Genomic DNA, 48,625 nt, shown 5'->3' on the forward strand with positions numbered 1-48,625 from the left:
TCGTTGCCTTGAGGAAAGACCAGCGAAGCTCGCTGACGGTTTCGTTGCCTTGAGGAAAGACCAGCGAAGCTCGCTGATGGTTCCGTTGCGTTGAGGAAAGACCAGCGAAGCTCGCTGATGGTTTCGTTGGAGACTATTCAATAAAGTGTGTCAACTTGTTTTTATTAAGTACATCTTAACTAAGTTTCTAGTACTGTAAGCTTCCCCTAAAACCGAACTATTTTACTTTTTATTACACAATCAATGAAACCGTTGAATCACAACAGGATGCGTTGTGATATGTCAGGAATAGTATATGGAATGGGTATTGGGCTTATTATTTTTATGACAATAAAAAAAGACTCACCAATGGTAAGTCTTTTCTTATATCTTATACAATAATCAAGCTACTTTTTTTGTAAAAAATATAACTCAGCCAATTCACCAGTTATTTCTTTTCCTTCAATATCTAGCTTTTGAATAGCTCCTTCTACTACTTTTAACTTATAAGCCTCTTCATTACCATCTATTAGTGTAATTACTGTACCAGCTGCATCCCATTCAAAAGTTCCTTCAACTGTTTCTTCTTGTCCTTCTCCTAAATATTTTATAGTCATTACGTAGGTACCATTATTTTTTAACAAAATGGTGGTCTTAATTCCTTCACAGTCTGCACAAGGCAATACTCCTTCATATTCACCTTCCCAATCTAACGAGTTTTTTGCATTATGACCATCATTCATTTCTTTAATTGGATTTGTAGTTACATTACCATCCATTTCTTTGGATACAATTATTACTAATGAAGGACGTGTAGTATAACTAGTTTCATTTCCTTCAATAACTGAAAAGTCAAAATTAATTTTCTCTCCTTTTTTAGTAAGTGATACTGGTTGAAGCTCAGTTGATTTGTTATTCGCATCAACGGTAACTGCAATTACATATTCCTTTTCGAAGTCGATTGAAGTTGGAATTCCATTTTTCCCCATAACTGCTGCTGCCCCAAAATATTTCTCAAACTCTTCTCTATTATCTATTTTATTTGGAAGCCTATCTACATTATTTTTAATAAAATACCTCGAAGCAACTTTGTAAGTTACAGCTATAGACTCATTAGTTTCAATAATTTCTTCTTTAATTCCCTTTGATTTCTTGCTATTTAAGTTACACCCTACAAATACAGAAGTAACTAATAATAACGTTCCTAAAAATTTTAGTGTTCTCATTTTTTCATAATTTAATTAAACAATTACAGCATCATACTTAAATATGGCGTTTATCCGCAAGTTAACAACTATTATACCAATCAAATTTAGTTTCCTTTCTTTTAAAAAACACTTCTTATTTTTTACAAATAATTTAGTAATTTCGACCCTCTAAATCACTTTCATGAAAGTTTGCATCGCCGAGAAACCTAGTGTAGCCCGTGAGATTGCTAATATCTTAGGAGCCAATACCAAACGAGATGGATATTTCGAAGGTAACGGCTATGCTGTTACCTATACATTCGGTCATTTATGCACACTTTTAGAACCCAAAGACTACAAAACACACTGGAAAAGTTGGGACCTAAACAACTTACCCATGCTTCCTGAACGTTTCGAAACAAAAGTTACGGGTGATAGCGGAATTCAAAAACAATTCAAAATTGTAAAGTCCTTATTTGATAAAGCCGATGTGGTTATCAACTGCGGGGATGCTGGACAAGAAGGAGAGCTCATTCAACGATGGGTTATCAATCAAGCAAATTACAAAGGTAAAATTCAACGGTTATGGATTTCTTCTCTAACGGAAGAAGCTATTAAAGAAGGGTTTGAAAACCTAAAAGACAACGACGATTATAACAATTTATATTACGCAGGGTTTTCTCGTGCTATAGGTGATTGGTTGTTGGGCTTAAATGCTACCCGTTTGTACACTGTAAAATATGGTGGTTACAAACAAGTACTATCTATAGGTAGAGTGCAAACCCCTACCCTAGCTATGTTAGTTGATCGTTATAAAGAAATTCAGAATTTTAAACCTGAACCTTATTGGGAGTTACAAACGCAATATCGTGAAACTTTATTTAGTTGTGAAGAAGGTCGTTTTTTAAAGAAAGAAGACGGACAAGCTTTTGCCGACAAGGTAAAAGAAAGTGATTTTGAAATTACCTCGGTTACTAAGAAAAAAGGAAAAGAATACGCTCCTAAACTTTTTGACTTAACAGGCTTACAGGTATACTGCAACAACAAATTTGGGTTTTCAGCAGATGAAACCTTAAAAATTGTTCAGAAATTATACGAAATGAAAGTAGTTACGTACCCTAGAGTGGATACTACTTTTTTACCGAATGATATTTATCCTAAGGTTCCAAATATTTTAAAAGGACTAAAGCAGTATGCTTCTTTAACTCAACCTCTATTAGGAAAGAAAATACGTAAATCTAGTAAGGTTTTTAACGATAAAAAAGTTACCGATCACCATGCTATTATTCCTACAGGAATAGAAATCAACCTGCAATACAATCAGCAACAAGTGTATGATATTATTGTAAAACGATTTATTGCCGTGTTTTATCCTGATAGTGATATCTCTAAAACTGAAGTTAAGGGAGAAGCTGATAAGGTGCCGTTTAGAACTTCAGGAAAAGAAATACTTACCAAAGGTTGGCGAGCGGTTTTTGAATACGGAAGCGATGCTAAAAAAACAGAAGAGAAAGATGTACTTCCAACTTTTGAAAAGGGAGAAAAAGGTCCGCATGAACCTTCTTTTTTAGAAAAAGAAACCAAACCACCTCGCAATTATACCGAAGCGAGCTTGTTACGTGCCATGGAAACTGCTGGTAAGCAAGTAGATGATGATGAAATGCGTGAATTGATGAAAGAAAACGGTATTGGACGACCATCTACACGTGCGAGTATTATTGAAACGTTGTTTAGAAGAAAATACATCGAACGCCAAAAAAAATTAATTATTCCTACCCAAACAGGTATTGATTTGATTGATTTAATTGACAATGAACTTTTAAAGTCTGCTGAATTAACAGGACTCTGGGAAAAACGTTTGAAAGAAATTGAACGTGGTGAATACCATGCTGCTACGTTTATCAATCAAATGAAAAAAATGGTTGATGATTTGGTCTATGAAGTTCGTTCAAGCTCTAAGACAAAAAGAATTTCTTACGAAGCTCAAAAAACAAAGCTAAAACCTAAAAAAACAGCTTCTAAAAAGAAAACCGTTGTTGGTAAAGAATGTCCAAAATGTAATAAAGGTCAATTATTAAAAGGAAGTGCTGCTTATGGCTGTTCTGCCTATAAAAATGGTTGTAATTTCACCTTAGCTTTTGAATTTATGGATAAAAAAATATCCGAAAATCAATTAATTCGTTTGCTTGATAAAGGCTGCACGACCAATTTAAAAGGATTCAAACAAGACGATAAAAAAGTAGAAGGTTTAGTTCGTTTTGATGATAATTTCAATTTAAAGTTTGAACCTAAAAAAACGAGTTCTAATGTCATTTCGAGTGATAACGAGAAACGTAAGTTCAGTGAAGCCAAGTCTCAAGACACCCTAACCTGCCCTAAGTGTAACAAAGGAGCCGTTTTAAAAGGAAAGTCTGCCTATGGATGTTCTGAATACAAAAATGGTTGTGACTTTGTGTTTACTTTTGAAAACATAAAAAAAATGGCTAACGGACAACCATTAACCAAAGAGTTAGTATATAAATTTTTAACTTCTAAATAAGCTCGTTATAATAGTGCCCTATTAATTTCTCTGGATTTTTAATGGTATTTTTAATCCATTTAAAATACAAGACCTTCTTTTCTTTATCTGATAGTTGCCAATCTAAACTCGTTCTTTTTAAACGGGTAGTTACATCTTGTAGGGTAATAGCTGCTGCTACTGAAATATTTAAACTTTCGGTAAAACCAACCATAGGAATTTTTAAAAATCCATCCGCTTCTTGTTTTATATAATCAGAAATACCATCTTTTTCAGCTCCAAAAACAAAAGCTGACTTTTTGGTCACTTCAAAATCGGGTAACACACAAGAATCAGTATGTGGTGTGGTTCCTATAATTTGGTATCCTTTTGCTCGTAAATCTTCTAAACAGGCTTTGGTATTGTCTCCATCTTCTTTATACCGATGAATATCTAACCATTTCTGGCTTCCTTTTGCTACATGCCTTGATACTTTATTCGTGAACTTATTTTCAATTGCATACACATCTTGTACTCCAAAAATATCGCAACTTCTCACCACCGCACTGGCATTATGTGGTTGGTAAATATCTTCTAACACTACCGTGAAATGACGTGTGCGTTCATTTAAAACCTTATAAAAGGTTTCTTTTCTTTTCTCAGTAATGTAACCCTCTAAGTAGGCTAATAATCCTTCATCAATCATACCACAAACATAGTAATTTTTCCTATTTTTAGTCGCAGGGCGACAGCCTAGTATTTATTTTCTTAAACTTGCAACAAAATTTATATTTATGAAAAAACGATTGGTTGTATTAACAGGGGCAGGAATTAGTGCTGAAAGCGGTATTAAAACTTTTAGAGATGCTGATGGTTTATGGGAAGGTCATGATATTTATGAAGTAGCTTCACCTGAAGGGTTTCGCGCTAATCCTGAGTTAGTGTTAGATTTTTATAACCAGCGTAGAAGGCAACTTTTAGAAGTTTCTCCTAATAAAGCACATCACAACTTAGTTGTATTAGAAAATGATTTTGAGGTTACAATCATTACTCAAAATGTAGATGATTTGCACGAACGCGCTGGAAGCAAGAATGTAATTCACTTACACGGTGAGCTATTAAAAGCTCGTAGTACTAAAAACAAACACCTAGTTTACAATTGGAATAAAGATATTGTTATAGGCGATGTGTGTGAAGAAAAAGCACAATTGCGTCCGCATATTGTTTGGTTTGGTGAAGATGTTCCATTATTGGAAAAAGCTGCTAAAATTACCTTACAAGCCGATATTTTAGTTATCATAGGAACTTCTATGCAGGTGTATCCTGCTGCTAGTTTGGTTAATTATGTACAACATAATACCCCTATTTATTTTATAGACCCTAAGCCAGCGGTAAATAAAAACGACTTCAATAACTTAACTATTATTGAAGACGTTGCTAGTTCTGGTACTGATAAATTAATTACAATACTTAATAAGGCTTTATGAATTCGATGTCAATTTATCAAAATACTCGTACAATTCTCCTTTAGAAATGTTACTTCCTTTTTCTATTAAATCAAAAAGTTCAACGTTTCTTTCTTCTTGATATGTTTTTGAGCCTCTTAAAAACTCAATAGTTTCATCGTTCGGATTTTTTAATAACCACTCAAATCCTTCTTGCTCTAAAACATTCACTTCTTTATCAATTTTTATCACAATACGATGAATTTCTTTTTCATCACATTTAAATAGGTTGATCACTTTTGGTGAAAAATGTTCTAAATACGCTGTTTTGGTAAGAACATCGTCCCAAACCACATCACTAAACACATTCATTTCGTCTTCAGCTACTTGTGGTTTCTCATTTTTTAGCTCATCCCATTCTTTTTTATCAATGTTTTGTGATGCTAAAAAACGTGCAAACTCTTCATGTAATCCTTCAAACTGTTCTTTTGTAAGTTGTCTATATTTCAAAAATTCAAATTTTAATAATTAACTAACCCTAACTTTTATTCATTCTCTTTACTTAGGGCGATTATATTGTTTTGCTTAATCCCTCTATGAGGGTTTCCTGGGGCAATTTTAATAATAAATTGGGGTTAGGGCAATTTTCCTTGTAAAAATCTAAGGTCTTTTTTGAAGACACTCCTGGATAATCTCCATAATAATATTCAATATCTATTATTAACTGAAAGTGTAAATGCGGAGCATAATCTCCATTTACAGAACTATCTCCTAAGGTTCCTATCTTGTCTCCTTGTTTAACTTTTTTACCAACTGATATATCTTCTAAAGATTCTAAGGATAAATGACCATACAATGAATAAAACTCATTTCCTTCAATTGAATGTTTTATAATAATTGTTGGTCCATAATCCCCATAATTTGTGTTATTTTTAAAACTATGAACTTCTCCATCTAGTACGGCCAAAATATCAGTTCCCGCATCGCACCATAAATCGATTCCTAAATGGATATTCCGTTGATTTTCTTCTGATAGTTTATTGAAATGTTCGCTTCTGTTATAAATATCTCTTACTTCTAAATATCCTCCAAAAGCAACTGTTTTTTTTTCTCTTGAAAAATAATTCTCTAAATATGCTTCCCATTCTTTTGATGAAGAAATATCAAAGGTTAGTTCCTTATTAGATGCAGCCAATGAAATGGGAACGTACTCCTTAAAAGGTATGCTAACATCAACTACTTGCAATGGTTTTTGAGATATGTTGTTTAAAAATTCTATCATAAATATTTTTGTATAAAAAGAGTAACCAAAGATAATTGATTACTCTTACATCTGTAAATTATACAAGTTATTCTATCTTGTAACAGTACCACTAATTTCTTTAACTGGTCCTGCTCCCATAGTAAAAGTTACATGATCATCAGCATCTGATGGAACTCCATGCGCTAGGGGCTTTAATGTAAAAGGATTTGGACTATTATCTGGATCTGGCTCAACGGATATAACTGCTGTTGTTCCTCTTAAATCTGTAGGAAAAGTAAACCCAGTAGGGGCATTTTGTATAAAATCTTCTCCTGGATATCCTGGTCCATTATTTATATCTCCTTTAAATGGTGTTGTTACAGCATTATCATCTGCCATTGCTACATCAGTAAAGGTTCCTGTGCTAATTGGTGTGCCATTTATAACTACCCATCCTTCATACTTCCAACCTACTGGTAATGTTGGTAAAGATAATCCTGTAGCTGGACTTCCACTTGTTAAATCTAAAAACCAAATACCGCTTCTTTCATTGTTCATCATCCCATCAGTTGGAGTTGCTAGAATATACTTACCTGTAGCAGCAGAGAAATCTCCAACAATTTCTGTAGATGTTACTCCTGCTGAGTTACCAGAAAAATCTCCTGCTACTATTTTAGTATTCGCAGGCGCTGGGTCTGGGTCATTTGCTGGTTCTATAGAAAGTACAAATTTTGTAGCTGTTGCTAAAGCATTTGCTTCTACTACAAAAGAACTTTGCGATAGTTCTCCTGAGTCATTTACACTAAAAGTTCCTGTTGATACTGGTGCTCCATTTACTATAACCCAACCTTCATATACATACTCTGTTCCTAAATTTTCTAAACCAGTTACATTTAGACTTAAATTTGATGTTCTTAGTGTGTTATCATCATCATCGCTACAGGCAGCAAAAGTTATCGTGCTTATTACTGCTAATGTTAAAAGTATTTTCTTCATTGTTTTTGTAATTTTGAATTTATACAAAAACAAAGTTACTTGCATGTTTTCTTTTAAAATGTTAGCTAGCTTACACTTATGCTGCTTTTTTTAGCAATCGTATCTCTTTTCTGTTAAAATCTATAATTTTTTCTTGTTTTAACTCATTCATTAAGGTATTTAAAGTAGGTCTTGAAGTACCTATGAGTATTGCAATATCTTTCTGTGTATAAGGGTGTGCAATTACTTGATCTCCAGTTTTATCACATTCATAACCGTATTCTTCACAAAGCTCTTTAAAAAACTCTAACAAACGGGTTCGTGTATCTTTAAACAGCAATAATTGTAATCTTCTTTCTAGCTTTTTAATTCTTAAGCCTATGAATTTATGTATCTTAAAACTAACAGATACATTATCTCTCATTAATGAATACATAGTATCTTTAGATACTGGACAAATCACTGTAGCATTATCAATTGATTGTGCAAATTCATTTCTTTTATCTATTCCTAGAATCGCTTTTTCACCAAAAATTTCTCCTTTAGTTAGTATTGCTTTGATAATTTCATTTCCATCTTCAGTATAATACCCTATCTTAATTTTTCCTTTATCTATTAGATAAATTTTACTAGCTGCGTCATCTTCAAAATATATATAATCGCTTTTTTTATATGCAGAAAATATATGCTCCTGTTTATACCCCTCATATTTGTGTGGACATAATATTTTAAACAAATTAACATCTTCAAAAAACCAAAGTTTACCCATAGTTTACTTTTTAAACTAGGTCGGAAAGGTTAATGCTTCTTTACAAAAAAAGCTCTGGAATCTTCCAGAGCTTTTAAACTATTTATTTTTAAAAACGCTTATTAGGCATTTTGCTTTTTTATTAAATTTAAGGCTGATCCTTCTTTATACCATTCAATTTGTCCTTCGTTGTAAGTATGGTTTGTAAAGATTATATCTTTTGAGCCATCAGTGTGTACTACTTCAATCGTTAATGGTTTACCTGGTGAAAACTCATTTAAGTCCAAGAAGTTAAACGTATCATCTTCTTGAATTAAATCGTAATCTGACTCGTTATCAAAGGTTAACCCTAACATTCCTTGTTTTTTCAAGTTTGTTTCATGAATACGTGCAAATGATTTTACTAATACTGCGGCAACTCCTAAATGACGTGGTTCCATTGCTGCATGTTCACGAGAAGAGCCTTCACCGTAATTATGGTCTCCTACTACAATCGTTTTAATTCCTTTTGCTTTGTATTCACGTTGCACCTTAGGTACTGCATCATACTCTCCTGTCAATTGATTTTTTACGAAATTCGTCTTCATATTGAAAGCATTTACAGCTCCAATTAACATGTTGTTGGAAATATTATCTAAGTGTCCACGGTAACGTAACCAAGGACCTGCCATAGAAATATGATCAGTTGTACATTTTCCATGTGCTTTGATTAATAATTTTGCTCCTTCGATTGTATCTCCTAATGGAGTGAATGGAGTCAACAATTCTAAACGTTCTGAATTAGGGTTTACAACTATTTTTACATGACTACCGTCTTTCTCTGGTGCTAGATATCCATTATCTTTAACTTCAAACCCTTTTGGTGGTAACTCCCACCCTGTTGGCTCATCAAACATTACCTCTTCTCCATTTTCATTGATTAATGAATCTGTCATTGGATTAAAGTCTAAACGTCCTGAAATTGCAATAGCAGCTGTTAATTCTGGTGAAGCTACAAAAGCATGTGTATTAGGATTACCATCAGCTCGTTTAGCAAAGTTACGGTTGAAAGAGTGAACAATACTGTTCTTTGGTGCATTTTTAGGGTCACTATACCTAGCCCACTGCCCAATACATGGGCCACATGCGTTGGTAAATATTTTAGCATCCAGCTTTTCAAAAAGATCTAAAATACCATCCCTTTCTGCTGTGTATCGAACTTGCTCTGAACCAGGATTGATTCCTAACTCAGACTTCATTTTTAATCCTTTATCAATTGCCTGTTGCGCTATTGAAGCTGCACGTGATAAATCTTCATAAGAAGAATTTGTACAAGAACCTATTAATCCCCATTCAACTTGTAACGGCCAGTCGTTAGCTGTTGCCTTTTCTCCCATTTCTTTTCCTGCTGGTGTTGATAAATCTGGAGTAAAAGGTCCATTTAATAAAGGCCCTAATTCTGATAAGTTAATTTCAATAACTTGATCAAAATATTGTTCAGGGTTTGTATATACTTCTATATCTCCTGTTAAGTATTCTTTAATTTCATTTGCTGCATCTGCAACATCGCTTCTATCTGTAGCTCGTAAATAACGTTCCATAGATTCATCATAACCAAATGTTGACGTGGTTGCTCCTATTTCAGCTCCCATGTTACAAATAGTCCCTTTACCAGTACATGACATTGCTGTTGCCCCAGGTCCAAAATATTCTACAATTGCACCTGTTCCTCCTTTTACTGTAAGAATTTCTGCTACTTTTAAAATCACGTCTTTCGGTGCTGTCCAACCAGATAATTTACCTGTTAATTTTACACCTATTAATTTTGGAAACTTCAATTCCCAAGGCATACCTGCCATTACATCTACTGCATCTGCCCCTCCAACACCAATAGCGACCATACCTAATCCTCCAGCATTTACCGTGTGAGAATCAGTACCAATCATCATTCCTCCTGGGAAAGCATAATTTTCTAATACTACTTGATGAATAATCCCAGCTCCAGGTTTCCAAAAACCAATGCCATATTTATTAGATACAGATTCTAAAAAGTTAAAAACTTCACTACTTACATCGTTTGCATGTTTTAAATCGGTTGCTGCTCCATCTTTAGCCTGAATTAAATGATCACAATGCACAGTAGTAGGTACCGCTACCTTATCTTTTCCTGCTTGCATAAATTGTAATAATGCCATTTGTGCTGTTGCATCTTGACATGCAATGCGATCTGGTGCAAAATCTACATAATCCTTTCCTCTTTCGAAAGCTTTCGTTGGGGTTTTATCCCAAAGATGTGTGTATAAAATTTTCTCTGCTAATGTTAAAGGCTTACCCGTAATTTTACGTGCAGCATCTACACGATCAACCACCTTACTGTACACCTCTTTTATCATATTAATATCAAAAGCCATAAATGTTATTTTTTTGTTGCTCCACGCAATTTACCAAAAAAAAATAGTTTAAGAATGGGCTTGCCATATAATTATAAAAAGTTTAAATAAGTTTTTTCTATAGCTAAACCATGGTACTCTTATTTATAAAAGAAAGCCCGAATCTTTTCAGACTCGGGCTTTTCAATTAAATTTTAGTAACCTATGCTGTTACTAATTGTTTTTGAGATGGTTTAAACTTCGTTAAAACAATACCTTCAACAGCTTTTTCATACTCTTCCATAGTAGGAGTTCTTCCTAAAATAGTAGATAATACTACTACTGGTGTAGATGATAATAAAGATTCACCTTTTTTCTCTCCTGAATCTTTTACTACTCTTCCTTGGAATAAACGTGTTGATGTAGCCATTACCGTATCTCCTGGTTCAGCCTTTTCTTGGTTCCCCATACATAAGTTACACCCTGGACGCTCTAAATATAACATGTTTTCATACTTAGTACGTGCTAAACCTTTTGGCTCGTTATCATCAAACTCAAATCCTGAGTATTTTTGTAATACTTCCCAATCTCCTTCTGCTTTTAACTCATCAACAATGTTGTATGTTGGTGGAGCAACTACTAACGGAGCATTAAACTCTATTTTTCCTTGTTGCTCTTCAATATTTTTCAACATTTGAGCTAAAATCTTCATATCTCCTTTATGAACCATACAAGATCCTATGAAACCTAAATCTACTTTTTTAGTTCCTCCATAGAATGATAATGGTCTAATAGTATCGTGCGTATAACGTTTAGAAACATCCTCGTTATTTACATCAGGATCTGCAATCATTGGCTCAGCAATTTCATCTAAATCGATAACTACCTCTGCATAATATTTAGCGTCTGCATCAGGTTTTAATGCTGGTTTAATTCCTGTTTTAACTTCTTGAATTCTAGTATTTGCCTTATCAACTAAACCTTTCAGTACTTGCCCTTCATTATCCATTCCTTTATCAATCATGATTTGAATACGATCTCTGGCAATTTCTAACGATTCTATTAATGTTTCATCTTCTGAAATACAAATAGAAGCCTTCGCTTTCATTTCAGCTGTCCAATCAGTAAATGTAAAGGCTTGATCAGCTGTTAATGTACCAATATGTACTTCAATAACCCTTCCTTGGAACACATTTTCACCATCAAATTGCTTTAACATTTGTTGTTGTGTTGCATGTACTACATCGCGGAAATCCATAAAACTTCTCATGTCTCCTTTAAATGTTACTTTAACAGATTGTGGAATAGGCATTGTTGCTTCCCCTGTTGCTAAAGCTAATGCTACTGTACCAGAATCTGCTCCAAAGGCTACTCCTTTTGACATACGTGTATGCGAGTCTCCTCCAATGATAATATCCCAATCACTTACCGTAATATCGTTTAATACTTTGTGAATTACATCAGTCATTGCAGGATATTGTCCTTTAGGGTCACGTCCTGTAATTAACCCGAAGTCGTTCATAAACTTCATTAATCTTGGAATGTTTGCTTTTGACTTATCATCCCATACGGAAGCTGTATGACATCCTGATTGGTATGCTCCATCAACTATTGGTGAAATAACAGTGGCAGCCATCATTTCTAATTCCTGAGAAGTCATTAACCCTGTAGTATCTTGAGAACCTACAATATTAACTTCTACACGAGCATCAGAACCAGCATGTAATGTTTTTCCTGGAGTTGCCCCTACTGCATTCTTGTTAAATATTTTTTCAACAGCTGTTAACCCTTGTCCTTCAATAGAAATTTCTTTAGAAGTAGCATATACTTGTGGTACTTCTATTCCTAATATTTTAGCTGCAAACGTTTGTAATTTCTTACCAAAAACAACCGCATAAGATCCCCCAGCTTTTATAAACTCCATTTTTTGTGGAGTTAACGCTGCTGAAATATCTTTTAACTCTTTTTCTCCGCTATATAATTTCTTAGTTTTTGTATTGATTGTAAGAACTGTTCCTGTTTCTACAGAGTATTCTTGCTTTAAAACTGGCTCTCCGTCTTCATCTACAACTGTATTACCTTCAGCATCTTTTTGTTTTACCCAATTTTTTAAATCGATACCGATACCACCTGTTACACCAACTGTAGTTAAAAAGATTGGAGAAATTCCGTTAGTTCCTGCAATTACTGGTGCGATGTTGATAAATGGAACGTATGGACTTGATTTAACACCTGTCCATAAAGCTACGTTATTTACCCCTGACATTCTTGAAGACCCTACTCCCATTGTTCCTTTTTCAGCTACTAACATCACACGTTTGTCAGAATGTTGTTCTTTAAGCGCTAAAAGCTCTTTTTGCATATCTTTATTATGCTCGAAAAGTGATTGTCCGTGTAGTTCACGATCAGACCTTGAGTGTGCGTCAGCTCCTGGAGATAATAAATCTGTAGAAATATCTCCAATTCCAGCTATGTAAGTAACTACTTTAATTTCTTCTTCTACTTCAGGAAGTTTTGTAAAAAACTCGGCTTGTGCATAGCTTTCTATAAGCTCTTTTGCTATTTTATTACCAGCTTTATAAGCTTCCTCTAAACGCTCTGTATCTGCTTCATATAAGAACACCTGTGTTTTTAACACTTTTGCAGCTTCTTCAGCAGTAGCCGCATTATTACCTAATGCTAAATCAAGTAAAACTTCTATAGAGGCTCCTCCTTTCATGTGCCCTAATTGTTCTAAAGCAAAAGCTGGAGTTATCTCTTCTATTACAGATTCACCTAGAATAATTTCTTTTAAAAATTTAGCTTTTACCCCTGCGGCACTTGTTGTACCTGGTAAAACGTTATAAATAAAGAAATTAAGAGAATCTTTTCTGTGAGGATTGTTTACATCTTTAATTTGTGAGATGATTTCTGTTAACAATTCACTTCCATCAATTGGCTTAGGGTGAAGCCCTTGCCCTTTTCTTACTTCAATCTCCTTTAGGTAATCTGAGTATGTGTTCATAAAAAGTTTTGTTTTTAAATATTTAAAGGAAATAGTAAAAATTACTATATATTAAAGCTGATTTTTTTACAACTTTATCCTGTTATTTTTTGCTTAGCAAAAGTAACATTTTAACCTTAATTTAAAAAATAAACAACAAAACAGCCAAAAAAGCGTATTAATTAAATTTGAAAAACCTCTTTTTAAAAATATTTCAAAAAAACAAGTAAAAAACCATCTAATAATTATCAAATTGATAATTCATTATTTTGAAGAGAATGTAAAATAATGATATAATCATTCTAAATAGGAAAAAAAGCAGACCCATAAGCTGGATTCTGTTCCTTATAAATAAGGCTCTTATCATTTATCTAGTTCTGAAATTACTCTCAGAATCAATCTGCCTACCCCTTAGAATCGCGCGAGTGGCGCTCGAGCTCTAATGTACATGGCATTGCACCGCATAGAGTTTACCTGGTTTCACTACAGCATTACCTGTACATACTTTCTGTTGCACTTGTCCTCAGTTTACACTGGACGGATGTTATCCGCTATGCTACTCTATGGTGTCCAGACTTTCCTACTTATATTTTTATAAGTCGATAAGATAGGTCTGCTATTATATTGTTGTCAAATAAAAGTTCACACCTCTATTCATAAAAAAACCCACTCAAAAGAATTGAGTGGGAAAATTGCTATGAAAAAGAAAAAGTGTCTAGAACGTCTCCTAGACACTGCAAATATATAACTGTTTTTCGTTTAAAAAAAATTTTATTTAAAAAAAATATCTTTTTTAAGAAATTTTTAAGAAAACATATCTTTTACTTTCTCAAAGAAAGATTTGTCTGATTTCTGAGGGTTTGGGCTAAAGTTCTCATCTTCTTGCATTTCCTCAAAAAACTTACGTTGATCTTTGGTTAATTCTTGTGGTGTCCACACATTTATGTGAATTAAGAAATCTCCATGTCCGTAACGTTCAATACTAGGTAATCCTTTTCCTTTTAAACGTAAAATTTTACCTGATTGCGTTCCTGGTTCAATCTTAATCTTTACTTTTCCTGTAACTGTTTCTACTTCTTTTGATATTCCTAAAACTGCTTCTGAAAAGTTAATATATAAATCGTAGTGAATATTGCTTCCTTCTCTTTTTAAGTTTTCATGTGGTACTTCTTCAATCAGCACTAATAAATCTCCTGGAATTGAATTTTTACCTGGTGCTTCATTTCCTTTACCTCCTACTTTTAATTGTACTCCTTCAGTTACACCTTCTGGAATATTAATAGAAACCGTTTCTTCTTTTACTACCATTCCTTGTGCATCGGCTCCACTTGGCTTTTTGTCTAGCATCTCTCCTGCTCCATGACAAGTACTACATGTAGTAGCTGTTTGCATTCTACCTAAAATAGTATTGGTTACACGCATTTGCTGTCCGCTACCATTACATGTTGAACATGTTTTATAGGTTACTCCTTCAGCTTGAACCTTTCTACGAACTTTTACTTTCTTTTCAACTCCTTTGGCAATATCTTCTAAGGTTAGTTTTACGCGAATACGTAAGTTACTACCTTTTACTCGTGCTTGACGGTGACCTCCACCACCAAAACCACCAAAACCGCCTCCAAAAGCTCCTCCGAATATATCTCCAAACTGGCTAAATATGTCATCCATATTCATACCACCTCCTCCGAAGCCTCCATGACCTCCTTCAAAAGCAGCATGACCGTATTGATCATAACGAGCTTTCTTATTTTCGTCACTTAATATCTCATAAGCTTCAGCCGCTAATTTAAACTTCTCTTCAGCTTCTTTATCATTTGGGTTTTTATCTGGATGGTGTTTAATTGCCATCTTACGATATGCCTTTTTGATTTCAGCTTGTGATGCCGATTTTGATATTCCTAATATTTCGTAATAATCTTGTTTTGCCATAACTTTCAATGTTCAATTATCAGTAAACGGTTATATAACAACTAATAATTGTATTAATGATAATTGTTTTACGCTTGCCCCATTACTACTTTAGGGTGACGAATAATTTTATCTCCTAACTTATACCCTTTCTCTACACAATCAATAATTTTTCCTTTTAAATCATCTGTAGGTGCAGGTATTTGTGTTATTGCATCATGAACTTCTGCATCGAAATCATCTCCTGCTTTTACTTCTATCGTAGTTAATCCTTTCTGAGTTAAGATGTTTTTAAACTTATTATTAATAAGTTCTATACCTTTTATCAACTCAGAATCTTCTGATTTTTTAATTTCTGTCAAACCTCTATCAAAATCATCCATAATTGGCAGTAAAGCTGTCATTAATTCCTGGCTTGCTGTTTTAAAAAGGTCAATACGCTCTTTTGAAGTACGTTTTTTATAGTTTTCAAACTCTGCGAATAATCGTAAATATTTATCCTTCTCAGCTTGAATTAACTCTTCTGTTGTTGGTTCTTCCTTAGCTTCAACCTCTTTATTTTTTTGAGATTCTTCCTTATTTTCTCCTAAATCGCCATTTTTAATAGCGTCTTTAATTTCGTCTTCTTTTGTATATTGATCTTTACTCATTGTAAATCGTTTCATGTATTTAACATCTTTTGATTAACAAGAATACTGCCAATAAAAAATTTGTGTCATAATGACACTGTAACAACGATAAGTAAAACACTTTATAATATTAAGTTGCAAAAAAAGGTTATTATATTTTGTTTAAAAATCTTAAAACTATATATTTAAGAAATTTTATTAATTAATTTATAATACAAAAAGTCCCTCATTATGAAACAGAATTTTTTAAACATTTCAGGAGTTACAATTCTTTCAAAAAACCAACAAAAAAACTTAACTGGTGGTGCTGCAATCGATCTTAATAAGTGTGGATGCGACTGCTCTGGTAGTGTAACAGGACCTATTTATTGTCACCAATATTTTGCTTGTACGCAAGAATATACTTGTAATGAAGAAATGTAAAAGTTAAACATAAGAAAAGCTGTTATCGAAACGATAACAGCTTTTCTATTTCATTTAACTAGTTTGGTAAAGCTTTAACTTTCTTTGCTTTTTGAGGCACAATAAATTCTGCTTCATTAATAAATTTAATATTAGATAATTTTACTTCTCCTATTACCTTTTCATAACCTTTTTTTAATGACCACATATGAAACGTCCAATTAGTTGCAATAGGTATAGATTTAATTATTTTGATTTTATTATACTTAATAGCGTGAGGTTCTTTTTCTGCCTTTTCTTTTCCTTTACCAAAGGTAACAATATATGCTGCTCCACCTAACATATTTGTTTCTGGGTTTTTATATATAATATACCAATCATCTGGTGCATCACCTGTTCCTGACTCAAAAGTTAACTTCCCTGTATCAAAATTTTTAGTTCCCCATTTGTTTTCTTCAAAATTAGACCAAATGGTTCCTTTGTCGTTTAGTTTATAAGGTAAGCCTAAAAAATATGACCATGTAAAAATATCAAAACGAGCTGCCCCCATATCTTCTTCTTTTATCCCTAATGAATAGACTTCTTTTCCATCAAAAATAATAAGCGACCCATCTTGTTTTTCTATTTTTATTTTCCCTCCTCCTGTTTCTTGAGTTATTTCTCCTTTTAGACGTTGCTTTCCTCCAAATGTTATATCAATAGTATATTTCAGGTACTTTTGACTCATAAAAGCTTCTTTTTTATGTACTTCTTCTATTGAAGATGTAAATTGAGGTTTTTCTTGGGCTGTAAAAATTGTTACTTGAAATAATAAGATAGCAAGTACTATTTTTTTTATCATAATGATTGATTTAAGTTAGGTCTCTTAGTCGGTAAAGACATTCTTTAATTACATTTTTTTTATCCTCAAAAAAAATCCCGAGTCAAATTAACTCAGGATTTTTGTTCTTTATATAATTACTATTATATTAATCTTCAATTCTTTCAATCTTAGCTCCTATAGATTTTAAACGTGCTTCGATATCTTCGTAACCTCTATCTATCTGTTCAATATTATTAATAATACTTGTTCCTTTAGCAGATAATGCTGCTATTAATAAAGAAATACCCGCTCGAATATCTGGTGAAGTCATTTTAGTTGCCTTCAACTGTGATTTAAAATCATGACCAATTACTGTTGCTCTGTGTGGGTCACATAAAATTACCTTTGCTCCCATATCGATTAATTTGTCGACAAAGAACAAACGACTTTCAAACATTTTTTGATGTACCAACACTGTTCCTTTTGCTTGTGTAGCTACTACTAAAACAATACTTAATAAATCTGGTGTAAATCCTGGCCAAGGAGCATCAGCTACTGTTAATACTGATCCATCAATATAACTTTGAATCTCATAACTTTCTTGTTCTGGGATATAAATATCATCTCCTTTTCTTTCTAGTTGAATTCCTAACTTTCTAAATACGTTCGGAATCTGTCCTAAGTCATTCCAACTTACATTTTTAATTGTTAATTCAGAACGTGTCATAGCAGCCATACCAATCCAACTACCTATTTCAATCATATCTGGTAAAATGGTATGCTCACAACCTCCTAATGATTCTACTCCTTCAATTGTAAGTAAATTAGAACCTACTCCAGATATTTTTGCTCCCATAGAATTCAACATTTTTGATAATTGCTGAATGTATGGTTCGCAGGCTGCATTATATATAGTTGTAGTTCCTTTGGCCAATACTGCTGCCATAATAATGTTAGCGGTACCTGTTACTGAGGCTTCATCTAACAACATCTCTGCACCAACCAAACCAGTATCGGTTTCTACTCCATAGAAGTATTCTTCACGATTGTAACGGAATTTTGCTCCTAAGTTTATAAATCCTTCAAAGTGAGTATCTAAACGACGACGTCCTATTTTATCTCCTCCAGGGCGTGGAATGTATCCTTTTCCAAAACGAGCTAATAACGGACCAACAATCATAATAGAGCCTCTTAATGAGCTACCATCTCTTTTAAACTCTGGTGATTCAAGATATTTTAAATTGATATCATCTGCCTGAAAACTATACGAGTTTTTAGATAGTTTTTCTATTTTAACTCCTAATTTTCCTAAAATAAAAATCAGTTTATTAACATCAATAATATCAGGGACATTATTTATAATTACTTTTTCTGAGGTTAATAACACTGCACATATAACTTGTAATGCTTCATTTTTTGCTCCTTGTGGTGTTATTATTCCTTTTAACTTGTGACCTCCTTCTATTTTAAATGATGCCATTTACTTTTTTCTATATTTATTAGTGCTTCCTTTTCCTTTTGAATGACTTTTGTGCTGACCTTGACTGCTACGTTTTCTTAATAAACTTTTGCTATCTGCTAAATCTTCTTCGATATCTCGAATATCAATTCTCCCATCAGACAACTCATATAAATGATTAAAAATCACATTATCATCAACGGTATCTTTATTCCAATTTAAAAAGCATTTTTTCATATGATTAGCAATTGTAAACACCAGTGCTTCTTTCATTTCTCCTTCTTCCCATGTTAATGCTACATCAATCATCGTTTGAATATTTGTTCCATAAAAACGGTACTTTGATGCTGATTTAGGATATGGCAATCTATCTGGAGCTTCTTGTAACTCTTCTTTTGAAGGTGTTTCATATGGAGAATCTACATCTAACTCAAAATCTGCCATTATATGTAACTGATCCCACAATTTATGCTTAAAATCAGGTACATCTCGTAAATGAGGTTGTAAGTTCCCCATTACATCAATAATAGCTTTTGCCATTGTATTTCGCTCTTCTTTATCTTCTAAAGCGATACAATGGTTTACTAATTTTTGTATATGCCTCCCATATTCAGGGATAATTAATTTGGATCTTTTCGAATTGTATTCTAAATCAAACGTCATTTCTCTATATTTTATCTATGCAAAATAGGTAATTATTATGAATTAATTACCCGATTACTTTCAATTTTGCAAATTGTAACAATAATTTCTTTTTACCTACGGTACTAAACTCTATTTCTGCTTTTTTATTGGGTCCTTTCCCTTCTAAAGCTACTACTTTTCCAGTACCAAAACGGTTATGCTCTACTACGTTTCCTACTGTGATTTCTCCATCAAATAAATTCATTTTCGGACTCATTTCTGAAACCTTTTTCATTTTACTTTTTGGAGGAACCATACTTGTTTTTTCCTTCTTCGCTAAAAATTCCTTTCTCTTTTTTTGAATTGGTTTTTGAAAACGTATTTTTTTGGGGGTATCATCATCAAACAAACTAGCATCAATAAACCTATTTATCGATGGTTCTGGCACTTTTGGAGTCAAATATTCGATAAACTGTTCGTCTATCTCTTCTAAAAATCTACTTGGCTCACCATCGGTTAATTTACCCCAACGATAACGTGTTTGTGCATAGGTTAAATATGCTCCTTTTTCGGCTCTTGTTAAAGCAACGTAAAACAAACGGCGTTCTTCTTCTAACTCACTACGGGTGTTCATACTCATAGCTGAAGGAAATAAACTTTCTTCCAATCCTACAATATATACATAAGGAAATTCTAATCCTTTAGATAAGTGAATTGTCATCAATGAAACTCGAGGTTCTTCATCTTCTTTATCAGAATCAAAATCAGTTGCTAGTGCTACATCTTCTAAAAATGACGTTAATGAAGCGTCTTCTCCCGTTTCTATTTTATCGGTAATAAAGTCTTTTATTCCGTTTAAAAGCTCTTGAACATTTTCAACTTTATTAACCCCTTCTGGTGTTCCATCCTTTTGTAAATCTTTTACTAACTGTGTTTGTTTCACCACCAAATCAGCAATTTCAAACGCGTTTTTCGTTTGTGTTTCAATTTGAAAACGCTGAATCATGTTTACAAAATTCTGTAACTTTGTTTTCGTTCCAGAATTAATACTGATATCTATAGTGTTGATATTCTTTAAAATATCAAACATTGATTTTTTATAATGATTCGCTGCAATGGTTAATTTATCTAACGTTGTAGCTCCAATTCCTCTCGCTGGATAATTGATAATACGTTTTAATGCCTCCTCATCATTTGGATTGATTAAAATTCGTAAATATGATAGTAAATCTTTAATTTCTTTACGTTGATAGAATGAAATTCCTCCGTAAATTTTATATTTAATATCTTTTTTACGCAATGCATCTTCCATCGCTCTCGATTGTGCATTAGTACGATACAGAATTGCAAATTGATCGCTCGTTAACTGATAATTCATTTGGTTTTCCCAAATAGATTGCGCCACAAAACGTCCTTCTTCTCCATCAGAAATAGTACGCATTACTTTTACACTATCTCCCGCATCATTTGCTGTCCAAATTTCTTTATCTAGCTTCGTTTTATTCTTGTCAATTACACTATTAGCAGCTCGAACTATATTACTTGTTGAGCGATAATTTTGCTCTAGTTTGAATGTTTTTACATCCGGATAATCCTTCTGAAAATTTAAGATATTTTGAATGTTTGCTCCACGAAATCCGTAAATACTTTGCGAATCGTCTCCTACCACACAAATATTCTGAAAACGATCTGCCAATGCACGTACAATTAAATATTGTGAATGGTTGGTATCTTGGTACTCATCTACCATGATATAACGGAAGCGATCTTGATATTTTGCCAACACATCTGGAAAACGTGCTAATAATTCATTAGTACGTAATAATAAATCATCAAAATCCATTGCTCCAGACTTAAAACATCTATCTACATACTCTTTGTATATATCTCCCACTCTTGGACGGCTTGCTTCTAAGTCAGCTTGTTGTAAATCTGAATTATTAAAATAAGCCCTAACCGTTATCAAACTGTTTTTAAAAGAAGAAATTCTGCTTAAAATTTGCTTTGGCTTGTATCTATCTTTATCTAAATTCATTTCTTTGATAATCGCCGTTATCAATCGAACTGAATCTTGTGTATCGTAAATGGTAAAGTTAGACGGATACCCTAATCGATCAGCTTCAGAACGTAAAATACGGGCAAAAACCGAGTGGAATGTTCCCATCCAAAGATTTTTTGCTTCGCCATATCCTACTACTTTACCAATCCGCTCTTTCATTTCGCGAGCTGCCTTATTGGTAAATGTTAATGACAAAATATTAAATGCATCTACTCCATGCTCCATCAAATAGGCAATTTTATAGGTCAACACTCTCGTTTTACCCGATCCTGCTCCTGCTATAATTATCATTGGGCCGTCTTTTTGTAAAACAGCTGCTCTCTGTGGTTCGTTAAGTTGCTCTAAGTAAGTACTCAATGGAAATTAAATTGAAAGAATTTTAAAAATGGAAAATTAACCAATCTTTTAGGTTTTTTAAAGATTCTGAGCCTTTTTTTATTCACTAATTTTAACTCCTATTAATTCTTCTTAAAACCCGAATTAATAAAAATTCGTCTTCAAACCCTTATTCCTCACTATTCGTTTTATAACCCGAATTATTTGGTGCTTTCAACCCAAAAACTTACTTTTACTAAAATTTAGACACATGACAAGTGTAATTACTGGTGATATTATTAACTCTCGAGGTGTTTCTGTTGAAACATGGCTCCCTTTGCTTAAAAAATCTTTCAATCTTGTAGGAAAAACCCCAAAAACATGGGAGCTTTTTCGCGGAGACAGTTTTCAAATTGAAATTGAAAACATTGCAAACGCACTACTTTTCGCCATTGAATTAAAAACTAACATTAAGAAAATAAAAGATTTAGACATTCGTTTAGCTATTGGTATTGGTAATAAAAGTTTTGATACGGAAAAAATTACCGAAGCTAACGGTGAAGCTTTTATAAATTCTGGATATGCCTTTGATTATTTATTAAAAAAACAAAATTTAGCCTTGAAAACTCCTTGGAAAGATATCAATGAAGAGTTTGAGGTTTCTTTGGGTTTGAGTTTGTTAATAATGGACAACTGGACAACTAATTCTGCTGCTTTTGTAAATATGTCCTTACAAAACCCCGAGTGTACCCAGAAAGTAATTGCTAAAAAACTAGCTATTTCAGAAAGCAGTGCCAGCGAACGAAGAAAACGCTCTGGTTTTGATGAAATTATGAAGTTAGAAAAGCGTTATAGAAAACTTATGAATCAGAAATTTACTAACTTATGATACTCTTCTTAAAATTACTTGTGGCTCATTTATTAGGTGATTTTGTGTTTCAACCTAAAAACTGGGTAAAAAACAAAGAGAAAAAGAAAATAAAATCTATTAAACTCTATACTCACATAGGTGTTCATGCTATTTTATTACTATTATTATTACAATTCAACTCTACATACTGGAGTGTTTTTTTACTTGTAATTATTTCTCATTATTTAGTAGACCTTGGAAAACTATATCTTCAAAGAAAGAAAAACAAACGCTTATTCTTCTTTCTAGATCAAGCTCTACATATATTCTTTTTGGGTTTAGCCACATATATATACACTCCTTATAAAATTAATATAGATACCTTTTTAAGTAAACAAAACTTATTACTTTTTGCTTGTTTAATTTTTGTTACCTACACATCTTCCATCATTATTAACATATTAATTTCTAAATGGAACCCTGAAAAAGGTAATAAATCAACAGAACAATCGTTAGCCAATGCAGGTAAGTATATTGGTTTTTTAGAACGTATATTAATTTTTGTTTTTATTGCAATTAATCAATGGGCTGGTGTCGGATTTTTACTCGCTGCAAAATCTATATTTAGATTTGGAGATTTAACTGCATCAAAAGATAGAAAGCTTACCGAGTATGTACTGATTGGAACTTTATTAAGTTTTGGATTGGCAATTTTAACAGGACTCGTATATTCGCATTATGGAAGATAAAATTATTGAAGGGCTAGCCTATGCCCTACCAGCATTAGTAACTGGCGGTGTAGCTTATCTAATTTTAGGCCGCTTTATTGAGCAAGATAATAAAGAAAAAACATTCAACGCATTAGTTGAAAAGAAGCGTGAAAGTTTACCTACAAAACTACAAGCTTATGAACGTATGTTATTGTTTTGTGAGCGTATCAACCCATCAAAATTACTATTAAGAGTTAATCCAATTGGAGAAGATACTGATAATTACCTACAGCTTTTAATTGCTAACATAGAACAGGAATTTGAACATAACTTAGTGCAACAACTATACATTTCTGACGATAGCTGGAAAGCTGTTACAGCTGTTAAGTTAGCTATTATTGCAAAACTTCGTTCTACAGCAGAGGAATCTGAAACTGCTAAAGATTTACGAGAAAATGTATTGATTGATTATTCACAACAAGAAAGTCCAGCAAACACAGCTATTTCCTTTTTAAAACAAGAAGTCAAAAAACTGATATAAAAAAAGCCTCAATATTGAGGCTTTTTTTATTCTATTTTTCCTTAACTATAAAGTAATATATCACATAAAGCCAACCTAACAATCCATGTAGTATTGCAAATAATACTGACTTATTTCTATCCCATGAAATTACAACAGCTATTACAGTTCCTAAACCTAAACCATTTTTTACTATTACTCCATTAAACTCCAAATCATGAGCATAACCTTGTAAGGTTAAAAATAACATTATTAGCAGCAAAGTATTCTTTTTCATTTCTTAATTTACTTTTCAACAGGCAATTCTAATCTACTTGCCCACTCTGTCCAAGAACCGTCGTATACACTATAATTAGTTTTTCCTGCCTCTTCAGCTCCTAAAGCAAGTATACATGCTGTAATTCCTGACCCGCAAGAAAGAATCATTCCTTCTTTACTTGGGTTCACTTCTGAAAATATTTTCTGAAGCTCTTCTTTCGATTTCATCTTACCATCTACCTGCAATTCTATATAAGGCAAGCTTTTAGAATTTGGAATATGTCCTCCTCTTAAGTCTTTTCTTGGCTCTGGCTCCGTAGCATAAAATCTTTCTTTTGAACGAGCGTCTAATATAATTTTATTATGACGAGAAGCTTTTAATACTTCCTCTGTCATACTAATTTTATCTTTATTAATAGAGGCTTTGAAATTTCCCATAGACAATGTTCTTTCATTTTTAGACTCAACCATATAACCTGCTTCTTTCCATGAAGGCAAACCTCCATTTAAAACTGCTATATTTTCAAATCCAAATACTCTAAACAACCACCAAACTCTTGGAGACGAATACACTCCTATATCATCGTAAACAACAATACAGCTATCATTATTTATCCCTAATTTTTGAACCTGAGTTTCAAAATATTTTTCTGACGGAATTGTGTTAGGGTATTCTGCTTCAATATCTAAAAAGACATTCTTTAAATCAAATAAAACAGCATTTTGAATCTGCTGTTTTTCTTTTTTATCATCTGTCTTGGCTCCTACTTTATGAATAGTTGCATCAAGAACTATTAAGTTATCTGCATTCAAGTTATCGTGCAACCAATCAACAGAAACTATAGGTGGTTTTACTGTAAGCATATTACTTTATTTTACTTCATCATAATGCTCATCCCAATTATGTGGATGTGGTTTTCCTAACTTCCCTACAGACTTCGCTACTAAAGTAGAAACTGTTGCATCACCTGTTACGTTAATAACAGTTCTACACATATCTAAAGGTCTATCAACTGCAAAAATTAACGCCAGACCTATGGCTAATTTATCTGCTGGAAAACCAACTGATTCTAATACTATTACTAACATCACCATTCCTGCTCCTGGTACAGCTGCTGAACCTATTGAAGCCAATAATGCTGTTAAAATAATTGTTAACTGATCTCCGAAAGTTAAATCGAAACCTAAAGCTTGTGATATAAATACTGCTGCTACGGCTTGATATAAACTAGTACCGTCCATATTAATAGTAGCTCCTACTGGTAATACAAAACTTGATACTTCTTTATCTACTCCAATATGTTCTTCTACTCGCTCCATCGTAACTGGCAATGTTGCTGCACTAGAACTTGTTGAAAACGCTAATAATTGTGCTGGACTTATTTGTTTTAAAAACCATAATGGATTCTTTTTGGTAAACACACTTATTAAAACCATATAAAGTGCTACCATTAACAATAAACCTCCAACAACTGTTGCTCCATATTTTAATAATGCTAACAATAAATCAGGATCATTGGAAGTAACTACAACATTTGCTAATAATGCAAATACTGCAAAAGGTGCAGTTAACATGATTAAATCAACCATTTTTAGCACAACTTCATTTAACGAATCAAAAAAGTTTTTTAACGGTGTAGCTTTTTTCTCCCCTATTAACAACATTGATATTCCTAAGACAATAGTAAAGAAGATTACCTGTAACATTGCTTTGTTATTACTCATTGCCTGCATGGCATTATCAGGAACCATATCTTCTAAAAATTGAAGTGGTCCACTTTCTCTTTGCTTACTCGCCTCTGCTATTTTAGCTTGTACCCCTTCACTATTTGCATAATCTGCTGTTAATTTAGCTATAGTATCTTCAGAAATCCCTTCTCCAGGTTGTACAACATTCACTAATACCAACCCTACTGTTATTGCTATTACTGTAGTGCCTATATAAATTAACATGGTACGTAAACCAATGTTTTTAAATTTTGAAATGTCTTTTAAATCAGAAATCCCTTTTACCAGAGAAGCAATAATTAATGGTACTGCTATTAATTTTAATAATTTTACGAAAATTGTTCCAAAAGGCTTTATCCAATCCGATACAAATGATGCTCCATTATCTATAAAGGTCATCCCTAACCCAAATAAAACACCTAAAATCATTCCTATTAAAATTTGCCAGTGTAGTGCAAGTTTCTTCATATAATCTATAAATCTATTATTTTTTTAACTGGCCGTAAGGTATAAAGAAATATTTAAAAAAAGTGACCTTCAGTTTGTATCTTGTGTCCCATTAATTAGAAACTAAGTACTAATCTTAATAAAATAAAAAATGACGGGAATTTTAGATTTATTAAATAGCGACACAGGAAAAGCAATTATATCTGGTGTTGCGGGCTCAACGGGGCAAGACACTAATAAAACTAGTAGTGTTTTAACAATGGCATTACCTGTTTTAATGAAAGCAATGCAACGAAATACTACGACACCTCAAGGTGCAGAAAGCTTAAAAAGTGCATTAGATAAGCATGATGGTGGAATCTTAGATAATTTAGGAGACTTGTTTAATGGTGGGGTTAACTCTAATGTTTTACAAGATGGAGGCAAGATTTTAGGCCATGTTTTAGGAAATAAACAACAAGGAGTAGAACAAATTATTGGTCAAAAAGCTGGTATGGATACTGGCGCTGTTGCTAATATTTTAAAAACTGCTGCACCTATTTTAATGGGAGTATTAGGTAAACAATCTCGTCAAAAAAATATAAATAACTCAAATGATTTAAGTGGACTTTTAGGAGGTTTATTAGGTGGTAACTCTACTCAAAAAGAACAAAGCTTCTTAGAACAAATATTGGATGCTGATGGCGACGGTAGTATTGTTGATGATGTAGCTGGAATGATTTTAGGAAACACTAGTAGCAACCAGCAAAAATCAGGCGGTCTTTTGGGCGGACTTTTAGGCGGTGTATTTGGAAAAAAATAACTTTACTTATTTATAATGTAATGAAGGGGCAAACATTTGTTTGCCCCTATTCTTTTAATTACTTTTGCCCGACATTAACATTTATGGAGAAACTTAAACAACGTTGGGGTATAGAAAGTAATTGGGCTTTAACTGCTATTTTTATCGTTTTTGCAATAAACGGTTCTTTTGCTGCTTGGGTTGCCAGACCTGTTACCAATCTCTTAGGGTTGTCACCTGAAACTATGACTCCTTGGTTATATTATCCATTAAGAGTTTTACTTATCTTTCCTATTTACCAAACTACTTTGCCTTTAGTTGGTTGGCTTTTTGGTCAATTTAAGTTCTTTTGGGAATTTGAAAAAAAATTTTTAGCTCGTTTGGGTTTAGGCTTCTTGTTTAAAAACTCAAATTAATCAGCTTGTACTAATTATTTTATGTATTGGTATAGGTAGTGATACTCCTTCTTTAAGAAAACGCTTATGTACAGCCTCTTTTAAAGCACATTTTGTTTTAAATTCTCGAAAAGGTTCGTTTAACCACACGTAAGCACGCATGTGAATGTGATCTGTATACACATCAATAACTCGAACATCTACTTGATGTACATCACCCATTACCTGATCTGGTGTACGATAATCGATAACAGTCGGTAACTTAACTGCTTCTTCTTGTATAATCCTTCGTGCTAAATCAATATCTGCCTTTAATCCTATTTTAAAATTATTAAAACTCAATACATGGGAATCTTCTATGGTATGATTTAAAATAGAGTCTGTACTAATTACGGAGTTTGGTATAATGAGCCGCTTATTTTCAAAATTATTTATTACAGTATGTCTCAGCGTTATATCTTCAACAATTCCTACACGTGCTTCATCTAACTTAATATAGTCTCCTACTCGAAATGGACGGAAAATAACAATAAATGCTCCTGCTATTAAGTTAGATAATGCTGCTTGTGCAGCAAAACCTATAATAGCTGCTAAAATACCGGCTCCAGAAAAAATTAACGTTGCTTTACTTCTAAAAGCAGGCACCATCATAATTACATAAACAACACTTAAAAGGCCTATTACAAATGATACTGAATTGCGTAAAAACTGGATACTTGTTCTTCCAAAACGATCTTCTTTTTTACTTTTAATTAGTTGCCAAATAATAGCTCTTGCCAATCTTGAAATAGCCCAAGACACTATAAATACAACTATAATATATCCTAAAGCACCAAAAAAGGTATCTAAATTAAAACGATATGGTAAAAATTCATCCATTAAAACAATGCTGTTTGACTTTCGTCATCTTTATCTTTTTTCTTCTTTTGAAGTGCTTTTTCTAATGCTCTCTTTGCTTTATCTTCTTTAGACTCCACAAATTCTTTATCTTTCGGTTTTGCATCTTCTACATCTAAAGGTAGCGCTTCTTCTTTAATTTCTTCTTCATCGTTTACCTCAATGTCTTCAACCTTTTCTTCTTCTGGTTCTTCATAAGGTAACGATTCTAACAAGTTTACTGTTTTTATTTTATCTGTTGTTAGCTGGTTTCCTTGAGCTTTAATTCCTTTAATTGCTATAAACTCTTCAAAGTTCACCTCTATTTTGTCTAAACTTCTTTTTGAGAAAATCACCTCAGCCATAGGACGATAATCTGTAGCTATGATTTCTAATTTTGACTTTTCTTCTTCTGATATAAAAAGTTCTTCTTTATCTGGTGTTTCAATTAAAAATCGTTTTACAAAGTAACGTTCTTTTGTACCGTCAAAATAAATTGCTGAAATTGGCTTGTTTGGTTTCCACTTTTCTAGTACAATCATATCATTATCAAAATGCATCGCTAAATCTGGCGATACTGCTTTTATTTTTCCTGATTGTGTAGCTATTAATATCTTATCTTCTGCTCTAAACTCACCTAACAGCTCTCCTCTACCGTCAACATTTAATCGATGTACTGTATCATCAAACCAAATTTTTCTAGGTTTTAAAGTTGAGACTCCTGCTTCTTTAAACTCTACCTTTTTTACTGAATACTTGGTTACTAAATTACCTCGAACTCCACGTCCTTTTATAGCTAAATCGGCAAAATCAATATCCCATTTTAGCTTTTTAACGCTTCCAACTGCTCTGAGTAAAATAGTTACTACCTCAGCTTCACCATTAGAGTTGGCTGTAAAATACAATATTTTTGATTTTGAATCTCCGTTGGCTAAGTTATATTCCTTATCTCTAGTTACCGATGTTACATTAAAACGCTTCATATACGAAGGCCCTTTTGCTCCATCTCTGTATATCATGTTGTAAACTGTACGTTTATCTTTTTTCTTAAATATAGCAACATGAATAATTCCTTTACCTACAAAGGTTTTAGAATCTACCTTCGTCACCACCATTGAACCATTGTCTCTAAATATAATGACATCATCAATATCGGCACAATCAGTAACATATTCATCTTTCTTTAATGATGTTCCTATAAACCCTTCTTCTCTATTTACATAAAGTTTAGAGTTACGCATTACTACTTTGGTAGCTACAATATCATCAAAAATTCGGATTTCAGTTTTACGCTCTTTTCCTTTTCCGTATTTTGATTTTAACTCTTTAAAGTAATCTATTGCAAAATCAATTAAATTATCTAAATGATGTTTAACCTCAGTTATTTTTTCTTCTAAACCTTCAATAAATTGTTTCGCTTTATCAATATCGAACTTAGATATTTTCTTAATTCTTATTTCTGTTAAACGAACAATATCTTCTTCTGTTACTTCTCTTTTTAGATGTTTGGTATGAGGTTTTAATCCTTCATCAATTGCTTTGATTACTCCTTCCCAAGTTTCTACTTCTTCAATATCACGGTAAATTCTATTCTCAATAAAAATACGTTCTAAAGAAGCAAAGTGCCATTGTTCTTCTAATTCGTGTAATTGAATTTCTAATTCACGTTTTAGCAACTCTACTGTAAAATCTGTCGATTTTTTCAAGACTTCTGTTACCCCTATAAATACAGGTTTATTGTCTTCAATAATACAACATAACGGAGATATTGAGTTTTCGCAACTGGTAAACGCATACAATGCATCAATCGTTTTATCGGGTGATACATTTGCTGGTAAATGCACTAAGATTTCAACATTGGCTGCCGTATTATCTTCAATACGTTTTATCTTAATTTTACCTTTATCATTGGCTTTTAAAATACTATCAATTAAAGAAGATGTCGTTGTACCAAAAGGGATCTCAGTAATTACTAATGTTTTTTTATCAAGTGCTGAAATTTTTGCTCTTACTCTTACTTTTCCTCCTCGTTTACCATCGTTATAGTTGGTAACATCTGCTATTCCGCCTGTTAAAAAATCGGGTATGATTGTAAAACTTCTTCCTTTTAAATATTTTACAGATGCATCTATCAACTCGTTAAAGTTATGCGGTAATATTTTTGTAGAAAGTCCTACTGCAATTCCTTCCGCTCCTTGCGCTAATAACATAGGGAACTTTACAGGTAAGTTTACAGGTTCTTTTTTACGTCCATCATACGAAGCTTGCCATTCAGTGGTTTTGGCATTGAAAACAACATCTAGTGCAAATTTTGATAATCGTGCTTCAATATAACGAGAGGCTGCGGCACGGTCTCCTGTTAAAATGTTACCCCAGTTACCTTGCATATCGATTAGCAGTTCTTTCTGCCCCATTTGTACCATGGCATCAGCAATTGAAGCGTCTCCGTGAGGGTGATACTGCATTGTATGACCAACAATGTTTGCTACTTTGTTATAGCGACCATCGTCTAAATCTTTCATTGAATGCATAATACGACGTTGCACGGGTTTAAACCCATCTTCCATAGATGGCACTGCACGTTCTAAAATTACATACGAAGCATAATCTAAAAACCACTCTTTATACATTCCTGTAACCTTAGTTATGGTTTCTGTATTTTCAAGGGGTTGATTTAATTCTTCGTCGTGTTCGTAATTGTTACTTTCTTCACTCATGTATGAATGTTTAAACTTTTATTCGTTTAAGAGTTGGTTTGTTTCTTCTTAATTAGTAGAAAAATAGCTATACAAACTAAGGCTGCTACTATGATATTGATGTAAGACGACCTATTTGCTCCCCAACTTAAATTGTCAAAATCAACGTTAAATACGTTGACTAAAAAAATTGAAAATGCTATTAATAAATATATTCTAGCTCTTCTATTTCTATCCATTATCTTTTTGCACTTAGTTACAAGCTAATTTATTTATCTGATGTTTTTTATTCTTTAGTTATTTTGATAGATAAACCTAATACTAAAGCCATAATCAGCATTAATAATGTTCCTATATATGAAGTTTGACTTGATGGTCTACCAAAATAAACCATTAAAACACAAGCAAAAATCATTATTAATGATACTATTATAGTTACTTTCTTTAATTCTTTCATTTTAATTTTCTTCTACAATATCTAACTCAACTTTTAGATTGTTGATGATAAACTTTTGTCTATCTGGAGTGTTTTTACCCATATAGAACTCTAACATTTGTTCTATCGACATTTCTTTGTCTAACATTATTGGATCTAAACGAATATCGTCTCCAATAAAATGGACAAATTCATTAGGAGAAATCTCCCCTAATCCTTTAAATCGAGTTATTTCTGGTTTTCCTCTTAGTTTATCTATTGCTGCTTTTTTTTCTTCTTCTGAATAACAATAAATCGTTTCTTTTTTATTTCGAACTCTAAATAACGGAGTATCTAATATATATAAATGTCCTTCTTTTATAACCTCAGGAAAGAATTGTAAGAAAAAAGTAATTAATAACAAACGAATATGCATACCATCAACATCGGCATCAGTAGCAATTACAATGTTGTTATATCGTAAGTCTTCTAATCCGTCTTCTATATTTAAAGCAGCTTGGAGTAGGTTAAACTCTTCATTTTCGTAAACGATTTTTTTTGACAACCCATATGAGTTTAATGGTTTCCCTTTTAAACTAAATACTGCTTGTGTGTTTACGTCTCTTGATTTAGTTATCGATCCACTTGCCGAGTCTCCCTCGGTAATGAATAATGTAGTGTCTAAATATTTTTCTTTTTTTGTGTCTCCAAAATGGATGCGACAATCACGTAGTTTTTTGTTATGTAAACTTGCCTTTTTTGCTCTGTCTCTTGCTAGTTTACGTATACCCGATAATTCTTTACGTTCTTTTTCTGCTTGCAGTATTTTCTTTTGAAGCTTATCGGCTACTTCAGTGTTTTTATGTAAGTAATTATCTAGCTGTGTTTTAACAAAGTCATTGATGTACGTACGAACGGTTGGTAGGTCTCCTCCCATTTCGGTAGACCCTAACTTCGTCTTTGTTTGACTTTCAAAAACAGGTTCCATCACCTTGATAGATATCGCAGAGATAATTGATTTACGTACATCGGAAGCATCAAAGTTCTTTCCAAAAAACTCGCGTACTGTTTTTACTATGGCTTCTCTAAATGCATTTAAGTGTGTACCTCCTTGTGTGGTATTTTGTCCGTTTACAAACGAATGATATTCTTCTGAATATTGTGTTTTACTATGGGTTATCGCTACCTCAATATCATCGCCTCGTAAGTGAATAATTGGATACAACATATCTTCTTGATTGTTGTTGTCTTCCAATAAATCTTTTAATCCGTTTTCTGAATAAAATTTCTCTCCATTAAAAACTATAGTTAATCCTGGGTTTAGGTACACATAGTTTTTTAATAACTTAGAAATGTATTCAGGACGATACATATAATTCTTAAAGATGGTTTCATCAGCTATAAAAGTCACCTTAGTACCTTTACGACGTGATGTTTCATCTAATAACTCTTGATTTGTTAAGTTTCCTTTTTCAAATTCTGCTGAGGCTGATTTACCATCACGGTTAGATTCTACTCTAAAATAGGTTGATAACGCATTTACTGCTTTGGTACCAACTCCGTTTAATCCTACGGACTTTTTAAAGGCTTTGGAATCGTATTTTCCTCCTGTATTCATCTTCGAAACTACATCCACTACTTTTCCTAGTGGAATCCCCCGTCCGTAATCTCGTACAATTACTTTATTTCCTTGTACAGAAACTTCTATAGTCTTACCTCCTCCCATAACAAATTCGTCAATAGAGTTATCTAAAACCTCTTTAACCAAAATGTAAATTCCGTCGTCTGGTGATGATCCATCTCCAAGTTTACCAATATACATCCCTGGTCGCATACGGATATGTTCTTTCCAATCGAGCGAGCGTATATTGTCTTCGGTATATTGTGTTTCCTGCGTCATAAAAAATCGTGTGAATTGAAGTCTGTGCTAAAATAGTACTTCGCTCGAAAAAATAAAAAACTCTGTTAATATAGTTATCAACAGAGTTCGTTTTATTTCTTTTTTAATGCTTTTTTCTCCCATTTACAGAGCAATCTTCCATATTTCCTTACTTTTTTCTCTGTACTTTCTTTTATAGTTGTTTTACATTGAGATAATCCTCTACAGTTTTTTTTGAAGTGATATTTTGTGCTTGCTACACTACTACATATATACACTTTTTTGTCTTCTATTTTTTGAAATGCCACCAATACACTTACTGATAGTAGCATTATTATGACTTTTTTCATTTGTTTGTTTATTTTGGTTGTTTTCTATATTGCCATGGTGTGATTACATTGGGTAATGACCACATACCTATTTTAAGTTGTTTTGCCTTTACTTCTAACAAAGCATATTCTTTATTTTTTGAATACTTTTTAAAGTGCATTGCCAATCCTTCTTCTATTAAGTTTTTATTAATATTTTTATGATTATCAAAATATATTTCAGCAATTAAACGGTTCCAATGCCATTTTCCTTTGTTGATTATTTTAACTGTTTTTCCAAATATTTTATTGGATACAAATTGTTTTGCTTTGGTGCTAAAAGGTTGCCCTTTTTCAGGACAATCAATATGTTCTAACCTTATGTATATTGGTTTGTTTTGATACAACACCTTCACCGTATCCCCGTCTACTACCCCAATTACTCTTGCATTGAATTCTTTTGGTACTTTTACTCCTGTTAAAGTTACTAATAAAAATAATAGTATTGTTTTTAAGTGCATAGTTTAGTTTGTATGAATAAAACTGCTGATAATATTATATTTTTAATTAGTTTTTTCTTTCACAAACTCTTCATAGTAATTTATCGTTTCTAAAAGCTTAGAATCAAACTTATAGATATCATCAATTGTTGCTATTTTTTCTCTTATCTCTTTTTTATTAGCATCAAATACCCCTAAATATTTGGTTTTTCCATTAAAATGAAACCTACATAATGGCTTACGGTTGTTATCATCTAATAAAACGCCGAAATAAGACTGTGTGTCTCTAAAAGCAATTCTTTCTATAGGTATTTTTTTTCTTAGTATTGCCACCACAACCCTATAGGCTTCCATTTCTTCTTCTGTAGTTACTATTTTATTTTCATTTTTTTCTTCGTGCTCTATACTTTCTTCTACCAACTTTTCTTCTTCTTTATTTAAAGCATTATGCAGTCTTTCATTTACTTTTTCACTTATTAATTGATTAATGGATTTTGACACTAATTCTTTAAACTGCTCTAACACTCTTTCTGTTTGTCTTCCTGAATAAACTCTTGAAGAAAAGAACCGAACAAAATCATTTTCTGGTTCAATTAATTGACTATTAAATATCTTCTTTATTTCTTTTGAATACTTTAAAGAGCTTGCATTATTAACTATTTGATTGACATCAAACTTTGTTTTATGAAATTTAACAACTTCATTAATTACAGGCTCTTTTAGTTTGGTTATGTCAAACTCTAAAAATGGTTTTTCATCCATTTTGTTTGTTTCTTCTAAATCAGTAAAGAACTTATATTCTATACCATTAGTTAGAAGTGCAAATCGTGATTTTGATGTATGAAAATATCTAAATAACTGTGAATTGTGCGTGTTTAAATCTTCTTTCCAATGTTTACACTCTATTATTAAAATAGGAGCTTTATTTTCAATTATAGCATAATCTACTTTTTCTCCTTTTTTCAACCCTATATCAGCTGTAAACTCGGGTATTACCTCTGTTGGATTAAAAATATCATACCCTAATAAATCTATAAAAGGTAATACAAATGCTGTTTTTGTAGCTTCTTCTGTTTCTATTTGCTCTTTTAATGTTGTAATCTTCTGTGAGAGTTCCTTTAGTTTGCTGGCTAGTTCCATTCTTTAAGTTTTGGTTATATACACCAAAGCTAAACCACCTAAAAAACAAAACCTTACGGATTTCCGTAAGGTTTCTAAATACTCTTTTCTGCTTTGTTTATAGTTTCTCTTCTACAGAGGCTATTGGTGCATTTTTTTTAACTGATTCAATGCCTTTATCTCTTGCTGAAGTGGTCGTATACATTTCGCTTTTTCCTATTACTTCTCCATTTTGTGCTTTTAAAGTAAAATAAAAACTATCATCAATTGCTTTCTTTTTTTCAAAGTTATCACTATCAGGAGCATTTTCTTTAACTGAAGTTATTCCATTTTCACATCCTTGCTTTTTGTCATAACATTGGCTTGTTAAAATCACTTCTCCATTTCCTGCTTTCAGGTTAAACATAAATTCATCATTAGTTGTTTTTGTAATTTCAAATTTTGGGTTTCCCATTTTGTATGTTTTTTATTTCTCCACCAAAAGAACACCACTAGCATGAACAAACCCTATTACTTTTGTTCTTTGTACTTTTACTTTAATCCACTTTGCATGCGTAGCTAATATGGTTAGTTTTTCTCCAAAGTCTAATTGTTGAATTATATAATAAGAAGTATCTGGTCCACTTCTTAGGTTTAAAGAGTTTTTATTTACCAGTAATGTTTTTAGGTAATAGGGTTCTTCTAAAGATAACGTGCTATTGGTCTTACGTCCGTCAAAAATAGTTTGTTTGGTTTGTTTTGGCTTTTTATAGCTTTTATACGGATTGGTATAACTTTTCGTGCGGTTTCTTTTTGCACACACTCCACAAGAGCCTCCTCTGCTACAATGCTTACAATACTTGCAATTTTTACATGCTCTACAATTGGCAGAACCTGTACATCTAGCTTCTGAAGGAATATTACAACCTAATATAGTGGAACTGTATATTCTTTCTTTAGCTTTTGTATTTTTAGTTATACTTACCATAGCGAATGTTACCAGTAATACTGCAATTAGTGAAAGTATTTGAGTTCTCTGATTCATAATAAAAGGGGGATTTAGTTTATGATATCAAATCTAGTTTCTGCCGAACAGAAAACCCTACGGAAATCCGTAGGGTTTTAATTACTATAATAGTCGTTTTGCTATTTCCTCTTCCTCTAGCACTTCTCCATTCTTTAGCAGCATCTGTTTTTTCTCACTAATCGGGTTTAAATACAGTTCATAACCATAAGTACAGTTGTTAAACCGATATTTTAATGCTTTTACTCCTGCTAACAGTCCTTTTCTTTTTGTTTCTTCATATACGTAATGTGAACAGGATTTTCTAAATATACAGCATGCTGGCTTATCCTTTGGTTTAAACTTCCAATACGTCTTTATAGAAAGAAGTAACAAATGTTTCATTATTCTTTACTAAAAACAATCATTTGTCTGTATGCTGTATATCCTGGTTGAGAACCTATTCCAAAACAACCTGAATCAGGGAGAACATGAGTTTCTACGCTTTCTAATCGAACATATCGCCAACCTTGATCGTTATAATTACTAATTATAGCTTCTAATTGTTGTGCTACTTTTGCTGAGTTCCCTTTGTTTCTATCAATAGAGGGTGTAAAGGGTATTACTTTGTATTCCATAACTTTCTCTTTAAAATTTAATTCCTAGTTTTTACACCCATTCTTGTCACAGGTGATTCTTTCGCTAGTACTTACCCAATGTTCTGGGTGCTCTGTTGTGTCAAAACCACATCCTGTAGTTCCTCCTTTACTTCCTTTATGAACCTCGTTTGTTGGTGTGTGTTTTACTGCCATATCTATATTTTTTTGGTTAATATCATTACAAACCTACCTTGATAAAAACACAAAACCCTACGGTTTCCCGTAGAGCTCCCTATAAAATTATACTATTTAATATTAAGCATAAGATATAAGCTTCCAGTCAACTGAACTCCCTCTATGTGGAGGAAATGTTTCTCCTTCTGATAATGGAATTGTTCCTGATGGGTTTGCTTGTGCTTCCCATACTCCTGACTCAGGACACTTTTGTCCCGTTTTTCTAATTGTTCCTAATGGTGTTTTTGCCATTTTTTTTATGTTTTAAATTAATATTACTACAAACTTACCTTCCTTAAAGCACAAAACTTTGAGGGTTTCCGTAGGGTTTGCTACTGTGTTAGGGTCTATACAAAAATGCCCCCATAATTAGAACTTTGTTAGATGTTATATTGGTTTTCTTAACTTTTAAAAAGAATAACAACCTTCCGTGTTTTCTACTTAGATACCTCCTTTATATCATCTAAAACGTTAAAAAACTCATAAAGTCAGAGAGTTAAAACGAAAAACAACTACTTTAGTATCAGCTATAAAAATTGTTTGTAAAAAGTAAATTGCTATCCCCTATTACTATTATATCACATTCAATTTTACAACATCTTTGCGGAGTTAATGCTATAAAGGTACGCTTGTACCTGACTATTTGGTGATGAATAACACCAAGGTTAGTAATTGTTTTGGCATGTATTGGTTATTGCTCCAATATGCTAGCTGTTACTACCCAAAAAAGGATTCAAATGAAAAAGTAAATAATTTAAAAATCAATATGATGAAGTACTATTTAATTGAAAACAAGTTAACCGATGAAACCAACTACTCAGCACGCATATTAACAGAGCGTACTATTAATCAAGACGAGTTGATTGATAAAATGTTGAGCAAACGTAACCTAGTAAGTAAAACCGATATTGTAGCGGTGCTTAATTCTTACTATGAAGAAATTATCGAGTCGATAGAAGAGGGCGATAACATTAACCTACCTTTACTAAACATAGGCTACTCTATTTCTGGAGTTTTTGATACCGAGGAAGATGGTTTTAATCCTGATACCCATAAACTACATGTAAACCTTAATAGCGGAAAGTTAATTAACGAAATTAAAGATGATATTCCACTACAAAAAGTAACTGCACCTATTACCAACACGGTTATTACTAATTTAAAAGATATTACTACAGCAACTACAAATACTACCTTATCTGCCAACGGATTGTTTGAGCTAAATGGTTTGCGTTTAAAGGTTGCTGGTGACCTACCTGAAGTTGGTTTGTATTTTGTTGCCGAAGATGGTACCGAAACCAAAGTGTCTTATTTAGCACAAAACAGCTATAAGAAAATTATTGGTCAAGCTCCTGCACTTGCTGCGGGTAACTACCATGTTAGAGTTAAAACGCAAGTAACAGGAAATTCTGAACGCTTTTTAAAGGATATTATGGTAGGTGATTCTACATTTAGCCTTACTGTTGCCTAAGTAACAACAGTACTGTTGTTTAACACCAAACACTACTGTTATGTAACAGGCAACAGTAGTGTTTGATGTTTCAAACAAAACCTACATACCATAAAAAGTACGAGCATCTGCTCGTACTTTTTTGTATTTCGTATTTGTTATGGTTTTTAATGGGTATTAGGTGTTAACTAGTAAAACTAACAAAATTCTCAATGTTTTATAGGGGGCATTTATTTGAGCTACGTTTAATAAACTGTATATATACTTTGGGTTGATTGTGTTTTGTTTTAAAACACTGCCTTAGCTATTTGTTGAATATTGGTTGATCTTCCCATTGAGTAATAATGTAAAATAGGCACTCCTTTTTGTTGTAATTCCTTACTTTGAGCTATGCACCACTCTACCCCTACCTGTCGTACTTCTGCGTTACTTTTACAATTCACCACCTCTTTTACCAAAACATCCGGTAAATCTACTTTAAAACGGTGCGGAATTAAATTCAATTGTTTTTTGGTCGAAATAGGCTTTAACCCTGGAATAATAGGAACCGTAATACCTTCTTCTCTGCATTTTTCTACAAACTCAAAGTATTTTTCGTTATCGAAAAACATTTGAGTTACTACATAGTTTGCTCCGTTTTTGATTTTCTTCTTTAAGAAATGAATGTCAGAATCTAAACTTGGTGCTTCCATGTGCTTTTCAGGATATCCTGCTACACCAATACAAAAATCGGTTTTTGATGAGTTTTGCAAATCATCATCTAAATACCTTCCTTTATTTAGGTTTTCTATCTGCGTAACTAGCTCACTAGCATACCCGTGCCCTTCTTTTTCTGGTTTAAAATAGGTTTCGCTTTTTACAGCATCACCTCGCAATGCAACTACGTTATCAATTCCTAAAAAGTCGAGGTCAATTAAGAAGTTTTCGGTGTCTTCTTTGGTGAATCCTCCACATAAAATATGCGGAATGGCATCTACTTGATATTTATTTTGAATCGCCGCACAAATACCTACCGTACCTGGACGTTTTTTTACCACTTGTTTTTTTAAGAGTCCGTCCCCTAACTCTTTATACACGTATTCTTCACGATGGTAGGTTACGTCTATAAATGGTGGGTTAAACTCCATTAACGGATCAATATTTTTAAATATTGACTCTATTGTATCTCCCTTTAACGGTGGAAGTATTTCAAACGAAAATAGTGATGTTCCGTTTGCTTTTTCTAAGTGTTCTGTTACCTTCATAAGTATGGCTTATAAAGGCGTATTTAATTACACCAATGAGGCTACAAATAACGATACCGCTGCCATTACTAGTAATTGTATTGCAAACCGAATCTCTAAATTATACTTTTTCATTTGTCTAATTTTATTGATTTTTTATAGGGCAATATTACTATTGTTTTGTAGCTTTTAGTTTACCTAACTTAAAACTTATTGTTAATTAAATACGCTCTTCTGTTTGTTTATTTTAAATTATTCTTAATTGTCTGAAATATTAGAATGCAACCATTTTCTGGCTTTCTCTAAGGCTATGTTTTTTCTTTCTGCGTAATCTCTTACTTGGTCGTCTGTTATTTTTCCTAAACCAAAATACTTAGCTTCTTCGTTAGCAAAGTAATATCCCGAAACTGCTGCTGCTGGCCACATAGCTAAACTTTCGGTTAAGGTTACTCCTATATTCTTTTCTACCTGTAAAAGCTCCCAAATGGTCTCTTTCTCCAAATGGTCTGGACATGCAGGGTAACCAGGTGCTGGACGAATTCCTTTGTAATCTTCTTTTATTAACTCATTATTAGTTAAATTTTCTTCGGAAGCGTAGCCCCAATGTTTGGTTCTAACTCTGTGGTGTAAATATTCTGCTAAAGCCTCTGCAAAACGGTCGGCAATGGCTTGTGCCATAATAGCATTGTAATCATCGTGATTTTCTTTGTATTGCAATGCCAGTTCATCAGCTCCAAAAATGGCGGTACAAAAAGCCCCTATATAATCTGTTCTTTCTGTTTCTTTAGGCGCAATAAAATCTGCCAATGCAAAACTTGGTTTTCCTTCACGCTTTTTTAACTGCTGTCGTAAAGTTCTAAACACAACTACTTCTTTTCCTTTCTTTTGTACTGAAATATCATCATCGTTTATAGAGTTTGCTTCAAACAAACCAAAAATAGCTTTGGGTTTTAAGGCTTGTTTTTCTATAATTTGTTGCAACATTTCGTGTGCATCTTTATATAAACTAGTTGCCTCTACTCCTACTATTTCATCTTCTAAAATATCTGGATATTTTCCGTGCAAATCCCACGAACGAAAAAACGGACTCCAATCAAAATACGGTACTAAATCTTTTAAACTTACCTGTTCTAACTTTTGTACACCTAATTCTTTAGGCTTGGTAATGTTAGTTGTTTCCCAATCTATTTTAAATTTTCGCTCTCTTGCTTCTGCAATAGGTATGTAATGCTTTTGTTTTCCTCGTTTTAAAAACTTATCACGAAATTCTTCATAATCTTTCTTCAACTTGGCAACATATTCATTGGAGGTTTCTTTGTTTAATAAATCTCCAACTACAGTTACCGCTCTTGACGCATCGTTTACGTGTACTACTGCATTTTTATACTGCGTATCAATCTTTACTGCAGTATGTGCCTTTGAAGTTGTTGCTCCACCAATTAATAATGGAATTTCCAAGTTTTGACGCTCCATTTCTTTCGCTAAATACACCATTTCATCTAAAGAAGGTGTTATCAATCCGCTTAAACCAATAGCGTCTACTTTTTCGTTTTTAGCGGTTTCAATGATTTTCTCTGGTGGAACCATTACTCCTAAATCTACTATTTCGTAGTTATTACACCCTAAAACAACAGATACTATATTTTTACCAATATCGTGTACATCTCCTTTTACAGTTGCCATGAGTATTTTTCCTATAGCTTGCTGTTCTTCGCTTTTATCTGCTTCTATATACGGGTTTAAATAGGCTACTGCTTTTTTCATTACTCTAGCAGATTTTACTACCTGTGGTAAAAACATTTTTCCTTCTCCAAACAAATCTCCAACTACGTTCATTCCTGTCATTAAATGTCCTTCAATAACGTGTAATGGTTTTGTAACGCTTAAACGTGCTTCTTCTGCATCTTCTTCAATAAAAGTATCTATTCCTTTTACTAACGAATGTGTAATACGTTCTTGTAACGGTAAACTCCTCCATTCTAAAACCTGCTCGCTGCTTTCTTTTTTAGTTCCTTTTACTGTTTCAGCAAATTCTAATAAGCGTTCAGTTGCATCGTCTCTCCTATCTAAAACAACATCTTCAATATGTTCTAATAAATCCTTCGGAATATCGTCGTACACCTCCAACATTGCGGGATTTACAATTCCTATATTCATACCTGCTTTGATGGCATAGTATAAAAACACCGAGTGCATGGCTTCACGAACCACATTATTACCTCTAAAAGAAAACGACACGTTACTTACACCTCCACTTACACTTACATGGGGTAAGTTTTCACGTACCCATCGGGTAGCTTCAATAAAATCTAACGCATTTTTTCGATGTTCTTCCATTCCCGTAGCTACAGGAAATATGTTTAAATCGAAAATGATATCTTCTGGCGGAAAGTGAACGATGTTCACCAATATTTTATAGGAACGTTCTGCTATTTCAATTCTTCGTTTATAAGTATCTGCTTGCCCAACTTCATCAAAAGCCATAATAATTACTGCGGCTCCGTATCGTTTAATCTGCGTAGCTTCCCAAATAAACTTTTCTTCTCCTTCTTTTAAGGAAATAGAGTTTACGACCGATTTTCCTTGTACTACCTGTAATCCGGCTTCAATAATTTCCCATTTAGAACTGTCAATCATAATAGGAACTCTCGCAATATCTGGTTCGGATGCAATTAGATTTAAAAAGCGCACCATGGCTTCTTTTCCTTCAATTAAACCATCATCAAAATTAATATCAATAATTTGCGCCCCACCATCTACTTGATGACGGGCAATTGCCAAAGCTTCATCAAACTTTTCTTCTTTTATCAATCGGAGAAACTTACGTGATCCTGCTACATTGGTTCGCTCACCTACATTGATAAAATTACTTTCGGGTGTAACAATTAACGGTTCTAAACCAGATAACTTCATATGTCGTCTTTCTTCACTCATCTACTAACTATTTTGTCCTACATAAATAAACTCAGCGTGACGCGGTTTGTACTTCGCTGCTATTGCTGCTATTGCTGAAATATGTTTTGGTGTGGTACCACAACACCCACCTATAATATTGATTAGATTCTTCTTTAGGTATTCTTCTATTTGTTCTGCGGTTTCTTCTGGAGTTTCATCGTATTCTCCAAAGGCATTGGGTAATCCTGCATTGGGATGTGCCGAAATAGCAAACTCTGTTTTAGAAGCGATTGCCTCTAGGTGAGGTTGTAATAAGTTAGCTCCTAAAGCACAATTAAATCCTACAGATAGTAACGGAATGTGTGATATTGAGATTAAAAAAGCTTCTGCTGTTTGCCCTGACAACGTTCTTCCTGAAGCATCAGTAATGGTTCCAGAAATCATGATAGGAATTTCTATATTTCGTTCCGCTTTTACTTCTTCAATGGCAAATAAAGCGGCTTTGGCATTTAGAGTATCAAATACAGTTTCTACCAACAAAATATCTGAACCGCCATCAATTAAGGCTTCTACTTGTTCCTTATAAGCAATACGTAGTTCATCAAAAGTTACCGCTCTGTATCCTGGATCGTTTACATCTGGCGACATGCTTGCCGTACGATTGGTAGGTCCTATAGAACCTGCCACAAATCGAGGTTTATGAGGTTCTCTTGCAGTGAACTCTTCAGCTACTTCTTTGGCTATTTTCGCAGATTGATAATTTAACTCGTATACCAACTCTTCCATTTGATAATCTGCCATGGCAATGGTAGTTCCTGAAAAAGTATTGGTTTCTACAATGTCTGCCCCTGCAACAAAATATTTTCTGTGTACTTCTTTTACAGCTTCGGGTTGTGTAATGGATAACAAATCGTTGTTTCCTTGTAACGGAGTTGGATAATCTTTAAAACGTTCTCCACGAAAATCTTCTTCAGTAAACTTATATTCCTGAAGCATGGTTCCCATAGCGCCATCGAGTACGAGAATTCGTTTTTGTATTTCTTGATAAATGTTTGACATTCCTGATATTTAGTGTAATGTTATCAGGAAAAGAGGAAGTAAAATTCTTTTCGTTATCTCCCTGCGAATGCAGTAGAATGTAGCACCTTCTTTGTTTGCACAAAGGGTTGCTAAGGTTTCAAAGGGTCTATTCCCTCCACCTTTCTTGATAACATCAATACGTTAATGAACGAGGCAAAGTTATAGTATTATTTTTTATTTACCCAATTTTTATTTTAGTTTTAAATAACGGAAAGAAAAAGAACACTTTTGTTACTAGATAAGAAAACTAAACAAGTGAGTCTTTTTCTTATTTTCAAGGTCTAGGCTAGAATTTTGTATCTTATTTTTTGACACGATTAAAAAAGCGCTGGAATTAAATCACAGCGCTTTTAAGTTTGCCTTTATTTTTGTTTCACCTCACTAGCACGATATACATCATCTTCTGCTTTAAATATCTTAAATTGAACCTCGTAACCTTCTGGTACATAAATAACAATTGGTAATTTCCCGTTATACCTTACTGTTGTTGGCTGACTAGATACAAATTTTTTGACTTTGCTACTTTCAAAACAAGCCATTCGAGTAGATATAACTCCGCCATCAGTTTTGAAATCATAATACGAATACCCCCATCCTTTAAGGTCTTTTTTTTCTATACTTCCTATAAGACCGTGCTTATTACAAGTATCTACTTCCATCCATTTTCCAATAACAAATTCTATTTTTTTGTTACTATCATTATCTGAATGCGGAACTTCAATAATCATTTGTTTATACCCTTTCTCTGGTTTAGGATATATTGATACATCCGTTTTTGTTAAAGACGCCTGTCCTACAGCCATAGAAGTAATAGTTAAGAATGTTATTAAAAATAATTTGTTGATTTGCCTTGAAATTGTTCTCATAATAAAATAATTTTCCTAGAGCTTTTCAACATGTATGCCAAAAGTTAATCTAACTAAGACTTTTGTATTCATTCTTAAATTATTTACCATTCTTTTAACAACTATGAAAAGTGATGTTAGAATACAAACACATTCTCTGCTAGTTTAAAACCTTATGCTAAATACCTAAATAATAGTTCTTTTGTTTTATTTCTTGCTATGGTTACCCTTTTGATACAATTGTTATGAAAGAAAAATACTTGTAATAACATGTTATTTTTCTTTCTTCCATTTTTTACATGCGTTTATGAGTGGCTCAACCAGAATCATGTACGACGTCACCACTACGAACAGAAGATATGCTATTCCAATTAAGGTATAGAGAGTTCTCATGTAATCATTTTTAGCTTCTTACTAAAAGTTTCAATGTTGACTTCTGCCTTTTTAATAGAAATTGTTTGTTAAAATTTAAAAATTAGCTTTATCTCTTCTTAGGGAAAGCTCAGTGTAACGCGCTGATGGTTCCGTTGCATTGAGGAAAGACCAGCGAAGCTCGCTGATGGTTCCGTTGCGTTGAGGAAAGACCAGCGTGACGCGCTGATGGTTTCGTTGCATTGAGGAAAGCTCAGCGAAGCTCGCTGATGGGAGTATTCAATAAAGTGTGTCAACCTGTTTTTATTAAGTACATCTTAACTAAGTTTCTAATACTATTTTATTTTTTGGGTAGGGTAAATTATTACCTACTTGTTTTATTAGAAAAAAATTGTTCCCTTTTAAAAAATTGTAACCCAAAAATTAAACAAATATGAAAACAAAACTCAACTATTTATTAGTTGTTCTTTGCTTTGCATCTATTTATGGACAAGCACAAAAACAAAAAAATGAAGATTACATAAAAAAGCTATGTAACTTATTTCCAACGCTTCATAATTACACACCTATACACACAAAATCTTAATCATCCCTTTGGGTATGAGAAGAATTTTAACTTAAATATTACTATATAAAAATGAAAATTACTAGAATTATTGCATTGATTGCCCTGTGTACATCGACACTCAATGCACAAGAAAAAGAAGTTGATTGCGATTTCAACATTAACAGAGCTTATTACCATTTGGAAGGAAAAGAACTCTTTACAAAAGACAAACAAAAAGCTATTGAATACCTAACTCCTTGTGTAGAAACTGAAAATCCCGTAGCACAGCTAATGATGGGTCGTATCTTGCTAGAGGAAGCCACAGAAGAAAGTTACACAAAAGCTATTAAACTAATTAAAGCTGCTGCAAAACAAGACAATGCTATTGCTGCTACCGATTTAGGAATATTGTATAAGTATGGTAGAGGGTGTAAACTCAACTACAACAAAGCGAGAAAATGGTTTGAAAAAGGATTTGAGTTAGGGAATACCAAAGCAGCTTATTTGTTAGGGTACTTGTACTTAAAAGGTTTTGGAAACATACAGCAAGACTATACCAAAGCGGTTAGTTGGTTTGAAAAGAGCGACTACCCTATGGCGAAATATTGGTTAGGGGTTTGTTACTACCACGGTTATGGAGTAGAGAAAAATGTAGCCAAAGCAAATGGGTTATTAAAAACCAACTTCGATACAGTAAAAGAAGCTAACATAAGTGAAACATCTAAAAACTCAGAAGTAATAAACGTAGAGGAAATTAAGCAAGTTATAAATAAAGAAGAGACAGCTGCATCAGCAGAAGTTACCAAACAACAACTTCATGGAGTGTGGGAAGGTGATTTACTGTTTTTTGATTGGTCTGAAACACATATAGAAAATAAAGTACCTTTTAAAGTTACAGCGAAGTATGATACAGAAAGTGATGTGTTACATATCACTACGACCATTGCTGATAAAAAACAAAATGTAGACTTTACTAAACTAGACAACAGTCTTTACTTTAATAATTTTACTGTTGAGTTACCTCATAGTTCATTTAGTCAAAACATTCCTTCTGTTTTAAAACATCAGTTACTTTCTTCTGATATTTCTATCAAACAGTTTAATTCAGAAACCTACTTAACAGGAAATTTAGAGACTTATGTGAGTGCTTGGAAAGAGTCAGGAGTCCCTATTCGTTTTGTCTTAAAAAAGAAAAAGAAATTAGAAAACTCAGAAGAAGAGCTTTCAGAAGAAGCTTTAGCAGCACTTTCAAAGCAAGAAGATAGTTTTATAAAGCTATACCCAAATCCTTTTGAAAAAGATGTAATTGTATCGTATTCATTAGAACAACCAACAAATACAAAGGTTACCATAACCAATATGAATGGATTACGAGAAAAAGTAATTAAACCATTCACTAGTCAGGAAACTGGTAGCTACCAATATTATGTTGAGGGAACGGATTTACCTAAAGGGATGTATGTAGTAACAATACTAGTAGGACAAGAAAGAAAAACAAGAATTATCATCAAAAAATAATTGCTAGAAAAACACACAAATGAAAAGAATATATATACAATTTTTACTACTACTTTTAGTAAGTACATTTAGTATTAATTTACAAGCTCAAAGATTAAACATACCTGAAAAATCAACTATTGGAGATGAATTCTTAATAGCTCCAGATGGTACATACAGTGAATTAAGGCCTACTTTATCAAAAAATTGTGGCTGTGAAATTTCTGATTTAAGTTTTAACTGGAGTGGCTCTTTTAATGATGCAATAGCTAACGAGAACTTGATTAGACTTGCTAGAAAAAGAGCTTTAAAAAAATGGTATAGTAACCAAATAAACAAAGTAGTTAAACCAGCAATAGATAGAAAATTCGGTAGAAAATTTTCTAATTTCGAAAAAGCTAAAAATGAACTTTTAATAGATTCAGAAAGAAAAAACATAGCTACTCTTTCAAGACCAATTAGAGATAAATATTCTCGTTTAAGAAGTAGAGGGTTTAAGACTAAAGAAAAGCACTTAAAAGAACTAAAGCTATTAAAACTAAGAGAAGCAGAAATTAAATCAGGGAATGTAACTAAATCTTCATTCGGTTATATTAAGGTACAAGGAGTATATCTAAAAGATATAAAGAGTTTAAGCTCTTTAAAATCAAAATGGACTCCTTTATTGAATGATTTTAGCAAGAACATCGCTGAGACTCATATAAATAACCATATGTATAAAAGTATAGGTAAAGGAGTTGAGTCAGAGGTAATAAAACTTAAAAACCGACATTATAATAGTTTAAATATGTGGGATAAATTAAGTTTACTACAATTTTTAGTTCATTATGAAGAGTACAAGAAACGAAGCTCTCCTCCATACCTTGTTCCTGAACATATTAATAATATGTTTAAAAAGTTTAATAAAATAGATAAGGCTACACCTGAGTTAATAGAAAGCTTATCTATAAAAAACAGAACAGGTGGGTTTTCAGTCTTCGATATAAGAACCTATAATAAATTATTAAACGCTTATATGGCTCCTCCTGCTTTACCTGGAGGTGAGTATATGGCAAAAATGGAATGGGAGAGATTAAAAAAAGAAGCATTAGATAAGTTGATTAGAGAAACCTCTATAGAAGCTAGTGTAAAAGTTGACTTCTTCATTTTAATGTTTAATATAGCTGATAAGTATCAAATAAAATATTTAAATGATAATTATCAGAATAAAAAATTTTTAGAGCTTCATAACTTAGTTAAGTTGCTTATAGATGATGCATTAGAGAACCCTGACAAAGTGTATAAAGACCTTAAAATTAAAGACATACTTGAAAAAGGAGCTGTTATCGCTAAATTAATAGATGAGTTAAAGATTACTGATAGTAATCAAAAAGAATGGTTGTATAATAACATCCCAGAAGCAACTGAAATACGTATTTTTGTAGATGCTAATAAAATTAGAGGGGTTGTTAATGCTAAAGCTAAAACATTCGCTATACTAGCTACAAATACCTTTATGAATGGTGGCGAAGTAGATTTTGATGATAGAATTATTAATAAAATAAAAGATAAAAAAATTAAATGTTTGCATGATAACCTAACTAAAGATGGTAATACTTTTGTAAAAGATTTATTAGCGAATTTCAAAGGGACTTCTGAGTTTAATATTAATATTACCTCTGTTGATAAAATATTTTCTGATAAATCCAACAGTTATGTAAACGGAGTGACTTCATATAAAAAAGGTGATAATATTATTCATTGAGTTATTAAGTTACGTTCTGTTTTATTTGTTTCCAGGTCATAGGCTCATTATTAATCATTCTAATAATAGAGT

General features: G+C 32.8%; 47 protein-coding genes, 1 other RNA gene and 1 riboswitch. Of the genes, 12 read left to right on the top strand and 36 right to left on the bottom strand.

Annotated features, from left to right (window positions below; genetic code table 11):
* Positions 1 to 386 precede the first annotated feature (386 nt).
* A complete protein-coding gene (locus Q4517_RS12895; RefSeq protein ID WP_303510118.1) occupies positions 387 to 1,205 on the bottom strand; it encodes a copper resistance protein NlpE in 819 nt (272 codons plus the stop codon).
* Between the two features lie 163 nt (positions 1,206 to 1,368).
* On the opposite strand from Q4517_RS12895, the gene Q4517_RS12900 reads away from it, so the two are divergent.
* Positions 1,369 to 3,705 (top strand): type IA DNA topoisomerase, encoded by a 2,337-nt coding sequence (locus Q4517_RS12900; protein WP_303510119.1) that lies wholly within the window; start codon positions 1,369 to 1,371, stop codon positions 3,703 to 3,705.
* Here the strand turns inward: Q4517_RS12900 and Q4517_RS12905 are convergent.
* The gene (locus Q4517_RS12905) at positions 3,698 to 4,369 is read right to left on the bottom strand and encodes an RNA methyltransferase (protein WP_303510122.1); all 672 of its coding nucleotides are present in this window, start codon (positions 4,367 to 4,369) and stop codon (positions 3,698 to 3,700) included. The genes Q4517_RS12900 and Q4517_RS12905 overlap by 8 nt on opposite strands.
* 88 nt (positions 4,370 to 4,457) lie before the next feature.
* On the opposite strand from Q4517_RS12905, the gene Q4517_RS12910 reads away from it, so the two are divergent.
* Positions 4,458 to 5,150, top strand: a complete 693-nt coding sequence (locus Q4517_RS12910) for an NAD-dependent deacylase (protein WP_303510124.1) — start codon at positions 4,458 to 4,460, stop codon at positions 5,148 to 5,150.
* Here the strand turns inward: Q4517_RS12910 and Q4517_RS12915 are convergent.
* From Q4517_RS12915 to Q4517_RS12955, 9 genes are all read right to left on the bottom strand, one after another.
* On the bottom strand, positions 5,145 to 5,618 hold the full coding sequence (locus Q4517_RS12915; protein WP_303510127.1) for a DUF6495 family protein: 474 nt from the start codon (positions 5,616 to 5,618) through the stop codon (positions 5,145 to 5,147). The genes Q4517_RS12910 and Q4517_RS12915 overlap by 6 nt on opposite strands.
* A 61-nt stretch (positions 5,619 to 5,679) precedes the next feature.
* Positions 5,680 to 6,390, bottom strand: coding sequence for a peptidoglycan DD-metalloendopeptidase family protein (locus Q4517_RS12920; protein ID WP_303510130.1), 711 nt, complete (start codon positions 6,388 to 6,390; stop codon positions 5,680 to 5,682).
* Between the two features lie 72 nt (positions 6,391 to 6,462).
* Positions 6,463 to 7,347, bottom strand: a complete 885-nt coding sequence (locus Q4517_RS12925) for an anti-sigma factor (protein WP_303510132.1) — start codon at positions 7,345 to 7,347, stop codon at positions 6,463 to 6,465.
* 76 nt (positions 7,348 to 7,423) lie between these two features.
* On the bottom strand, positions 7,424 to 8,095 hold the full coding sequence (locus tag Q4517_RS12930; RefSeq protein ID WP_303510135.1) for a Crp/Fnr family transcriptional regulator: 672 nt from the start codon (positions 8,093 to 8,095) through the stop codon (positions 7,424 to 7,426).
* Positions 8,096 to 8,196: 101 nt separating this feature from the next.
* Positions 8,197 to 10,464 (bottom strand): aconitate hydratase, encoded by a 2,268-nt coding sequence (locus Q4517_RS12935; RefSeq protein WP_303510137.1) that lies wholly within the window; start codon positions 10,462 to 10,464, stop codon positions 8,197 to 8,199.
* Positions 10,465 to 10,645: 181 nt separating this feature from the next.
* A complete protein-coding gene (locus Q4517_RS12940) occupies positions 10,646 to 13,426 on the bottom strand; it encodes a bifunctional aconitate hydratase 2/2-methylisocitrate dehydratase (protein ID WP_303510139.1) in 2,781 nt (926 codons plus the stop codon).
* A 290-nt stretch (positions 13,427 to 13,716) separates the two neighbouring features.
* An RNA gene (gene rnpB / locus Q4517_RS12945) (RNase P RNA component class A) lies at positions 13,717 to 14,025 on the bottom strand.
* 184 nt (positions 14,026 to 14,209) lie between these two features.
* A complete protein-coding gene (gene dnaJ / locus Q4517_RS12950) occupies positions 14,210 to 15,334 on the bottom strand; it encodes a molecular chaperone DnaJ (protein WP_303510142.1) in 1,125 nt (374 codons plus the stop codon).
* A gap of 68 nt (positions 15,335 to 15,402) precedes the next feature.
* Positions 15,403 to 15,978: a nucleotide exchange factor GrpE gene (locus Q4517_RS12955; protein ID WP_408034056.1), complete on the bottom strand. Its 576-nt coding sequence runs from the start codon at positions 15,976 to 15,978 to the stop codon at positions 15,403 to 15,405.
* Positions 15,979 to 16,173: 195 nt separating this feature from the next.
* Here Q4517_RS12955 and Q4517_RS12960 point away from each other — a divergent pair, with 195 nt between their 5' ends.
* Positions 16,174 to 16,365, top strand: a complete 192-nt coding sequence (locus Q4517_RS12960) for a hypothetical protein (RefSeq protein WP_115901028.1) — start codon at positions 16,174 to 16,176, stop codon at positions 16,363 to 16,365.
* 58 nt (positions 16,366 to 16,423) lie between these two features.
* Here the strand turns inward: Q4517_RS12960 and Q4517_RS12965 are convergent, their stop codons facing one another.
* The 4 genes from Q4517_RS12965 to Q4517_RS12980 all read right to left on the bottom strand — a co-directional run bounded on the left by Q4517_RS12965 (position 16,424) and on the right by Q4517_RS12980 (position 21,645).
* Complete coding sequence (locus tag Q4517_RS12965; RefSeq protein ID WP_303510146.1) at positions 16,424 to 17,185, bottom strand: DUF6503 family protein; 762 nt, start codon at positions 17,183 to 17,185, stop codon at positions 16,424 to 16,426.
* 127 nt (positions 17,186 to 17,312) lie between these two features.
* The gene (gene murA / locus Q4517_RS12970; RefSeq protein ID WP_303510148.1) at positions 17,313 to 18,626 is read right to left on the bottom strand and encodes a UDP-N-acetylglucosamine 1-carboxyvinyltransferase; all 1,314 of its coding nucleotides are present in this window, start codon (positions 18,624 to 18,626) and stop codon (positions 17,313 to 17,315) included.
* Positions 18,627 to 19,268: a DUF4290 domain-containing protein gene (locus Q4517_RS12975; protein ID WP_303510151.1), complete on the bottom strand. Its 642-nt coding sequence runs from the start codon at positions 19,266 to 19,268 to the stop codon at positions 18,627 to 18,629. It abuts the gene before it with no gap.
* Positions 19,269 to 19,314: 46 nt separating this feature from the next.
* Complete coding sequence (locus Q4517_RS12980; protein ID WP_303510153.1) at positions 19,315 to 21,645, bottom strand: ATP-dependent helicase; 2,331 nt, start codon at positions 21,643 to 21,645, stop codon at positions 19,315 to 19,317.
* A gap of 229 nt (positions 21,646 to 21,874) precedes the next feature.
* Between Q4517_RS12980 and Q4517_RS12985 the strand changes: the two genes are divergently transcribed.
* From Q4517_RS12985 to Q4517_RS12995, 3 genes are read left to right on the top strand one after another with little or no spacing between them, the layout of a single operon-like run.
* Complete coding sequence (locus Q4517_RS12985; RefSeq protein ID WP_303510156.1) at positions 21,875 to 22,492, top strand: SatD family protein; 618 nt, start codon at positions 21,875 to 21,877, stop codon at positions 22,490 to 22,492.
* Entirely contained in the window at positions 22,489 to 23,202 is a 714-nt protein-coding gene (locus Q4517_RS12990) for a DUF3307 domain-containing protein (protein ID WP_303510157.1), read from the top strand. The genes Q4517_RS12985 and Q4517_RS12990 overlap by 4 nt, the downstream gene beginning before the upstream one ends.
* Complete coding sequence (locus Q4517_RS12995) at positions 23,192 to 23,704, top strand: hypothetical protein (protein ID WP_303510160.1); 513 nt, start codon at positions 23,192 to 23,194, stop codon at positions 23,702 to 23,704. The genes Q4517_RS12990 and Q4517_RS12995 overlap by 11 nt, the downstream gene beginning before the upstream one ends.
* Positions 23,705 to 23,735: 31 nt before the next feature.
* On the opposite strand, the gene Q4517_RS13000 is transcribed toward Q4517_RS12995, so the two are convergent.
* The 3 genes from Q4517_RS13000 to Q4517_RS13010 are packed head-to-tail and all read right to left on the bottom strand — an operon-like array spanning position 23,736 to position 26,137.
* Complete coding sequence (locus Q4517_RS13000; protein WP_408034057.1) at positions 23,736 to 23,933, bottom strand: hypothetical protein; 198 nt, start codon at positions 23,931 to 23,933, stop codon at positions 23,736 to 23,738.
* Between the two features lie 35 nt (positions 23,934 to 23,968).
* Positions 23,969 to 24,805 (bottom strand): sulfurtransferase, encoded by an 837-nt coding sequence (locus Q4517_RS13005; protein WP_303510164.1) that lies wholly within the window; start codon positions 24,803 to 24,805, stop codon positions 23,969 to 23,971.
* A 6-nt stretch (positions 24,806 to 24,811) separates the two neighbouring features.
* Positions 24,812 to 26,137 carry a dicarboxylate/amino acid:cation symporter gene (locus Q4517_RS13010; protein WP_303510167.1) on the bottom strand — a complete coding sequence of 442 codons (1,326 nt, stop codon included), beginning with the start codon at positions 26,135 to 26,137 and terminating at the stop codon, positions 24,812 to 24,814.
* Positions 26,138 to 26,267: 130 nt separating this feature from the next.
* Between Q4517_RS13010 and Q4517_RS13015 the strand changes: the two genes are divergently transcribed.
* The gene (locus Q4517_RS13015; protein ID WP_303510169.1) at positions 26,268 to 26,918 is read left to right on the top strand and encodes a DUF937 domain-containing protein; all 651 of its coding nucleotides are present in this window, start codon (positions 26,268 to 26,270) and stop codon (positions 26,916 to 26,918) included.
* 83 nt (positions 26,919 to 27,001) lie between these two features.
* Positions 27,002 to 27,313, top strand: coding sequence for a DUF6787 family protein (locus tag Q4517_RS13020; protein ID WP_115901039.1), 312 nt, complete (start codon positions 27,002 to 27,004; stop codon positions 27,311 to 27,313).
* Here the strand turns inward: Q4517_RS13020 and Q4517_RS13025 are convergent, their stop codons facing one another.
* The 14 genes from Q4517_RS13025 to Q4517_RS13090 form a co-directional block, all read right to left on the bottom strand.
* Entirely contained in the window at positions 27,314 to 28,171 is an 858-nt protein-coding gene (locus Q4517_RS13025) for a mechanosensitive ion channel family protein (RefSeq protein WP_303510173.1), read from the bottom strand.
* Positions 28,171 to 30,885: a DNA gyrase/topoisomerase IV subunit A gene (locus Q4517_RS13030; RefSeq protein WP_303510175.1), complete on the bottom strand. Its 2,715-nt coding sequence runs from the start codon at positions 30,883 to 30,885 to the stop codon at positions 28,171 to 28,173. The genes Q4517_RS13025 and Q4517_RS13030 overlap by 1 nt, the downstream gene beginning before the upstream one ends.
* A gap of 26 nt (positions 30,886 to 30,911) precedes the next feature.
* Complete coding sequence (locus Q4517_RS13035; RefSeq protein WP_303510176.1) at positions 30,912 to 31,103, bottom strand: hypothetical protein; 192 nt, start codon at positions 31,101 to 31,103, stop codon at positions 30,912 to 30,914.
* Positions 31,104 to 31,150: 47 nt separating this feature from the next.
* The gene (locus Q4517_RS13040) at positions 31,151 to 31,321 is read right to left on the bottom strand and encodes a hypothetical protein (protein ID WP_303510178.1); all 171 of its coding nucleotides are present in this window, start codon (positions 31,319 to 31,321) and stop codon (positions 31,151 to 31,153) included.
* Position 31,322: 1 nt separating this feature from the next.
* The gene (locus Q4517_RS13045) at positions 31,323 to 33,179 is read right to left on the bottom strand and encodes a DNA topoisomerase IV subunit B (RefSeq protein ID WP_303510180.1); all 1,857 of its coding nucleotides are present in this window, start codon (positions 33,177 to 33,179) and stop codon (positions 31,323 to 31,325) included.
* A gap of 92 nt (positions 33,180 to 33,271) precedes the next feature.
* On the bottom strand, positions 33,272 to 33,508 hold the full coding sequence (locus Q4517_RS13050) for a hypothetical protein (protein WP_303510182.1): 237 nt from the start codon (positions 33,506 to 33,508) through the stop codon (positions 33,272 to 33,274).
* Between the two features lie 8 nt (positions 33,509 to 33,516).
* The gene (locus tag Q4517_RS13055) at positions 33,517 to 33,987 is read right to left on the bottom strand and encodes a thermonuclease family protein (protein ID WP_303510185.1); all 471 of its coding nucleotides are present in this window, start codon (positions 33,985 to 33,987) and stop codon (positions 33,517 to 33,519) included.
* A 42-nt stretch (positions 33,988 to 34,029) separates the two neighbouring features.
* Complete coding sequence (locus Q4517_RS13060) at positions 34,030 to 35,106, bottom strand: type I restriction endonuclease (RefSeq protein ID WP_303510188.1); 1,077 nt, start codon at positions 35,104 to 35,106, stop codon at positions 34,030 to 34,032.
* A 97-nt stretch (positions 35,107 to 35,203) separates the two neighbouring features.
* On the bottom strand, positions 35,204 to 35,539 hold the full coding sequence (locus Q4517_RS13065; protein ID WP_303510191.1) for a YegP family protein: 336 nt from the start codon (positions 35,537 to 35,539) through the stop codon (positions 35,204 to 35,206).
* 12 nt (positions 35,540 to 35,551) lie between these two features.
* Positions 35,552 to 36,109 carry an SH3 domain-containing protein gene (locus Q4517_RS13070; protein WP_303510194.1) on the bottom strand — a complete coding sequence of 186 codons (558 nt, stop codon included), beginning with the start codon at positions 36,107 to 36,109 and terminating at the stop codon, positions 35,552 to 35,554.
* A gap of 84 nt (positions 36,110 to 36,193) precedes the next feature.
* Positions 36,194 to 36,472: a membrane protein insertion efficiency factor YidD gene (yidD, locus tag Q4517_RS13075; RefSeq protein ID WP_303510197.1), complete on the bottom strand. Its 279-nt coding sequence runs from the start codon at positions 36,470 to 36,472 to the stop codon at positions 36,194 to 36,196.
* Positions 36,472 to 36,705, bottom strand: a complete 234-nt coding sequence (locus Q4517_RS13080; RefSeq protein WP_099216602.1) for a hypothetical protein — start codon at positions 36,703 to 36,705, stop codon at positions 36,472 to 36,474. The genes yidD and Q4517_RS13080 overlap by 1 nt, the downstream gene beginning before the upstream one ends.
* Positions 36,706 to 36,729: 24 nt before the next feature.
* Complete coding sequence (locus tag Q4517_RS13085; RefSeq protein ID WP_303510203.1) at positions 36,730 to 36,879, bottom strand: hypothetical protein; 150 nt, start codon at positions 36,877 to 36,879, stop codon at positions 36,730 to 36,732.
* Positions 36,880 to 36,981: 102 nt separating this feature from the next.
* On the bottom strand, positions 36,982 to 37,152 hold the full coding sequence (locus Q4517_RS13090) for a hypothetical protein (RefSeq protein ID WP_303510207.1): 171 nt from the start codon (positions 37,150 to 37,152) through the stop codon (positions 36,982 to 36,984).
* 397 nt (positions 37,153 to 37,549) lie between these two features.
* Between Q4517_RS13090 and Q4517_RS13095 the strand changes: the two genes are divergently transcribed.
* Positions 37,550 to 38,371 carry a DNA-binding domain-containing protein gene (locus tag Q4517_RS13095; RefSeq protein ID WP_303510209.1) on the top strand — a complete coding sequence of 274 codons (822 nt, stop codon included), beginning with the start codon at positions 37,550 to 37,552 and terminating at the stop codon, positions 38,369 to 38,371.
* Positions 38,372 to 38,637: 266 nt separating this feature from the next.
* Here Q4517_RS13095 and metF read toward each other — a convergent pair whose 3' ends face one another.
* The 4 genes from metF to Q4517_RS13115 form a co-directional block, all read right to left on the bottom strand.
* Positions 38,638 to 39,594 carry a methylenetetrahydrofolate reductase [NAD(P)H] gene (gene metF, locus Q4517_RS13100; protein WP_303510211.1) on the bottom strand — a complete coding sequence of 319 codons (957 nt, stop codon included), beginning with the start codon at positions 39,592 to 39,594 and terminating at the stop codon, positions 38,638 to 38,640.
* Positions 39,595 to 39,831: 237 nt separating this feature from the next.
* Positions 39,832 to 42,507: a methionine synthase gene (gene metH / locus Q4517_RS13105; protein ID WP_303510212.1), complete on the bottom strand. Its 2,676-nt coding sequence runs from the start codon at positions 42,505 to 42,507 to the stop codon at positions 39,832 to 39,834.
* A gap of 3 nt (positions 42,508 to 42,510) precedes the next feature.
* The gene (locus tag Q4517_RS13110; RefSeq protein WP_303510214.1) at positions 42,511 to 43,527 is read right to left on the bottom strand and encodes a homocysteine S-methyltransferase family protein; all 1,017 of its coding nucleotides are present in this window, start codon (positions 43,525 to 43,527) and stop codon (positions 42,511 to 42,513) included.
* 50 nt (positions 43,528 to 43,577) lie between these two features.
* Positions 43,578 to 43,682, bottom strand: a riboswitch (SAM riboswitch).
* A 228-nt stretch (positions 43,683 to 43,910) separates the two neighbouring features.
* Entirely contained in the window at positions 43,911 to 44,414 is a 504-nt protein-coding gene (locus Q4517_RS13115; protein ID WP_303510216.1) for an ecotin, read from the bottom strand.
* A gap of 784 nt (positions 44,415 to 45,198) precedes the next feature.
* Here Q4517_RS13115 and Q4517_RS13120 point away from each other — a divergent pair.
* Genes Q4517_RS13120 through Q4517_RS13130 form a run of 3 tightly spaced genes read left to right on the top strand, consistent with a single transcriptional unit; the run spans position 45,199 to position 48,553 of the window.
* Complete coding sequence (locus tag Q4517_RS13120; protein WP_303510218.1) at positions 45,199 to 45,351, top strand: hypothetical protein; 153 nt, start codon at positions 45,199 to 45,201, stop codon at positions 45,349 to 45,351.
* Between the two features lie 51 nt (positions 45,352 to 45,402).
* A complete protein-coding gene (locus Q4517_RS13125) occupies positions 45,403 to 46,830 on the top strand; it encodes a T9SS type A sorting domain-containing protein (RefSeq protein WP_303510222.1) in 1,428 nt (475 codons plus the stop codon).
* 19 nt (positions 46,831 to 46,849) lie between these two features.
* The gene (locus tag Q4517_RS13130) at positions 46,850 to 48,553 is read left to right on the top strand and encodes a hypothetical protein (protein WP_303510225.1); all 1,704 of its coding nucleotides are present in this window, start codon (positions 46,850 to 46,852) and stop codon (positions 48,551 to 48,553) included.
* The last annotated feature ends 72 nt before the right edge of the window (positions 48,554 to 48,625 follow it).

The sequence above is a fragment of the Tenacibaculum sp. 1_MG-2023 genome, assembly GCF_030547425.1.
Lineage (GTDB): Bacteria > Bacteroidota > Bacteroidia > Flavobacteriales > Flavobacteriaceae > Polaribacter.

Bases quoted from the DNA above. Each gene is read 5' to 3' on its own strand.
- Q4517_RS12895 (WP_303510118.1), bottom strand. From the start codon at position 1,205: ATGAGAACACTAAAATTTTTAGGAACGTTATTATTAGTTACTTCTGTA.
- Q4517_RS12900 (WP_303510119.1), top strand. From the start codon at position 1,369: ATGAAAGTTTGCATCGCCGAGAAACCTAGTGTAGCCCGTGAGATTGCT.
- Q4517_RS12905 (WP_303510122.1), bottom strand. From the start codon at position 4,369: ATGATTGATGAAGGATTATTAGCCTACTTAGAGGGTTACATTACTGAG.
- Q4517_RS12910 (WP_303510124.1), top strand. From the start codon at position 4,458: ATGAAAAAACGATTGGTTGTATTAACAGGGGCAGGAATTAGTGCTGAA.
- Q4517_RS12920 (WP_303510130.1), bottom strand. From the start codon at position 6,390: ATGATAGAATTTTTAAACAACATATCTCAAAAACCATTGCAAGTAGTT.
- Q4517_RS12925 (WP_303510132.1), bottom strand. From the start codon at position 7,347: ATGAAGAAAATACTTTTAACATTAGCAGTAATAAGCACGATAACTTTT.
- Q4517_RS12930 (WP_303510135.1), bottom strand. From the start codon at position 8,095: ATGGGTAAACTTTGGTTTTTTGAAGATGTTAATTTGTTTAAAATATTA.
- Q4517_RS12935 (WP_303510137.1), bottom strand. From the start codon at position 10,464: ATGGCTTTTGATATTAATATGATAAAAGAGGTGTACAGTAAGGTGGTT.
- Q4517_RS12940 (WP_303510139.1), bottom strand. From the start codon at position 13,426: ATGAACACATACTCAGATTACCTAAAGGAGATTGAAGTAAGAAAAGGG.
- dnaJ (WP_303510142.1), bottom strand. From the start codon at position 15,334: ATGGCAAAACAAGATTATTACGAAATATTAGGAATATCAAAATCGGCA.
- Q4517_RS12955 (WP_408034056.1), bottom strand. From the start codon at position 15,978: ATGAAACGATTTACAATGAGTAAAGATCAATATACAAAAGAAGACGAA.
- Q4517_RS12960 (WP_115901028.1), top strand. From the start codon at position 16,174: ATGAAACAGAATTTTTTAAACATTTCAGGAGTTACAATTCTTTCAAAA.
- Q4517_RS12965 (WP_303510146.1), bottom strand. From the start codon at position 17,185: ATGATAAAAAAAATAGTACTTGCTATCTTATTATTTCAAGTAACAATT.
- murA (WP_303510148.1), bottom strand. From the start codon at position 18,626: ATGGCATCATTTAAAATAGAAGGAGGTCACAAGTTAAAAGGAATAATA.
- Q4517_RS12975 (WP_303510151.1), bottom strand. From the start codon at position 19,268: ATGACGTTTGATTTAGAATACAATTCGAAAAGATCCAAATTAATTATC.
- Q4517_RS12985 (WP_303510156.1), top strand. From the start codon at position 21,875: ATGACAAGTGTAATTACTGGTGATATTATTAACTCTCGAGGTGTTTCT.
- Q4517_RS12990 (WP_303510157.1), top strand. From the start codon at position 22,489: ATGATACTCTTCTTAAAATTACTTGTGGCTCATTTATTAGGTGATTTT.
- Q4517_RS12995 (WP_303510160.1), top strand. From the start codon at position 23,192: ATGGAAGATAAAATTATTGAAGGGCTAGCCTATGCCCTACCAGCATTA.
- Q4517_RS13000 (WP_408034057.1), bottom strand. From the start codon at position 23,933: ATGTTATTTTTAACCTTACAAGGTTATGCTCATGATTTGGAGTTTAAT.
- Q4517_RS13005 (WP_303510164.1), bottom strand. From the start codon at position 24,805: ATGCTTACAGTAAAACCACCTATAGTTTCTGTTGATTGGTTGCACGAT.
- Q4517_RS13010 (WP_303510167.1), bottom strand. From the start codon at position 26,137: ATGAAGAAACTTGCACTACACTGGCAAATTTTAATAGGAATGATTTTA.
- Q4517_RS13015 (WP_303510169.1), top strand. From the start codon at position 26,268: ATGACGGGAATTTTAGATTTATTAAATAGCGACACAGGAAAAGCAATT.
- Q4517_RS13020 (WP_115901039.1), top strand. From the start codon at position 27,002: ATGGAGAAACTTAAACAACGTTGGGGTATAGAAAGTAATTGGGCTTTA.
- Q4517_RS13025 (WP_303510173.1), bottom strand. From the start codon at position 28,171: ATGGATGAATTTTTACCATATCGTTTTAATTTAGATACCTTTTTTGGT.
- Q4517_RS13030 (WP_303510175.1), bottom strand. From the start codon at position 30,885: ATGAGTGAAGAAAGTAACAATTACGAACACGACGAAGAATTAAATCAA.
- Q4517_RS13035 (WP_303510176.1), bottom strand. From the start codon at position 31,103: ATGGATAGAAATAGAAGAGCTAGAATATATTTATTAATAGCATTTTCA.
- Q4517_RS13040 (WP_303510178.1), bottom strand. From the start codon at position 31,321: ATGAAAGAATTAAAGAAAGTAACTATAATAGTATCATTAATAATGATT.
- Q4517_RS13045 (WP_303510180.1), bottom strand. From the start codon at position 33,179: ATGACGCAGGAAACACAATATACCGAAGACAATATACGCTCGCTCGAT.
- Q4517_RS13050 (WP_303510182.1), bottom strand. From the start codon at position 33,508: ATGAAAAAAGTCATAATAATGCTACTATCAGTAAGTGTATTGGTGGCA.
- Q4517_RS13055 (WP_303510185.1), bottom strand. From the start codon at position 33,987: ATGCACTTAAAAACAATACTATTATTTTTATTAGTAACTTTAACAGGA.
- Q4517_RS13060 (WP_303510188.1), bottom strand. From the start codon at position 35,106: ATGGAACTAGCCAGCAAACTAAAGGAACTCTCACAGAAGATTACAACA.
- Q4517_RS13065 (WP_303510191.1), bottom strand. From the start codon at position 35,539: ATGGGAAACCCAAAATTTGAAATTACAAAAACAACTAATGATGAATTT.
- Q4517_RS13070 (WP_303510194.1), bottom strand. From the start codon at position 36,109: ATGAATCAGAGAACTCAAATACTTTCACTAATTGCAGTATTACTGGTA.
- yidD (WP_303510197.1), bottom strand. From the start codon at position 36,472: ATGAAACATTTGTTACTTCTTTCTATAAAGACGTATTGGAAGTTTAAA.
- Q4517_RS13080 (WP_099216602.1), bottom strand. From the start codon at position 36,705: ATGGAATACAAAGTAATACCCTTTACACCCTCTATTGATAGAAACAAA.
- Q4517_RS13085 (WP_303510203.1), bottom strand. From the start codon at position 36,879: ATGGCAGTAAAACACACACCAACAAACGAGGTTCATAAAGGAAGTAAA.
- Q4517_RS13090 (WP_303510207.1), bottom strand. From the start codon at position 37,152: ATGGCAAAAACACCATTAGGAACAATTAGAAAAACGGGACAAAAGTGT.
- Q4517_RS13095 (WP_303510209.1), top strand. From the start codon at position 37,550: ATGAATAACACCAAGGTTAGTAATTGTTTTGGCATGTATTGGTTATTG.
- metF (WP_303510211.1), bottom strand. From the start codon at position 39,594: ATGAAGGTAACAGAACACTTAGAAAAAGCAAACGGAACATCACTATTT.
- metH (WP_303510212.1), bottom strand. From the start codon at position 42,507: ATGAGTGAAGAAAGACGACATATGAAGTTATCTGGTTTAGAACCGTTA.
- Q4517_RS13110 (WP_303510214.1), bottom strand. From the start codon at position 43,527: ATGTCAAACATTTATCAAGAAATACAAAAACGAATTCTCGTACTCGAT.
- Q4517_RS13115 (WP_303510216.1), bottom strand. From the start codon at position 44,414: ATGAGAACAATTTCAAGGCAAATCAACAAATTATTTTTAATAACATTC.
- Q4517_RS13120 (WP_303510218.1), top strand. From the start codon at position 45,199: ATGAAAACAAAACTCAACTATTTATTAGTTGTTCTTTGCTTTGCATCT.
- Q4517_RS13125 (WP_303510222.1), top strand. From the start codon at position 45,403: ATGAAAATTACTAGAATTATTGCATTGATTGCCCTGTGTACATCGACA.
- Q4517_RS13130 (WP_303510225.1), top strand. From the start codon at position 46,850: ATGAAAAGAATATATATACAATTTTTACTACTACTTTTAGTAAGTACA.